This is a genomic window from Paenibacillus sp. HB172176 (genome assembly GCF_011947265.1).
In the GTDB taxonomy this organism is placed as follows: Bacteria; Bacillota; Bacilli; order Paenibacillales; family Paenibacillaceae; genus Pristimantibacillus.
On record NZ_JAATHD010000010.1, the window covers coordinates 1 to 57,671 of the forward strand.

General features: G+C 53.1%; 42 protein-coding genes, 2 tRNA genes, 2 rRNA genes, 1 pseudogene and 1 riboswitch (1 of these 48 running past the window's edge). Of the genes and pseudogenes, 37 read left to right on the plus strand and 10 right to left on the minus strand.

Annotation, left to right across the window (positions count from 1 at the left end; all coding sequences use genetic code 11):
• The 20 genes and pseudogenes from HFP08_RS14475 to HFP08_RS14570 all read left to right on the plus strand — a co-directional run.
• Positions 1 to 153: ribosomal RNA gene (locus HFP08_RS14475) — 23S ribosomal RNA — on the plus strand; the annotation flags it as partial.
• 130 nt (positions 154 to 283) lie between these two features.
• Positions 284 to 400, plus strand: a 5S ribosomal RNA gene (gene rrf, locus HFP08_RS14480).
• Between the two features lie 1,131 nt (positions 401 to 1,531).
• Positions 1,532 to 3,106: a response regulator transcription factor gene (locus HFP08_RS14485; RefSeq protein ID WP_168121314.1), complete on the plus strand. Its 1,575-nt coding sequence runs from the start codon at positions 1,532 to 1,534 to the stop codon at positions 3,104 to 3,106.
• A gap of 69 nt (positions 3,107 to 3,175) precedes the next feature.
• On the plus strand, positions 3,176 to 4,963 hold the full coding sequence (locus HFP08_RS14490) for a sensor histidine kinase (RefSeq protein ID WP_168121315.1): 1,788 nt from the start codon (positions 3,176 to 3,178) through the stop codon (positions 4,961 to 4,963).
• Between the two features lie 98 nt (positions 4,964 to 5,061).
• Complete coding sequence (locus tag HFP08_RS14495) at positions 5,062 to 6,786, plus strand: type 2 periplasmic-binding domain-containing protein (protein WP_168121316.1); 1,725 nt, start codon at positions 5,062 to 5,064, stop codon at positions 6,784 to 6,786.
• A 170-nt stretch (positions 6,787 to 6,956) separates the two neighbouring features.
• Positions 6,957 to 7,928, plus strand: a complete 972-nt coding sequence (locus HFP08_RS14500; protein WP_168121317.1) for an ABC transporter permease — start codon at positions 6,957 to 6,959, stop codon at positions 7,926 to 7,928.
• Between the two features lie 16 nt (positions 7,929 to 7,944).
• Positions 7,945 to 8,889, plus strand: coding sequence for a carbohydrate ABC transporter permease (locus HFP08_RS14505; RefSeq protein ID WP_168121318.1), 945 nt, complete (start codon positions 7,945 to 7,947; stop codon positions 8,887 to 8,889).
• A gap of 53 nt (positions 8,890 to 8,942) precedes the next feature.
• Positions 8,943 to 9,424: pseudogene (locus HFP08_RS14510) on the plus strand (glycosyl hydrolase family 8); the annotation flags it as partial.
• A 315-nt stretch (positions 9,425 to 9,739) separates the two neighbouring features.
• Positions 9,740 to 11,197 carry an IMP dehydrogenase gene (gene guaB, locus HFP08_RS14515; RefSeq protein ID WP_168121319.1) on the plus strand — a complete coding sequence of 486 codons (1,458 nt, stop codon included), beginning with the start codon at positions 9,740 to 9,742 and terminating at the stop codon, positions 11,195 to 11,197.
• Between the two features lie 206 nt (positions 11,198 to 11,403).
• Positions 11,404 to 12,705 carry a D-alanyl-D-alanine carboxypeptidase family protein gene (locus HFP08_RS14520; RefSeq protein ID WP_240941400.1) on the plus strand — a complete coding sequence of 434 codons (1,302 nt, stop codon included), beginning with the start codon at positions 11,404 to 11,406 and terminating at the stop codon, positions 12,703 to 12,705.
• A 129-nt stretch (positions 12,706 to 12,834) separates the two neighbouring features.
• Entirely contained in the window at positions 12,835 to 13,716 is an 882-nt protein-coding gene (pdxS, locus tag HFP08_RS14525; protein WP_168121320.1) for a pyridoxal 5'-phosphate synthase lyase subunit PdxS, read from the plus strand.
• Between the two features lie 75 nt (positions 13,717 to 13,791).
• A complete protein-coding gene (pdxT, locus tag HFP08_RS14530) occupies positions 13,792 to 14,367 on the plus strand; it encodes a pyridoxal 5'-phosphate synthase glutaminase subunit PdxT (protein ID WP_168121321.1) in 576 nt (191 codons plus the stop codon).
• Positions 14,368 to 14,370: 3 nt separating this feature from the next.
• Positions 14,371 to 15,651 (plus strand): serine--tRNA ligase, encoded by a 1,281-nt coding sequence (gene serS, locus HFP08_RS14535; RefSeq protein WP_168121322.1) that lies wholly within the window; start codon positions 14,371 to 14,373, stop codon positions 15,649 to 15,651.
• A gap of 94 nt (positions 15,652 to 15,745) precedes the next feature.
• A tRNA-Ser gene (locus HFP08_RS14540) sits at positions 15,746 to 15,834 on the plus strand.
• Between the two features lie 346 nt (positions 15,835 to 16,180).
• Positions 16,181 to 16,528, plus strand: coding sequence for a hypothetical protein (locus tag HFP08_RS14545; protein WP_168121323.1), 348 nt, complete (start codon positions 16,181 to 16,183; stop codon positions 16,526 to 16,528).
• A gap of 13 nt (positions 16,529 to 16,541) precedes the next feature.
• Positions 16,542 to 16,718 (plus strand): hypothetical protein, encoded by a 177-nt coding sequence (locus tag HFP08_RS14550; RefSeq protein ID WP_168121324.1) that lies wholly within the window; start codon positions 16,542 to 16,544, stop codon positions 16,716 to 16,718.
• A 33-nt stretch (positions 16,719 to 16,751) separates the two neighbouring features.
• Positions 16,752 to 16,904 carry a small acid-soluble spore protein P gene (locus tag HFP08_RS14555; RefSeq protein WP_168121325.1) on the plus strand — a complete coding sequence of 51 codons (153 nt, stop codon included), beginning with the start codon at positions 16,752 to 16,754 and terminating at the stop codon, positions 16,902 to 16,904.
• Positions 16,905 to 17,030: 126 nt separating this feature from the next.
• Positions 17,031 to 18,104, plus strand: coding sequence for a hypothetical protein (locus tag HFP08_RS14560; protein WP_168121326.1), 1,074 nt, complete (start codon positions 17,031 to 17,033; stop codon positions 18,102 to 18,104).
• 240 nt (positions 18,105 to 18,344) lie between these two features.
• Entirely contained in the window at positions 18,345 to 19,046 is a 702-nt protein-coding gene (locus HFP08_RS14565; protein ID WP_168121327.1) for a hypothetical protein, read from the plus strand.
• Positions 19,015 to 20,412, plus strand: a complete 1,398-nt coding sequence (locus HFP08_RS14570; protein ID WP_168121328.1) for a polysaccharide deacetylase family protein — start codon at positions 19,015 to 19,017, stop codon at positions 20,410 to 20,412. Before HFP08_RS14565 ends, HFP08_RS14570 begins: the two co-directional genes overlap by 32 nt.
• A gap of 8 nt (positions 20,413 to 20,420) precedes the next feature.
• Here HFP08_RS14570 and HFP08_RS14575 read toward each other — a convergent pair.
• From HFP08_RS14575 to HFP08_RS14585, 3 genes are all read right to left on the minus strand, one after another.
• A tRNA-Arg gene (locus HFP08_RS14575) sits at positions 20,421 to 20,498 on the minus strand.
• 131 nt (positions 20,499 to 20,629) lie between these two features.
• Positions 20,630 to 21,343 carry a cysteate racemase gene (cuyB, locus tag HFP08_RS14580; protein ID WP_168121329.1) on the minus strand — a complete coding sequence of 238 codons (714 nt, stop codon included), beginning with the start codon at positions 21,341 to 21,343 and terminating at the stop codon, positions 20,630 to 20,632.
• Positions 21,344 to 21,383: 40 nt separating this feature from the next.
• Positions 21,384 to 22,859 carry a UDP-N-acetylmuramoyl-L-alanyl-D-glutamate--2,6-diaminopimelate ligase gene (locus HFP08_RS14585; protein ID WP_168121330.1) on the minus strand — a complete coding sequence of 492 codons (1,476 nt, stop codon included), beginning with the start codon at positions 22,857 to 22,859 and terminating at the stop codon, positions 21,384 to 21,386.
• A 346-nt stretch (positions 22,860 to 23,205) separates the two neighbouring features.
• Between HFP08_RS14585 and HFP08_RS14590 the strand changes: the two genes are divergently transcribed.
• A complete protein-coding gene (locus tag HFP08_RS14590; RefSeq protein ID WP_240941401.1) occupies positions 23,206 to 23,385 on the plus strand; it encodes an aspartyl-phosphate phosphatase Spo0E family protein in 180 nt (59 codons plus the stop codon).
• Between the two features lie 20 nt (positions 23,386 to 23,405).
• On the opposite strand, the gene tadA is transcribed toward HFP08_RS14590, so the two are convergent.
• On the minus strand, positions 23,406 to 23,870 hold the full coding sequence (gene tadA, locus HFP08_RS14595; protein WP_168121332.1) for a tRNA adenosine(34) deaminase TadA: 465 nt from the start codon (positions 23,868 to 23,870) through the stop codon (positions 23,406 to 23,408).
• 217 nt (positions 23,871 to 24,087) lie between these two features.
• On the opposite strand from tadA, the gene HFP08_RS14600 reads away from it, so the two are divergent.
• The 3 genes from HFP08_RS14600 to rluF are packed head-to-tail and all read left to right on the plus strand — an operon-like array spanning position 24,088 to position 27,396.
• The gene (locus HFP08_RS14600) at positions 24,088 to 25,899 is read left to right on the plus strand and encodes a PAS domain S-box protein (RefSeq protein ID WP_240941402.1); all 1,812 of its coding nucleotides are present in this window, start codon (positions 24,088 to 24,090) and stop codon (positions 25,897 to 25,899) included.
• A 58-nt stretch (positions 25,900 to 25,957) separates the two neighbouring features.
• A complete protein-coding gene (locus tag HFP08_RS14605; protein ID WP_168121333.1) occupies positions 25,958 to 26,641 on the plus strand; it encodes an NAD(P)H-binding protein in 684 nt (227 codons plus the stop codon).
• A gap of 32 nt (positions 26,642 to 26,673) precedes the next feature.
• Positions 26,674 to 27,396, plus strand: coding sequence for a 23S rRNA pseudouridine(2604) synthase RluF (rluF, locus tag HFP08_RS14610; RefSeq protein ID WP_168121334.1), 723 nt, complete (start codon positions 26,674 to 26,676; stop codon positions 27,394 to 27,396).
• Between the two features lie 66 nt (positions 27,397 to 27,462).
• Here the strand turns inward: rluF and HFP08_RS14615 are convergent, their stop codons facing one another.
• On the minus strand, positions 27,463 to 28,284 hold the full coding sequence (locus HFP08_RS14615; protein ID WP_168121335.1) for a flagellar motor protein MotB: 822 nt from the start codon (positions 28,282 to 28,284) through the stop codon (positions 27,463 to 27,465).
• Positions 28,268 to 29,071, minus strand: a complete 804-nt coding sequence (gene motA / locus HFP08_RS14620) for a flagellar motor stator protein MotA (protein WP_168121336.1) — start codon at positions 29,069 to 29,071, stop codon at positions 28,268 to 28,270. The genes HFP08_RS14615 and motA overlap by 17 nt, the downstream gene beginning before the upstream one ends.
• A gap of 144 nt (positions 29,072 to 29,215) precedes the next feature.
• Between motA and HFP08_RS14625 the strand changes: the two genes are divergently transcribed.
• The 7 genes from HFP08_RS14625 to HFP08_RS29300 all read left to right on the plus strand — a co-directional run bounded on the left by HFP08_RS14625 (position 29,216) and on the right by HFP08_RS29300 (position 46,189).
• Positions 29,216 to 29,509, plus strand: a complete 294-nt coding sequence (locus HFP08_RS14625; RefSeq protein ID WP_168121337.1) for a hypothetical protein — start codon at positions 29,216 to 29,218, stop codon at positions 29,507 to 29,509.
• Positions 29,510 to 29,628: 119 nt separating this feature from the next.
• The gene (locus HFP08_RS14630) at positions 29,629 to 30,879 is read left to right on the plus strand and encodes an EAL domain-containing protein (protein ID WP_168121338.1); all 1,251 of its coding nucleotides are present in this window, start codon (positions 29,629 to 29,631) and stop codon (positions 30,877 to 30,879) included.
• Positions 30,880 to 31,079: 200 nt separating this feature from the next.
• A complete protein-coding gene (locus HFP08_RS14635) occupies positions 31,080 to 32,006 on the plus strand; it encodes an ABC transporter permease (protein WP_168121339.1) in 927 nt (308 codons plus the stop codon).
• Between the two features lie 13 nt (positions 32,007 to 32,019).
• Positions 32,020 to 32,895 carry a carbohydrate ABC transporter permease gene (locus tag HFP08_RS14640; protein WP_168121340.1) on the plus strand — a complete coding sequence of 292 codons (876 nt, stop codon included), beginning with the start codon at positions 32,020 to 32,022 and terminating at the stop codon, positions 32,893 to 32,895.
• Between the two features lie 34 nt (positions 32,896 to 32,929).
• Complete coding sequence (locus HFP08_RS14645; protein ID WP_168121341.1) at positions 32,930 to 34,567, plus strand: extracellular solute-binding protein; 1,638 nt, start codon at positions 32,930 to 32,932, stop codon at positions 34,565 to 34,567.
• A gap of 43 nt (positions 34,568 to 34,610) precedes the next feature.
• Positions 34,611 to 36,833 (plus strand): AraC family transcriptional regulator, encoded by a 2,223-nt coding sequence (locus tag HFP08_RS14650; RefSeq protein WP_168121342.1) that lies wholly within the window; start codon positions 34,611 to 34,613, stop codon positions 36,831 to 36,833.
• A gap of 56 nt (positions 36,834 to 36,889) precedes the next feature.
• Positions 36,890 to 46,189: a glycosyl hydrolase 115 family protein gene (locus HFP08_RS29300; protein WP_240941403.1), complete on the plus strand. Its 9,300-nt coding sequence runs from the start codon at positions 36,890 to 36,892 to the stop codon at positions 46,187 to 46,189.
• A gap of 399 nt (positions 46,190 to 46,588) precedes the next feature.
• On the opposite strand, the gene HFP08_RS14665 is transcribed toward HFP08_RS29300, so the two are convergent.
• Positions 46,589 to 47,062: a GNAT family N-acetyltransferase gene (locus tag HFP08_RS14665; protein WP_240941404.1), complete on the minus strand. Its 474-nt coding sequence runs from the start codon at positions 47,060 to 47,062 to the stop codon at positions 46,589 to 46,591.
• Positions 47,063 to 47,195: 133 nt separating this feature from the next.
• Between HFP08_RS14665 and HFP08_RS14670 the strand changes: the two genes are divergently transcribed.
• Positions 47,196 to 48,413, plus strand: a complete 1,218-nt coding sequence (locus HFP08_RS14670) for an MFS transporter (protein WP_168121344.1) — start codon at positions 47,196 to 47,198, stop codon at positions 48,411 to 48,413.
• 168 nt (positions 48,414 to 48,581) lie between these two features.
• Here HFP08_RS14670 and HFP08_RS14675 read toward each other — a convergent pair whose 3' ends face one another.
• Positions 48,582 to 49,061 (minus strand): C40 family peptidase, encoded by a 480-nt coding sequence (locus HFP08_RS14675; RefSeq protein WP_240941405.1) that lies wholly within the window; start codon positions 49,059 to 49,061, stop codon positions 48,582 to 48,584.
• A gap of 4 nt (positions 49,062 to 49,065) precedes the next feature.
• A riboswitch (cyclic di-AMP (ydaO/yuaA leader) is annotated at positions 49,066 to 49,221 on the minus strand.
• Positions 49,222 to 49,437: 216 nt separating this feature from the next.
• Here HFP08_RS14675 and HFP08_RS14680 point away from each other — a divergent pair.
• The 5 genes from HFP08_RS14680 (at position 49,438) to hisC (ending at position 54,058) form a co-directional block, all read left to right on the plus strand.
• On the plus strand, positions 49,438 to 51,108 hold the full coding sequence (locus HFP08_RS14680) for a glutamine--tRNA ligase/YqeY domain fusion protein (protein WP_168121345.1): 1,671 nt from the start codon (positions 49,438 to 49,440) through the stop codon (positions 51,106 to 51,108).
• 181 nt (positions 51,109 to 51,289) lie between these two features.
• Positions 51,290 to 51,976 carry a molybdenum cofactor guanylyltransferase gene (mobA, locus tag HFP08_RS14685; RefSeq protein WP_168121346.1) on the plus strand — a complete coding sequence of 229 codons (687 nt, stop codon included), beginning with the start codon at positions 51,290 to 51,292 and terminating at the stop codon, positions 51,974 to 51,976.
• 24 nt (positions 51,977 to 52,000) lie between these two features.
• A complete protein-coding gene (locus HFP08_RS14690) occupies positions 52,001 to 52,531 on the plus strand; it encodes a GNAT family N-acetyltransferase (protein WP_168121347.1) in 531 nt (176 codons plus the stop codon).
• Complete coding sequence (locus HFP08_RS14695; RefSeq protein WP_168121348.1) at positions 52,528 to 52,992, plus strand: VanZ family protein; 465 nt, start codon at positions 52,528 to 52,530, stop codon at positions 52,990 to 52,992. The genes HFP08_RS14690 and HFP08_RS14695 overlap by 4 nt, the downstream gene beginning before the upstream one ends.
• A 4-nt stretch (positions 52,993 to 52,996) precedes the next feature.
• The gene (gene hisC, locus HFP08_RS14700; RefSeq protein ID WP_168121349.1) at positions 52,997 to 54,058 is read left to right on the plus strand and encodes a histidinol-phosphate transaminase; all 1,062 of its coding nucleotides are present in this window, start codon (positions 52,997 to 52,999) and stop codon (positions 54,056 to 54,058) included.
• Between the two features lie 479 nt (positions 54,059 to 54,537).
• On the opposite strand, the gene HFP08_RS14705 is transcribed toward hisC, so the two are convergent.
• Both HFP08_RS14705 and HFP08_RS14710 read right to left on the minus strand, forming a co-directional pair.
• Positions 54,538 to 55,062: a type 1 glutamine amidotransferase domain-containing protein gene (locus HFP08_RS14705; RefSeq protein ID WP_168121350.1), complete on the minus strand. Its 525-nt coding sequence runs from the start codon at positions 55,060 to 55,062 to the stop codon at positions 54,538 to 54,540.
• A gap of 183 nt (positions 55,063 to 55,245) precedes the next feature.
• On the minus strand, positions 55,246 to 57,671 hold the 3' portion of the coding sequence (locus HFP08_RS14710; protein WP_168121351.1) for an FAD-dependent oxidoreductase. Its footprint extends 850 nt past the window's final position; the window shows 2,426 of its 3,276 coding nt (coding positions 851-3,276); its start codon lies beyond the right edge, outside the window; it ends in the stop codon at positions 55,246 to 55,248.

Genomic DNA, 57,671 nt, shown 5'->3' on the forward strand with positions numbered 1-57,671 from the left:
TAAGCGCTGAAAGCATCTAAGCGTGAAGCCCCCCTCAAGATGAGATTTCCCAGTATGTAAGACCCCTTGAAGACGACGAGGTTGATAGGTTCGGGGTGGAAGCGCAGCAATGTGTGGAGCTGACGAATACTAATCGGTCGAGGGCTTATCCTAAAGCAACACAAGCTAAAGCGTAACAGCAACTTTCGTATCCAGTTTTCAAGGCGCAAACATGCTTTGAAAAGCAATGGTTGGGTCTTTTGCTGGAGTCATCCAGTAAGTAACTCGTCCGCAAAAACACCTGTTTGGTGGCGATGGCGGAGGGGAACCACGCGTTCCCATACCGAACACGACCGTTAAGCCCTCCAGCGCCGATGGTACTTGGACCGCAGGGTCCTGGGAGAGTAGGACGTCGCCAAGCACGAACGACCTGTCACATTAATTTGTGACAGGTTTTTTGTTGTTCGTGCCCGTCGACGCTGCTCTCCCACCTGGGAGAGTGTATGAACCTCTGATCGAAGCCATGCGGAGAAGTAGGCCCGGCCTAGAGGTAGTTTCAGACGCCGACCGGGATGCAAAAGCTGACGAAGCGGATTCATTCCGGTGCGGAATGGACGTCGCCAAGCGAGAAAAGCCTGTTGCAGTTATCTGCAGCAGGCTTTTTTGCGCTTAACGACGTTCCTCTCCCAACGGGAGAGTGTCCGAACCCTTGATCGAAGCCAATCGGAGAAGCAGGCCCGGCCTTAGAGGAAGGTTCAGACGCCGACCGGTGAAGAGAGCGCTTCGAAGTAGATGCATTGCCGGTGCGGAATGGCCATCGCCAAGCACAAAGAGTCTATCGTAGATTACGGTAGGCTTTTTGTGTGTTTGGCGGACGTTCCTCTCCCGATGGGAGAGTGTCCGAACCCCGATTGAAGCCCCTGGGAGAAGCAGAGGATTGAAGAGCAATAGTAGCAGCAAAAACACGATAAACAGGAAAAACTCCAGTATATCTGGCTACATTCGCCCGCTAAACAGATTAAAGTGGAAAAGTTCCATTATATTAGCTGCAGATACGAGAAAAAACAAAAATCTACGAAATGTACTGGAGAATTTCCAGCATAAATGCAAATTTAATCTTAAGTGAGCAAATGTGCTGGAGAAAATCCAACTTATGTTCGAAGAGTAGCCGAATTGACAGCATAAATACAGATTTCATCTCAAATGGGCATATGTACAGGGAAAAATCCAGCTTACCGGTCGAACAGCTTTCCGGATTGGAGCACAACTAGCCCAAGCGATATGTTTTATGTGCTGTTGAAGGTTTTTGTGTGCTGTTGAAGGTATTATGTGCTTGAAGTTTTTTTCTGTGCGCGCGAATTATGAATTGCGGAGTACAGGTTATGTGGTTAGAATGAGGGAGCGCTTACCGAGTGCTAGCTGAGAGCTAACCGTACTAACCAAGAGCTAACCGAAGATAAGACAAGTGGACGATTGATTGTGAATGCCTGCAATAAATACAGGAAAGATAGTATAAGGGCAATACCTATACCCCAATTCGAAGGAGGCTGTCATGCCGATGTATAAGGTGCTGCTGGTGGATGATGAGAGCTTTGTGCGCAACGGTCTTCGCAATTTAATTGATTGGAATTCCTGCGGATTCGAAGTTGTCGCTGAAGCAGATAACGGTGAAGACGGACTGGAGCAGATCCTTCGCTTGAACCCGGAGTTGGTGATAACGGATATTCGAATGCCTGTCATCGATGGACTGGAGCTCATTCGCCGAACGAATGAAGAGAAGGCGGTTAATCCAGGATTCATTATTATCAGCGGCTATAATGACTTCTCCTATGCGCAGCAAGCCGTGCGATTTGGCGTGCATGATTTTATACTAAAGCCGGTTGATGAGGATGTGATGATGCAGACCCTTCGCCGGCTGCGGGATAAGTTCGACCAGGATTGTCAGGAACGGGATGAGAAGGAGCGAATGCTTCATGCACAGATGATTGCGGATGTGGTGAAAGACGATGTGGATGAGGCTGATCTGGCGCTATGGATGAAGCAGTTGAATCTCACACGTCGTGATCGAATCATCTATATGTTCATGGAGTTGAATGATCGATTCCCATGGGAGAACAATCGGCCAGAGCCGAAAAATACGGTGGAGCAGGTTCGGAAAATTGTGATGGAGTCGGCCGAGATCGTTCCCCGGATCTACCTGTACGAGCATCGAAATCGTCTTGGATGGATATTGCCCGCTGCTGTTCCTGCGCATAGACAGATGGATTTGCGGTGCTTTGCATGCGAGCTTCAGCGCAGGCTGAGTCGTATGATGAATCAAACCACGTATGTGTATGCAGGAAAGCCCGTGAATACCATCAGTGATCTGAAAGAATCGATTCAAACAGCCAAGGATGCGCTTCAGTACAAATATACGGATGAGAAGAGCGCGGTTGTGTTGTATAGTGATTCGGCGACAAGCCCGCTCTGTTATATCGATATGGATGCCGAGCTGTATCAGAGAATGAGCGATTCGATTGAGGAACAAAATGAAAACGGTATCATAACTCTGACCGAGCAAATTTTCAATCAGTTTATGGTGCTTCGATTTGCTCCGGAGGCGATAAAGCTGACGATTCACCGCCATGTGACGAGCATTCTGAAGATCATGAACCGCATGAATGTAGAGGAGGATGAGCTTGCGAGCTTGAAGCCGATAATGAGCTGGCAGGATGTGAACGTTTCATTCGCGGCGCTGAAGAAGCTGTTTCTGGATTTCGTGCTGGAGAGCGCGGAGCTAGTTGCGAAGCAACGCAAAGAGAACAGCAAGGGCGGCATTCAGAAGATCAAGGAATATATCGAAGCGCATTATAAGGAGAATCTCAGCTTGAAGAGCATTGCGGGGTTATTCTTCATGAATCCAGTTTATCTCGGACAGCTGTTCAAGAAGACATACGGCATCTATTTCAATGATTTTCTGCTGCAAATTCGAGTGGGCGAGGCGAAGCGCTTGTTGCGTCAAACCGATATGAGGATTTATGAAATTGCCGATGAGATCGGCTTCAGCAATCCGGATTATTTCGTCACCCAATTCGAGAGAGCGGAGAAGCTGTCGCCCTCCGAATACCGAAACAAGCTTATACAATAATGTTCAACGGCAGGTTTCAAAGCGGTTGTTCAACGTATAGAGAGTGGCCTTGAAAGGTGTTTTCTCATTATGGAAGCAAAGGGGATCTTGACGGTGAAATGGCGGATGACCTTAAATCATGTAAGGCTGCGGAACAAGATGCTGATTCTGTATTTCTCATCGGTCTTTGTCCCGATCGTCCTGACGAATGTGATCTTCTACCAGGTGACCACGGAAAATGTGAAGAATCAACGGATGAATGATATCTCGCACACTGTTGAGCAAATCAAAGAGGATTTTCGCAATGAAGTGGATGATGCGGTCAGCGTGTCCACCGTCTTCTATACGGATCTGATGCTCAATGACATCCTGGAGGCGAATTATGAGGACGCAGGGCAGTACGTGGAGGCATATGATTCGTATCTGCGCAGAATTCTGAACAGCTATGGGCCTATCTATTATTCGATGCAAGCGATAACGGTGTATGTCGACAATCCAACGATGCTGTATTCCGGCGGGGTTGGTTATATGACAGATGAGGTGAAGGGGGAAGAGTGGTATCGCCGGCTCATGAAGGCGGGGAACAGCTCGCTTCCGATCTTCTATCGCGAGAGCAAGGAAGGGCAGCCGGATAAGTACAGCATTATTCGGCGGTTGGATTATTATTCTTCACAGAATGAGTATTTGAAAATATTAAAGATTGATCTCAAAACGCAGCAGGTGGAGCAAATCTTCACCAACTTGAATCTGCAAGGAGACACCTATTTGGTAAATGGCGGAGGCTTGGTGGAATACACGACGAATGATGAGGCCGGCGATTGGAGAATGGAGCCGCTTCGATATGAAGATATCCCGAAGAACCCGGATACGATCGAGTTCGATACGGAGCCGTATACGACGAATTACTTGGAGGGCTGGCGGCTGGTCGGGACGATTTCCGAAAATGAAGTGTTCGAGAATGTGCGCAATTCCAGAAACTTCGTCATTTATTTGGCGATTGTGAACATTGTGCTGCCAACGCTGATCATTCTATGGATTACCCGCAATCTGACGATTCGATTAATTCGCATTCTGAGACATATGAAGAAGGTGAAGAATCAGAATTTCGATACGATCAATCAGGTGGAGACACGGGATGAAATCGGGCAATTGACCGAGGAATTCAACCGGATGACGCTACAGATCAGGAGTCTGATCAGCGATGTGTATGTGGCGGATATACACCGCAAGGACCTCGAGATTCAGAATCGGAAGTCGCAGCTGCATGCGCTGCAAAATCAGATCAATCCGCATTTCCTGTTCAATGCGCTGGAGACGATTCGCATGCGCAGCCTCATGAAGCAGGAGACGGAGACGGCCAAGATTATTCAGAATATGGCCAAGCTGTTCCGCTCGTCGCTTACATGGAACAAAGACAGGGTGAAGGTTGCAGAGGAGCTGGAATTCATTCTGTGTTTCCTTCAGATTCAGCATTATCGATTCGGTGAACGGTTGATCTATCACATAGATATGGATGATGCGGTCAAGGATTGCTATATTCCGAAGCTGGTTTTCCTGCCCTTCGTGGAGAATGCCAGCATTCACGGTATCGAGCCGCTCAAGGCTGGGGGAATAATCGATATCCGCATCGTAAGGGCCGGAGGGCAGCTGAGGTTCGAGATTCAGGATAACGGGGTTGGCATGCCGCCGGAGCAGGTCGAGTTGATCTACTCTTATCTGAAGAGCGAAGAGGAGCTCGGCGATCATATCGGCGTGCAGAATGTCATCTATCGCTTGAAGATGATCTACGGCAGCGGATTCTCCTTCAAGCTGGAAAGCTCGCAAGAGAGGGGAACGTTCGTAAGCATTGAAATTCCAATGGAGGATACCAAACTATAATTTTCGAAGTAGGAGCTATAGTTTGCCGGGTAAACGCTTCGACTCCAATTTCTTATAATGAAAATGCTTACAAATTCAATTGAGAGGGGTACAGGTGAATGGCAAAGAAAAAATCATTCCTGAGCATCCTGGCTTTGACGGTGCTGTTGTCTTTGCTTGCTGCTTGCTCAGGCAATAACGTCGAGAGCGGCAAGAACAACAATGGAGGCAAGAGCACGGCGACTACGACATCCCATACGGCGACAAATGCGCCGACAGACAAACCGCTTGATAAAGTGACTTTTACTTATTTCAACGGCGTGGCCGGCAAGAAGGACAAGAACACCAATGAAACGACGATCGGCAAGCTGCTCGAGGACCAGACCGGCGTCAACTTCAAGATGGAGTTCCTGGTGGGCGACCTCAATACGAAGATCGGAACGATGGTCGCTTCCAATGAGTATCCCGATGTGCTGATCCCCGATGCGGCGATCGACAAGGTAATTGGCTCAGGCGGATTCATCGACTTGACGAAGTATCTGAGGGATGATCAATATCCGAATCTGAAGCGGGTCTTCGGTCCATATCTCAGTCAGATGAAATCGAGCGACGGCAAAATCTATATTCTTCCGTTCTCGACTGTGGTTGGCGATTATGTGCCGGATCCGAATATTAACCAAGGCGCGTTCTGGGTGCAGCGCCGCGTGCTGAAGGAAGCGGGCTATCCGGAGATCCGCACGCTGGATGAATATCTGAAGCTGGTCGAGGACTTCGTGAACAAGCATAAGGATGAGGATTTGATCGGTATGGTGTCCTTGACGCATGACTGGAGATTCTTCGCCACGGCGAACCCGCCGATGCATCTCGAAGGCTATCCGAATGACGGCAACGTGATTGTGGATATGACAACGCATGAGGCCAAGACGTATTCGGCAGCTGATTCAACGAAGCGTTGGCTGAAAGCGCTGAATGATATGAACGCGAAGGGCTTGTTCGACAAAGCGTCCTTCGTCGACAACTATGATCAATATATCGCGAAGCTGTTGTCGCATAAGGTAGTAGGCTTCTTCGATTACGGTTGGCAGTTCAACAATGCGCAGCTTAATCTGAAGGACGCCGCAAGACAGGATCCTGCACAGGATGATTATGTGTACTTCCCGCTGCCTGTCACTTTCGACGGGGGCAAGGATCAGTATCTCGACCCTCCGGGCTTCGTGAACAACCGCGGCGCCGGCGTAACGGTAAGCGCGAAGGATCCGGACCGAATCATGGCATACTTCGATACGCTGCTTAAGGAAGAGAATCAGATTATGAAGTCCTGGGGCATCCAGGGTGAGACGTATGAAGTGGATGCGAACGGCCGCTTCTACCGCACGGAGGAGCAGATCGCGAAGATTGACGAGCAATTCCGCGAGGACTTCGGCTTCAAGTATTATGACTGGGATTGGCCGCAATACGCGACGAATTCTTCTTTCGCCGATGGCAATGCGCTGTCGCCGGGACTTCAACCGGAAGTATTCCAGGTTGGCCTGACCGCTGAGGACAAAACAATACTGGATAAATACGGCGTGAAGACGTATGCGGAAATGTTCGCGGCTCCCGATGATCGTCCTTGGTTCCCGGCATGGGGCATTCCGAAGGAGCAGGGCTCCGCTCAGCAAATTTGGGAAACTCGCAAGGATGAAGTGACGAAGAAATACTTCCCGCAGCTCGTGCTTGCGGATCCATCGAAGTTCGACGCGATCTGGGACGATTATCTGAAGGCGTTCGGCAAGCTGGACACAGCGGATTATGAGGCTTGGACAACGGCGGAAGTGAAGAAGCTGATTGATCTGAAGAAGTAGGAAGGAACATACAAGTTGAAGCTTCTTCGCCGTCCTCTGGCGACGAGGGAGTGTTTCACACGGGAGAAGGTCGGCTTGTCTAAGTCTGCGGTGCAAGGAGCCGACCTTTCTTTTTAATTGCCAGCGTCGTCATGGCAGGTGACGCTCGCATCGGAAGGAGAGAGGAAATCATGGAGAGTTCACACACAGCTGCGCCGGCGCCTTCCGCATCGCTAACGAAGAAGCCGAACAGGCTTGCTGTTTTTGGCAAAAAACTGCTGCAACAACGTGCATTGGTCTTCATGTCCGTGCCGTTCCTTATATGGTTGTTCATATTCAAATATTTGCCTCTATGGGGCTGGAGCATCGCCTTTCAGAATTATAAGCCTGCGCTGGGGTTCATGGACCAGCAATGGATCGGCTTCGATCACTTCCGATTTCTGTTCGGCGAGGAACGCTTCCTGAGGGTGCTCCGCAATACGCTTGCGATGAGCAGCATTAATCTGGTTCTTGGCTTTACAACGGCGATCACTCTGGCTTTGCTTCTGAATGAGGTTCGGCATATCGTTTTCAAGCGCGTCGTACAAACGATCAGTTATTTGCCCTATTTCATCTCGTGGGTTGTAGCCGCGAGCATTGTGCAGACGATGCTGTCTCCCGACGGCATTATTAATGAGCTGCTGCTTAAACTGCATCTGATTCATGAAGAAATTTTGTTCCTCGGCGTTCCGAACTATTTCTGGGGGATCTTCGGCGGAACGATGGTATGGAAAGAAATCGGTTGGAATACGATTGTTTATTTGGCTGCAATGACGATGATTGATCCCTCTCAATACGAGGCGGCGGAGATTGACGGCGCGAACCGTCTCCAGCGGATGTGGCATATCACGCTGCCGGGAATCAAGCCGGTCATTATAGTCTTGCTGATTATGCAAATCGGCTACTTGCTGGAGTCCGGCTTTGAGCCGCAATATTTGCTCGGCAACGGCATGAACATCGACTATTCCGAAAACCTTGATATATTCGTGCTGAACTACGGCATCGCGCAAGGCAATTTCTCCTTGTCCATCGCGGCGGGCATGTTCAAAACGGTCATCAGCTTTATTCTCTTGTTCTCGGCGAACGCTATTGCGAAACGCGCCGGCGAATCAAGACTGTTCTAAGGAGGAGGGAGACGCCATGAAGGAAGGCGCAGCTAAGCTCAAGGCGAGAAAATTTCATCGCGCCCGGTTATCGACCGGCGACAAAATATTCGATATTTGCAATATCATCTTTCTCCTGTTGCTTATGGTGGTTACGTTATATCCTTTCATTAATACGCTTGCGGTATCATTCAATAATGCTCAGGATTCGATCAAGGGCGGCATCTACTTATGGCCGCGCGAATGGTCGCTCGGCAACTTCAAATATGTGTTCCATCAATCGACGATCTTCCATGCGACGATGATTTCGGTATTTCGCACCGTGCTGGGCACGCTCTTGACGGTGCTATGCTCCGCCATGGTGGCGTACACGATTAGCAGAGACGATTATGTGCTTCGCAAATTCATTACGCTCGCGTTTATCTTGACGATGTATTTCAACGGCGGTCTTATTCCGACCTTCTTGCTGATTCGCGATCTCGGAATGATCAATTCCTTCTCCGTCTATATCTGGCCGGGTCTGATCGGCGTATTCAATCTCATTATTATTCGATCCTTCATCTACGGGTTGCCAGAGAGCATTGTGGAATCGGCGAGGATCGACGGAGCGGGAGACTTCAAGACGTTCACGCATATCATTCTGCCGCTGTGCATGCCGGTCCTGGCGACGGTTGCTCTCTTCACGGCCGTATTCCAGTGGAATTCCTGGTTCGATGTGTTCCTCTACAATTCATCGAATGTGGATCTAAGCACGCTCCAATATGAGCTGCAGAAAATCCTGCAAAATTCGAACGCTTCGTCCGGGGCGAAGTCAATCGGGGATGCATTCGCGAATGCGAACAGTCAGGACGCGAACAATGTGACGCCGTTCGCGATCCGGGCAACGATGACGATTGTCGCTTCGGTGCCGATCATCATGGTGTATCCGTTCCTGCAGAAGTATTTTGTCAAAGGCATGATGGTTGGCGGCGTGAAGGGATAGAGTGTTGGGACGGCTAAGGATAGTGTGGAAAAATTGGGCGAGGGGTGTAAGAGATGGCTCATGCGCATTCAATGAAGGCAGAGAAGAGAGTGTACCGGAATTTGTTCCTGGAATACGACTACGAGGAGCGGGAGATTGAGGAGCGGGTGGCGGATGCGTGGCACCAACTGTTCGAGGAAGAGGAGTCGCGCATCTATTATGAAGCGGAGGATGAGATGGGTTATATGCTCGATACCGGTAATCTCGATGTGCGCTCGGAGGGCATGTCCTACGGCATGATGATGGCTGTGCAAATGGATCGCCAGGAGGTGTTCGACCGCCTCTTCGTGCCGAAATGCGAATATACGGACCCGTCCTATCATTTGCCGCATTTCTACGAACAGTTCGCGCTGTGGGCTTATCCGGAGGATCGAGCTTCTGGAAGGAAGCGGCCGAGGCAAGTCGTGCGTATCTGCGAATCTCCTGTCATCCGCAGACCGGGCTCGCGCCGGAATATGCCTATTATGACGGCACTCCTAATGATGAGCGGGGCTACTGACACTTCTTCAGCGATTCTTACCGGGTGGCGGCAAATATAGGATGTGGATACCGAAGTGAATGACATGGAATAATCGCTTTCTAAGCGCATTCAGCCTATGACAATTGTATTAAATCGCTTACAATATTGTATTTACGAACGATGGCTATAACCTCCCTGCCAATATTGAAGATTAGCTTATTTTCCAGAAGGGCAATAGTCGGAATCATCAGATTTCGCGCGGTTCAAGCAGCCTTGACAGCCCCTGACCCCTCTGCTAATATTGCTAATAATATCAATGGCTCGTATCAAATTTCAGGGAGGAATATGCTCGTGTGGGAAACAAAATTCGCTAAAGAAGGGCTTACGTTTGACGACGTTTTGCTTGTTCCGCGCAAATCAGAAGTGCTGCCTAGAGAAGTTAACATCTCCGTTCGATTAAGCGAGAGCATCAAACTCAACATTCCGCTCATCAGCGCAGGAATGGACACGGTCACGGAAGCGGCTTTGGCGATCGCTATTGCCCGTGAAGGCGGAATCGGAATCGTGCACAAGAATATGTCGATTGCTCAGCAAGCGGAAGAGGTGGATCGCGTGAAGCGCTCGGAGAGCGGCGTTATTACCAACCCATTCTCGCTTACGCCGGATCATCATGTCTACGATGCGGAAGAATTGATGGGCAAATACCGGATTTCCGGAGTGCCTATCGTGGACGGAGACAAGAAGCTGGTGGGTATTCTGACGAACCGCGATCTTCGATTCGTGCATGATTATTCCATTAAAATCAGCGAAGTGATGACGAAGGATAATCTGGTGACAGCTCCGGTGGGGACGACGCTGCCGGAAGCGGAGGTTCTGCTGCAGCAGCATAAGATCGAGAAGCTTCCATTAGTCGATGACGACAATACGCTGAAGGGTCTTATTACGATCAAGGATATCGAGAAGGCGATTCAATTCCCGAACGCGGCGAAGGATTCGCAGGGCAGATTGCTCTGCGGTGCGGCGGTCGGAATCTCGAAGGATACGATGGACCGCACGGCGGCGCTCGTCGAATCCGGCATCGATGTGCTTGTCGTGGATTCGGCTCACGGCCATCATATTAATATTATTGAAGCGGTAAGGAAGATTCGCTCCGCTTATCCTGATCTCACCATCATTGCGGGCAATGTGGCAACCGGCGAAGCGACGCGCGACCTCATCGAAGCCGGCGCATCGGTCGTGAAGGTCGGTATCGGACCTGGCTCCATCTGTACGACTCGCGTCATCGCGGGCATCGGTGTGCCTCAGATTACGGCGATTTACGATTGCGCCTCTGTGGCGAAGGAATACAATGTGCCAATTATTGCGGACGGCGGCATCAAGTATTCCGGCGACATTACGAAGGCGATCGCTGCGGGAGCCAGTGTTATTATGATCGGAAGCCTGTTCGCCGGCACGGCGGAGAGCCCTGGCGAGACGGAGATTTTCCAAGGCAGAAGCTTCAAGGTATACCGCGGCATGGGCTCGCTCGGCGCGATGAAGGAAGGCAGCAAGGATCGTTACTTCCAAGAGAACGAGAGCAAGCTTGTTCCGGAAGGCATCGAGGGACGCGTTCCTTACAAAGGACCGCTTGCCGATACCGTTCATCAGCTGCTTGGCGGCTTGCGCTCGGGCATGGGCTATTGCGGAGCTTCTACTCTGCATTCGCTTAGAGATGACACGCAGTTCGTGCGCATCACCGGCTCCGGGCTTCGCGAGAGCCATCCGCATGATGTTCAGATTACGAAGGAAGCGCCGAACTATTCTCTGTAAGAGGGATTCGGCCAGGCTAATCATATAGCAGAGAAGAGCAGACAGGACAGCGTTTCATGGTCCTGTCTGTTTGTTGTTGGATCGCGTATCTTGGAGTCCGAAGATGAGTGAATCTTCATTTTGCCAGGGAGGGCGTATGGGTTTAATTGATCTATGCTCCTATGTTACAATTATGAGCGATAATCTAATGGGGAAATGGGGAAACGATGGTGAAGGTGTGGGGAAGACCGGTTCGGGTATTGTCAGTCTTGGCAGCCAGCTTGGCATTATGGGTAGCTGTTATGTCGATTGGCGTCTCTGGGGTAATGGCAGAAGGGTTTGATCAAAGGCTGAGTACGGATAATTCATTAGGCTTGCAGGTGAAATCTGCCATACTGATGGATGCGGCAACGGGCCAAGTACTGTACGAGGTCAATCCGGATCAACCTCTTCCGATGGCGAGCATGACGAAGATGATGACGGAATATATCGTTCTCGAAGAAATCGGAGCGGGTCGTTTGTCATGGGATCAGGTGATTACGGTAAGCGAGGAAGCTGCCAACACGGATCCGTCTGAATCCCAAATCTATCTTGCTGCCGGGGACCAGCATACGGTGGAGGATCTCTATTATGCCATGGCGGTCGGTTCTGCGAATGATGCGACGAAGGCGCTTGCCGATGCCGTATCGGGTACGATCGAAGCTTTCCTCAATAACATGAACGACAAGGCGAAGGAGATGGGTCTGACTACGGCGGTATTCACGAGCGTAACAGGCTTTGAGGATACAACAGTGATGTCGGCGGGAGATGTGGCGAAGCTGGCTTACCAAATTCTGAAGGATCATCCGGAGTTTCTCAAGTATTCGAGCACGCAGAGCTACAAATTTCGCGAACGCGACGAGAAGCCCATGACGAATATCAACTATATGCTTGGCTCGAACAAGGACAATGTTTATTTGAAAGCACTGGCTTATGAAGGCGTCGACGGGATGAAGACGGGCTTCATTGACGCAGCCGGCTATAATTTCACGGGCACGGTGAAGCGCGGCGATCAGCGCTATATTAGCGTTGTGATGGATACAAGCTCGAAGAATCAGCGCTTTATCGAGACGGCAAAGCTGTATGATTATGCCTTCGCCACCTTCGAGAGAAAAACGATTTTGCAGCCCAAAACGGTTGTAGAAACGCTGGATTCGGTGAAGATTAAGAAGGGCGTCAAGAAGTCGATTCCCATCGTAACGGACAGCGATATTACGTTGATGGTTCCAAAGGGCAAGGACGCGAAGGTCGAGATGACCGAGCATATGCTTCTTCCCGAGGATCAATTGGTGGCTCCGATCAAGGCCGGCACGAAGGTGGGTACGGTAACCTATACGTACTCCGATGAAATTACAGGCAAGGATCGGAATTACACGGTGAATCTGATTACGACCGAGGATGCGGAGAAGGCAGGCTGGTTCAGGCTATTATTCCGCGGGATCGGCGACTTTTTCTCCAAGCTGTTTCATGGTATTCTAGATTTGTTCTAAAAGAGGCTTGATTATCCGATCGATTCTCAAATCAAGGCTTGTCGATTATTCTTCATTCCTGTAAAATGAATGGTTAGAACATAATCGATCACATACATTCTTGTGAATGATAATAGGAGGAACGGAAAGATGGAAACAGGTACATCGCGCGTAAAACGCGGTATGGCAGAAATGCAAAAAGGCGGCGTCATCATGGACGTTATGAATGCCGAGCAAGCGAAGGTAGCGGAAGCGGCTGGCGCAACGGCGGTTATGGCGCTGGAGCGCGTGCCTTCGGATATTCGCGCGGCTGGCGGAGTGGCTCGCATGGCCGATCCGACGATCGTCGAAGAGGTTATGAAGGTTGTATCGATTCCGGTAATGGCGAAGGCTCGTATCGGCCACTATGTGGAAGCGAGAGTGCTCGAATCGATGGGCGTCGATTATATCGACGAGAGCGAAGTGTTGACTCCTGCGGATGAGGTATTCCACATCAGCAAGAACGACTTCACGATTCCATTTGTGTGCGGCGCCAAGGATCTGGGCGAGGCGCTTCGCCGCATTCAAGAAGGCGCGGCGATGCTGCGCACGAAGGGCGAGCCGGGCACGGGCAATATCGTCGAAGCGGTTCGTCATCTTCGCTTAATCAACGGACAAATTCGCAAGATTCAAGGCTTGTCGAAGGACGAGCTGTATAACGAAGCGAAGCTGCTGGGCGTTCCTTACGACCTGCTGCTGGGCGTACACGAGAGCGGCAAGCTGCCGGTAGTCAACTTCGCCGCAGGCGGAGTGGCGACGCCTTCGGACGCCGCGCTGATGATGCATCTTGGCGCGGACGGCGTATTCGTCGGTTCCGGCATCTTCAAATCGGACAGCCCGGAGAAATTTGCGCGCGCGATTGTGGAAGCGACAACGCATTATGAGAATTATCAGCTGATCGCGGAGGTGTCGAAGAATCTCGGCACGCCGATGAAGGGCATCGAGATTTCGAAGCTGGAAGCTTCGCAGCGCATGCAAGACCGCGGCATTTAAGGAAAGCTTATAAAGCCGGCCGTGCCTACTTGGCGGCCGGCCTTTTTTGCAAATTTCAGGATGGAGAAGATAGAGATGAAGATAGGAGTACTGGCATTGCAAGGCGCTGTAGCCGAGCATATTCGAAGCTTGCAGGCGGCGGGCGCAGAGGCTGTTGCCGTCAAGCGCGTTGAGCAACTGGAAGAGCTGGATGGACTGGTTATACCGGGCGGAGAGAGCACGACCATCGGCAAGCTGATGCGCAAGTATGGCTTCATGGACGCGATCAAGCGGTTCGCTGCGGATGGCAAGGGCATATTCGGCACATGCGCGGGTCTTATTGTGCTTGCCGAACGAATTGAAGGTCAGGAAGAGGCGCATCTGCAGCTCATGGATATGACGGTTGCTCGCAATGCGTTCGGAAGACAGAGGGAAAGCTTCGAGACGGATCTGGATGTCAAAGGAATTGATGAACCTGTGCGAGCCGTGTTCATAAGAGCGCCGCTCATCAAGTCTATCGGGCCGGAGGTGGAGGCGCTCTCGATATATAAGGATGAGATCGTGACGGCAAGACAAGGCAAGCTGCTCGCGGCATCCTATCACCCGGAGCTTACGGATGATTATCGATTACATGCGTATTTCGTGGAGATGCTGAAGGAAGGGGCTCAATAATTCATGTTGGATGCAAGAATATTGCGTACAGAGTTTGAGAGGGTGGAGCAAGCGCTTCGCAATCGCGGCGCATCTGTGGAGCTTATCGCGGATTATCCGATCATTGACGCGAAGCGGAGAGAGCTGATCGGGGAAACCGAGCAGTTGAAAAATCGCCGCAACATCGTATCGCAGGAAGTGGCGAAGCTGAAAAAATCCGGCGGCGACGCGGAAAGTCTCATTCTGGAAATGCGCGAGGTCGGCGACCGCATCAAAGCGATTGATGAGGAGCTTCGCGAGCTGGAGGCTCAGGTGGAGGAGTTGTCCCTGGCTATTCCGAACATTCCGAACGAAAGCGTGCCGGTGGGTGCTTCCGAGGAAGAGAACGTGGAAATTCGCCGTATTGGCGAGGTACCATCGTTCGGATACGAGCCGAAGGCGCATTATGATATCGCCCAGGAGCTTGGCATTCTGGACTTCGAGCGAGCAGGCAAGGTAACGGGATCGCGCTTCACGTTCTATCGCGGACTCGGGGCCAGACTGGAACGAGCCTTGATCAGCTTCATGATGGATCTGCACAGCGACGAGCACGGCTATGAGGAGATCCTTCCGCCGTATATTGTGAATCGCGACAGTCTGATTGGAACAGGTCAGCTTCCGAAATTCGAAGAGGATTTGTTCAAAATCAAGGATACGGAATATTATCTTATTCCGACGGCAGAGGTTCCGGTGACGAATTTGCACCGGGAGGAAATCTTGGACGGCGACGAATTGCCGAAGAACTTTGTCGCCTATAGCGCATGCTTCCGCTCGGAGGCAGGCTCTGCCGGTCGCGATACCCGAGGCTTGATCCGCCAGCATCAATTCAACAAGGTCGAGCTTGTCAAGCTGGTGAAGCCGGAAGATTCCTACGAGGAGCTTGAGAAGCTGACCTCGCAAGCGGAGAAGGTGCTGCAGCGGCTGGGCTTGCCTTATCGCGTGCTGACGCTCTGCACGGGAGATATGGGCTTCACATCGGCGAAGACGTACGATCTTGAGGTGTGGATTCCGAGTGCGAATACGTACCGCGAAATTTCCTCTTGCTCGAACTTCGAGGATTTCCAGGCGCGCCGTGCAGGCATTCGCTTCCGTCGCGAGGCGAAGAGCAAGCCGGAGTTCGTTCATACGCTGAATGGCTCAGGGCTTGCCGTAGGCCGCACCGTAGCCGCTATTCTGGAAAATTATCAGCAAGAGGACGGCTCGGTTGTCATTCCGGAGGCGCTTCGTCCTTATATGGGCGGCTTGGTCTCGATAGCCAAACGTTAGCAGGATAAACCTTGTACCGCAGGTCAAATTTGTTGTTGATATTCAAATTTGATTTGTGGTACAATATTTTTTGTGGCAATCAGCAATTTCATGTGGAGAGGTACCGAAGTGGTCATAACGGGGCGGTCTTGAAAACCGTTAGAGTGCAAGCTCACAAGGGTTCGAATCCCTTCCTCTCCGCCAGTATGAATACACTAACATTAAAGGCTCTGAGGAAGGGATGAGAACGGGCCGTGAAGCGGACATGCCCTAAGGCATATCCGTAGGCCCCGGCGTGATAGTCGCGATTGCCATGACCTGATTAAAGGTCATGGTGCGACGGAGCGAATCCCTTCCTCTCCGCCAGTATGAATAATTATGAATAATCTACAATAACAGATTATGAAACGAGCACGTCCTGACGCTTCTTGCGCCGAGGGCGTTTTTTTGTATGAATATTCATTAGCGCGAATGAGAATGACTAATTGCGCTGAAGTGCATAAAACAAAGCGCCCCTTCGCATCTTAACAGTGAGGAGGTGCTTCTATTAATGGCTAATTTCGAGGATCGGCAATGGGATCAGGACCAGCTTGTCGATGCTTGGCAGCGCACATTGCCCGAAATGGTGAATGACGGCGACAGATGCGAAGTGATGGGTGATGAGGCTGACGAGAAGGCGATAAGAGTCACGATTCATTGCGCAGGACATCAGATGTATGAATTCGATTTTAAAGTCGCCTATGTGGACGGGCGCGAGGTTTCGGTTGAGCTTATCGATGCCGAGAAGGATAACGTCGCTATTGACGAAAGAACGGATATGCTGCAACAGCTTATTCGTGATTATACTCGCCATCTGCATGAATGCGCCCAAGCACTTAGGCAATTAACTCACGCGTAAGGAGCGGTAGGATATGACGAAGGCAAAAGGCTTCGCCGACAAAAATTTATCGAATGTGGCGGAATCGCTTGAGAATGAACCAGTGAACAGCCATCAGGCGCAGCAGCTGCAGCAGGATAAGAATGATCGGCGGCACAAGGATTCGCTGAATCATGATCAACCGGCAAGCATGGGGAATCAACAATCCTGACCTGAACCTGAGACCATGAAGGAGGTCTGTGCGATGAGCAAGCCGAAGAGTATGCCGGTTCCGGAGAGCGTTCCCCATAATGAGAGAAAGCGCCGGGATCATGACGGCGGACAGCAAGCGCCGTTGTCGGGCTCGAAGAAGACGAAGCAACGGAATCATGTGGATCATCATAACACGGAGGGTTGACCCTGAAGACTAGAAAATCCCGTTGAGAAAGCCGCAACGGGATTTTCCCTGTTCCGGCTTCTATTGGTTACTTATTTAGGTTAGAATGAAGGAACGATACTATTCCTATTGGAGGCTCATACATATATGATATTGAAATTTCGTTATGCTCTTCTTTCCTTTCTTATTCTAACTATGATGATGATGGCGGCATGCACTTCCGACAGCAACCCGCCTAAGGCTGCGCTTATGAATGCCATAGCCAAAACAATGGATGCAGACTCTTACGAAATGTCCTTCACGATGAACATTCATGAGCTGGACATTGGGAATGCCGCGGACAAAGAGGTTGCGGGCGGATTGACGGCCGCCAGTCTGACCAGCATGCTGAAGGATGCTACGATTGAGGCGAATGCCGTGTACCAGAAGGAGCCGATGAGAACCGATCTTGATTTGCAGATTACGTTGCCGAGTTTGCTCGATATGAAGCTTAATGTGCCAATGATTATGACCCAAGACATGCTCTATGTGAAGCTAACGAACATTCCTCTCCTGCAGCTTCCGGAAGAGATGGCGGATCAATATGTGCGAATTGATCTTAATGAACTGTCCCAGGAGCAAGGCGGCGAAAAGGCGATGGATCTTCAGAAGGACCAGCGTATGCTTCAGGATTCGTTGAAGACGCTGCTCGACGGCTTTGATGAGAAAACCTATTTCAGTACGGTGAAGACGGCAGACGCCGAGCTGCCCCAAGACCTGAAAGTCAATCAGGTCATTTCCTTCTCGATCAAGGAGGACAATTACGGTCAATCTGTCGAAACGCTGGTCAATACGGTGCTTCCTGAGCTGCTGGATATCCTTCTTGCGAATAAGGATAACCTGGCCGCTTTCAACATGGACACGGCGAAGCTGGAGCAAACGAAGGCGGATTGGGAGACGAATCGGGATGCGATGAGCGACAAGCTTCTTAATCATCTTACTCTTGATACAATGAACTTCACTGGAGCGATCAGGGACGATTATCTCGTTTACGAAAGCGGAGAGCTTGCGATGCAGGCCGATGATACGATAAGCGGCGGTGAGATGAAGCTTTCCTTCTCTTTCTCTGGCCAATATTCGAAGCTGGATGAGGCGGTCATCTTTAAGGAAGAGCTGCCTGCCGACACGGTCGCCCTGGATGAGCTTACAGCTCTTCTCAAGGCCCCGGCAACAACCGAATAACTCTTTTCATATGCATGCGCTCTGAACCGACTAGTCTGATAGTCGTAAGTTTAGAGCGTATTTTGTTTGTGTTTTGTGTTCATTCGCATTAATACGACTATAGAACTAGTTAATAGTTCGTGAGAACCTATTCTTGAATTTAGATACAAAGTCCCGCTATAATTGGTAAATTTTCTTTTATAATAGAACCATATTGTTCGACAAATTTTTACAAACAATGCGAAGAGGTGATAAGACAAGATGATTTCCCCTTTCTTCAGAAAAAAAGAACAGAAGGACAGTCGGGACGGCCTGACTTCCGAACTAGGACATGAAGCCGCGAATATCCAGCAGGAGGCGGGAGCGGCGATTGTCGGTGACGAGCTGGAGCAGGAGCTGGTCTCGCCGGCGAAGACCAATATGGATAAAAAGTCGCTGGATCTTATCTTCGCCGTAGAACAAATGATTCAGGCCAAACAGCATATGGATTTGAAATTGAATGAGCTTCAGGATCGATTGAGCCATGCGAACAGCCATGGAGAACGTCTGACTCGCGATGTGCGTCATCTGAACAAGGTAATCGACGAGAGGGAGAAGAGCATTCTGGAGCTCGAGCAGAAGATTGCGGATAAGAATATGAAAGTGGATCAAGTGGCTGAAGATTATCGCGAGCTTCAGAATAAGCTTGCTGCCGAGATTGAGGATTTGAAGAGCGTCATTGATTTGGAGCAGCAGAAATACGAGAATCTTCTAGGCAAGCATAATGACGCTCTCGCTGATAAAAACAAGCGAATTCACGAGCTGGAAGAGAAGATTGGACGAATGGATGTCGAGATCGCCCATATGAAGCAGAAGTATGAATCGACTCATCAAGAGAAGGTGTATCTCGCGAATATGATCAATGACTTCACGACCCGGATGGCCGCTCCGATTGGAGCTGTCAGCAAAGCGGCAAATGATTGAGATCGTATCGCTTGCAAGGCGTGACGCCGGATGTCGGCTTGAGTTCATATGCAGCATGAAGGGGGAGCGGAAGAAGGCCAGTCTCGCCTTGGATGAAGCCGCTTATGAAGAGCTTGTGCGCATTGATCCGATGGGAGCGGAGAAAGCGCGATTATCTATACATACGAAATGGGACCCGTTTCACAAGCAACGGTATGGCTTGATTATCAAACAAACGCAATCGTTCCGAACGCCGCATTATTTTTTCTGTTCAGACGCGCTGGCGGAGCAGCTTGAGAGGCTTGGCGAACTCGATGCGAAGGATGACATGAACGAGCTTCCGGCGACAGTATTATCGGAAGAGGCCTCGATTGTCCCGATTGTTGCGTCCAATGGAATTGTCCCCATCGCGGCTCGGATGACGGCATCGGCGGATATGCAATCTCCAAGCCGAAGTACAGTATTCTCGGCAATATGGCGATTTCAGAGACCTCTCTTTCGCATGTTGGCTCTGATCACAGTCTTCCTGATTCTCTTCCTCGAGATTGATGTGCAATATCTCATTGACGATGCGGATGCTTTGAGCGAGCAGCGGATGAAGGAGGGAGTCGCGGCTATGGACGGGGCTTCAGCGAATTGGAGCGGACTTGCAATGGCTTCGCGCGGGATGAAGCAGGCGGTTCAACGAGCGGACGCGAACAGTCGAACCTCGGCTGCATCTGCAGTGGAAGAGAAGGACGGCTCGCTCAATCAGACCGTTGCAGATGATGTTTCGGAAGATGTTCGAGAGAAGAATGTGGAGAGCGTTGAGCTGGATAGAGAAGAGCCGGTGTACAGCCTGCCCCCAGGCTATGTCGCTTTGACCTTCGATGACGGTCCCTCCATCTATACGAAGGAAATCGTGGATTTGCTCGCGAAGAACGAGGCGGCGGGCACCTTCCTGTTCGTGGGCAATAATGTGAAGCATCATGAGGATTCGGTCATCTATGCGAGTGAACATGGCATGTCAATCGGCAATCATTCCTGGGATCATAGTCAATTAACCGCTTCGGGCGCGGAGGAGAACGAGAATAATATCAAGCAGGCGAATGCAGCCATAACGAAGCTGACCGATGAAGCCGTAACGGTATTCCGGCCGCCTTACGGAGCTATGAACGACGAACTCAAGGATACGGTGAAGAGGTTGGGAATGAAGCTGCTTTTGTGGAATCGCGATCCGGAGGACTGGAATGCAGACACGAAGGAAGAGATTCTGAAGTATTTCGAGCAGACGGAACCGTCCGGAGGCGTCTATGTCATGCATGAGAAGAAGCTGACGGTCGAGGCATTGCCTGACATTATCGATTACTTGAAGAAGCGGAAACTGAAGTTCGCTCTATTGAAATAGTCAGGGAGTGGCGCGCCGCGGCGGGATTCGAACCCGCGACCCACCGTTTAGGAAACGGTTGCTCTATCCAGCTGAGCTACGGGCGCACAACATTATATAGTTTAACATGAGTTCATTTATCCTTGCAACTAACTCCAATAATCAAGCCCCATACTGACGAAGAGGTCTGAGGATTGCGCCTAAGCGCAGCACTCAGGCCTCTTCCCTTCACGCGGGCTTACTTGCCCACAACCGACCTGCCGGACAGAACAATCGATTTCTCGACCAGCACTTGCATGGCGTCGATGCTGCATTCCGCGTATACCGGACGAAGCTTGATGCAGGATAGCTCGGTGCAGGCCAGAATGACGCATTGACAGCCTTGCTCCATAACCAGCTCGTCGATGATCGCTTCAAGCTCATGGGAGGAGAAATCCATATGATTTTTCACATTCGTATAAATAATCTTCATAACCTGCCGCTGAATTCGCTCGTTCGGAACGTGAAGCTCCATCCCGTACTGCCTGCTAGTCGTAGTATAGATGCCGCTCTGCACGGTGCCGTCTGTTGCCAATAAACCGACGCGCGCTCCGCTTCCGAAGCGCTCATGAATCAGCTTGATCGTTTCCTCGACCATATTAATGATCGGAATGGAAGTCAGATCTTGCATCTGCTCGTAGAAATAATGCGAAGTGTTGCAGGGAATGGCGATATGAGCGGCTCCCGCGATCTCCAACAGCCGAAGATCCTTGCCGATTTCCTCCAGAAACCCACTGCTGTCGCCCCCGAGAATGACCGCAGTGCGGTCGGGAATCGAAGCGTGATTCAGAATGATCATGTCCACGTGATCCTGATCGCGCTCGGCAACGGTGTTCTCAATGATTTTATCGAAGAAGACGGCAGTTGCTTTGGGCCCCATCCCGCCAATTATGCCTAAACTGTTCTGTTTCATGCTTTGCGTCATCCCACTTTGAATAGAAGAATTGGTAATTCTATCTGCCGCTCATAATTTCGTTCACAATCTCGGCTTCGTTGAAGGGAATCTCCGTCTTGCCGATAACTTGCGTTGTCTCATGGCCTTTGCCGGCGATGAGAATGACATCATCCTTCTCGCTGATCGCTATGGCGTGTTCGATCGCTTCTCTGCGATCCACGATGCTGCGGTATTGCCCCCCTGCGGCTTCGACCGCTTCGGCAACCTCGGCGATAATGGCATCGGGATCTTGATCCTTCGGATTGTCAGAGGTGATAATCGAGAAATCGGCGAACCGCGCGGCGATTCCGCCCATCGCTTCCCGCTTGGGGCTTCCGGGCCTGCCTGGCGCCGCGTATACACCGAACACGAGAATAAGTCTTCCCTTGGTGAAGGGTCTGAGCGTAGCGAGCGCCTTCTCCAAACTATCCTCCGTATGGGCGAAATCAACGACAATCTTTCGCTCGGGATCTTGATAGACGACCTCCAGCCGGCCCTTGATCTGTTCAACGGCGCGAACGCCGGAAGCAATCTCGTCAAGCGGCACGCCGTTGCAGGAGGCGCAGGCTACGGCCGCCAAGCTGTTGTAGACATAGATGAAGCCTGGCAGATTCACGTGAATGGCGACGCTGCCGGCCGGCGTATGGGCGACATATTCGGTATGCTCCGCATAATAGCGAATATCCGTCGCGTATACATCCGCCTGACTCTCGATGCTGTATGTAACAAGCTCGGCGTCCCTCGACGAAAGCCTCTCCGCAAGCCGTTTACCGTAGGGATCATCGATGTTGATGATATTATAATCGGTCGTGAGATCGAACAGCATCGCCTTCGCTTCGAAATAATCCTCCATCGTCAAATGCAGCTCGAGATGATCGGGCGTCAGATTCGTGAAGATTCCGGATTTGAAGGCGGATGCGGCGGTTCGTTTCAAGCTTAGCGCATGCGACGAAACCTCCATCACGCAGCAATCCACCTTCGATTCAGCCATGTCGGCGAACATCTGTTGAAGATGCAACGATTCGGGGGTGGTTGGCGTGGTTGACCTCGTCGCAAGCTTCTTATCGCCAACCATCGCTCCGATCGTGCCGATGATACCTACGGTCTTGTTTGCTTTCTCCAATATGGATTTGAGGAAATAAGTCGTTGATGTCTTCCCGTTCGTTCCGGTAATGCCGATCAGATTGAGCTTTGAGGCCGGCTGCCCATGGAAGCGCGAGGCCGCGTAAGCAAGCGCAAGCCGCGAATCATCCACCTGCAGCACGGTTACGGAGCTGCCCGCATCGACAGCCTTCTCTGTAATGATGGCTGCGGCGCCGGAAGCGACAGCCTTCTGAATATAGTCATGTCCGTCCACAGTGAAGCCTCTAACTGCTACGAACAGCCAGTTCTCCGCGCATTCTCTGGAATCGAATGCGATTCCTTCCACTTCCTTGTCGATCGTTCCCTGCAGAATGTCGCAGGAGATATCTTGAAGCAGGTCTCTCAGCAGCATATTATCAGCTCCATCCGCGTATTGCGATCTCTCATTAGTCTATGCCTTCATCATGGCCGCATGCGAGTATGAAGTCATTTTACTGCATAGCCCCCCATATTACAATTATGGAGGAAGGAATATGAGGCTTCTATGATGGAAGAGAATTTTACCTGTCCAAAAGTAGGACATAAGAACTAATTTGTGGTAATATTATCCTGTTAATGTCGAATATTGCCTAAAAAAAGTGGGTGCTTGTCGACATGATTTTACAAACTCTTCGAGTAGCAGAGAGTATAATGGTACTAAATACGTCATGATTACTAGATAAGGAGCGTGCCTCGAAGCGACCATGGATAAAAATCACTTGCTTAGACAGTTGCAATCGCTTCGGCAAAAGCTTCATGAAATCGCTGAGCTGCGGGGCAGCCTGACAGACCCTGCCGTGCTTGCCATTAGCGAAGAGGCAGATCAGCTTATCGTTGCTTTGCAATATATGCAACGAGATGAATCAGAGCAATCCTCCATTACAAGAGATCCATCATAAATCGTTCTACTTATACGGGTTCAGCGTTCTCTCAATTTGCGAAAGAATTGGGTAAGAAGCTGGGAGCATTCCATTTGCAGGATTCCGCTGGTGAGCTCCGTTTCATGATTGAAACGGGGCTCTTGCAGTAGATTCATCAAGGTGCCGGCGCATCCGGCTTTGGGATCGGACGCGCCGTACACGACTCGTTTCACGCGTGCTTGAACAATAGCCCCTGCGCACATCGGGCAAGGCTCCAAGGTGACATAGAGCGTGCAGTCCTGAAGCCGCCAAGCGCCGATACGGCTGCTGGCGTCCCGAATGGCGACCATTTCGGCATGCGCGGTCGGATCATGAGCGGTTTCTCGCAAATTATGCCCCCGGCCGATAATTTCTTGACCCTTAATGAGGACTGCGCCGATTGGAACCTCGCCTAACGCCTCGGCCTTGAGCGCTTCAGCAATCGCTTCCTGCATCCATAGGGAATCATCTCGTTCTCTCTTCACTTGGCAAACGTCCTTTTCACGATATAATAATCGGTATGTTATACAACGAACAAATATTCGAATGTTAACACGCTGTGGATAGAATTGTGCATAACTGGTGAGATACACACAATTTCATCCACAATTCATCCACTCTTGTGCATATCTCTTGTGGATCCTGTGCATAAACTTTATTTTCATTCAAGAATAGATCTCCTCACAAAGGGTGTGTCGTGAATTGTCGATCAAGACGAAGCTGTCCGTTACCATCTCGCTTATGCTTGTTCTAGTGGTCATTCTCTACCATATCATGAGTGAATATTCGATGGTGCAAGGATTTCGCAGCATGATGCTTGAATCCATGCTTCATATTTCCGTTCAAGCTGCGGAAGCTATAACGGAGGATGGCGGCAATAAGACGCCCGCCAAATCGCCGCCGGCAGTCGATCCGAACGGGATGATCGATATTCTGAAGAATGTAAATCCTTACATTATGGAAATTACGGTCTTCAAGAAGGATTCGACCGACATTCCTTACGGAACGCATCTCTATATTGATGCTAACAACGATGAAGCTATTATGCAAGATATGAGCGCGAATGATTTCGAGTATAAAGAAATTACGATAGGCGGCAATGCGTATTATAGAAGCTACTATACGGATGAAGCTTTGGGCGGCTATATTGTCAGCGTCGTATTCGACCGATCGAGCATGACTGAGCTCGTTCAGATGAAGCGGGATCAAACCTTCATCTATTCGGGAGCCTTCCTTCTCCTGCTTATGATTGTGGTGTACTGGCTGGTAGGCATTATGATACGGCCGCTGAAGGATATCCTGTGGAAGGTGAACGAGGTATCTTCCGTTCGCTTCCACAAGCCGATTCAGATCAAGCGCAAGGATGAGTTCGGATTATTGGCGCTCAAAATCAATGCAATGTCCCAGAATATCAGCATCTATATGGACAAGCTTCGCAAAGCGTTCGACGAGAACCGCCGAATGAAGGAGCATCTTGAATCGTTCATCAATCATTCGAACGACGCGATTCATCTTATGGATGTGGATGGGAAGGTCATTCAAGTGAACCGCGCTTTCGAGCAATTGTTCGGTTACGAGGAATCGGAGGTGCTCGGCCTCAACTATCCAACCATACCAGAATCGCATCGCATGGAGAAGCGCCAGATGATCGGATTGCTGCTGGCGGGGAAGAAACTCCCCGCGCAGGAGACGGTTCGAGTTACGCGGACGGGGGAGATCATTCCGGTGAGCGTTACCGTGTCTCCCATCCGCGATTCCGACGGCTCAATACAAGCCTTCGCCAGCATTTGCCGCGATATGCGCAGCCGCAACCGCATGGAGGAGCTCCTCAGGCGTTCGGAGAAGCTGACGACGGTGGGTCAGCTGGCGGCGGGTGTGGCCCATGAGATTCGCAATCCGCTGACGACGCTGCGCGGCTTCCTGCAGTTGCAGCAGCAGAGCCAGAAGCTGAACATTACTCATGTCAATCTCATGCTGTCCGAGCTGGATCGCATTAATCTCATTGTCGGGGAATTTCTCATTCTGGCCAAGCCTCAGGCAGCTAAGTTTATACGCAAGGATATACGGGATATTCTTCGCGAGGTGCTGCTGTTCCTCGACAGCGAGGCGCATCTTCACAACATTGTGTTTCATACCAATTTTACGGAGGAGCCCTGTCTGATTTCTTGCGAGGAGAATCAATTGAAGCAGGTATTCATTAATTTGTTGAAGAATGCGATAGAAGCGATGCCAAGCGGGGGACCGGTGCATATCTCGATTCAGCGGAAGAGCTCGAATATCGCCATCTCGATTACCGACGAGGGCGTAGGCATTCCGGAGGAAATGATATCGAAGATCGGAGATCCGTTCTTCACGGGCAAGGAGACCGGGACGGGGCTGGGCATCATGGTGAGTCAGCGGATTATCAACAGTCATCACGGAACGATGGATATTCAGAGTCAGGTGAATGTCGGCACGTCGATCAAGCTTCTCCTGCCTGTATGGAAGCCGGAGAATCAGCAAGGCATCGGTTAGCGGGAGGCGGGATCGGCCCGTTTGAATCGATAATCAAGAATAAGGGAGATGTGGATGCATGCAGAGAACAGCGGTTGTCGCCGGAGCTACCGGTCTTGTCGGGAATGAGCTCGTGAAGCTGTTATTATGGAATAAGAGCTATCGCAAAGTGATTGTTCTCGTGCGCAAAAGAATGAATCTGACGCATCCCCGCCTGGAGCAGCTCGTACTCGATTTTGACCGGTTATGCGAGCTGCCTCCCGGGCTGCTGGGAGGCGCCGATGTCTATTGTACGCTAGGCACGACGAGGAAGAAGGCCGGCTCGAAGGAGCGATTCGAGCATGTCGATTATGATTACCCAATAATGCTCGGCAAAGTAGCCAAGAGGGATGGCGCGAATCGCATGCTGATTATTACAGCAATGGGCGCAAACGAGAAATCCTTGTTCTTCTACAGCAGGGTGAAGGGGAAGGTAGAGTCCGATCTTCAAGCGATGTGCCCGTCGAAGCTTCATATCTTCCGCCCTTCCTTGATTATCGGGGAGAGGCGGGAGCGGCGCTTCGGGGAAGCGGTCGCAGCCAGATTAGCCAAGAGCTGCGCTTTCCTGTTCATGGGCGGGCTGCGCAAATATAAGCCAATCGCGGCCAAGCGGATTGCCCAAGCGATGATCGCGGCAGCGCTGTATGAAGAAGGAGCGCCGAAGATTCTGTCCTCGCCGGATATTGCGTCTTGGGGCGCCATATTGCAGAAATCCTCGTCATAGTGTAGCATACGCTACAACGAGGTGAGACAGAGATGCGAATCAATAAATTTATTAGCGAGACCGGATATTGCTCCAGACGCGAAGCCGACAAGCTTGTGGACAGCGGCCGCGTTACGATTAACGGGGCGGTCGCGGAGCTTGGCAGCCAGGCGGAATCGCATGATGATGTGCGTATAGACGGCAGGCGAATCGGCGAGAAGAAGCGGCATGTCTATATCGCGCTGCACAAGCCGGTTGGCATAACGAGCACGACGGAGCTGCATATTCGAGGCAATATCGTCGATTTCGTCGGGCATGAGGAACGCATATTCCCGATCGGCAGGCTTGACAAGGATTCCGAGGGCCTGATCCTGCTCACGAACGACGGAGATATTGTGAATCCGATTCTTCGTTCCGAAGGCAGGCATGAGAAGGAATACATTGTGACGGTGGACAAGCCGGTTACGGCGGCCTTCCTGCAGGGCATGGCGGGCGGCGTTCGAATTCTGGGAAGCATGACGCTTCCTTGCAAAGTGACGAGAGTAGCTGAGCGCGTGTTTCGTATCATCTTGACGGAAGGCCGCAATCGCCAGATTCGCAGAATGTGCGAGGCGTTCGGCTATCATGTGAGGCGCTTGAAGCGGGTCAGAGTCATGAACATCAAGCTCGGCGAGCTTGGCGTAGGGAAATGGCGCGATCTGACGGATGCGGAACGCGCCGAATTATTCGGCATTCTGAACTATCAGCAGGACACAGCGGACAATGTAAGGGGATAAAGCAAAAGCGGCTTACGGGACCGATGGATTCATGGGTCTCGTAAGCCGTTCTCTGTATCAAGCGAGCTATTTGTTCACTTGCAGTTGCTGCGCCTGCGCGGTATCCACATAGGTATGGATGATGGATACCTCGACGCGGCGGTTCTTCGCTTTGCCGGCAACCGTCTTGTTATCCGCGATCGGATGATTTTCGCCATAACCTTTTGCGCTAAAGTGTGTCGGGTCGAGCTTCTTGTTCTCCAGCATGACCTCCAGAAAGCGGCTTGCGCGAATCGAACTGAGATCCCAGTTCGAATGGAAATTAGCGTTGTTAATCGGAGTATTATCGGTATGTCCGGCTACCACAACGTTATAGCTCGGATATTCCTGCAACATCTGGCCGATGGCTATCGCGAGCTCCCTTGACTCCGGCTTAATCGTTGCCTGTGCCGGTGCGAACAAGGCGTTGTCGCTAATCGTAATGAGCAGCTGATTGACATTAAGCTGCGTCTCCAACTCGGTTGTAAGTCCATGCTTATCGATATAGTCATCGACCTTCTTCTTGAGATCCTCGAGCTCCGCTTCTTCCTGCTTGATTAGCTCCTCGAGGGAAGTGTCGGATTCGGCCTCCTTCTGACTGTCGATCTTCGCATCGTCGTTCTCGATGTCCTGCTCCAGCTCTTCGTCGCGCTTCACGACGGAGGGGAGATCCAGCACGTTCGAGCCGTTGTTGAGCGCCAGGCTGAAGGCTTGGGACATCTCCTCGAATTTCTTCACATCGACGGAATTCATGGAATAGAGAACGATGAACAGGGCGAGCAACAAGGTTAGCAGATCGGCATACGGAATGAGCCAGGATTCGTCGATATGCTCCTCGTCATGATCATGCGATTTACGCTTTCTGCTCATCTACCCTTGCCTCCTCCTGCTCTCTCATCTTCAACCGTTCCGTCGGCGTCAGGAAGACCGAGAGCTTCTGATTAATGGCGATCGTGGAGACGCCGGATTGAATGGAGAGCAAGCCCTCCAGCATCATGAGGCGGATTTGGATTTCTTTCTTCGAAATTCGCTTTAATTTGTTGGCGATTGGATGCCATAGCACATATCCTGTGAATATACCGAGCAGCGTTGCGATGAACGCGCCCGCGATTGCGTGGGCGAGCTTGTCCATGTCGCTCATGTCGGACAGCGCCGCGATCAGGCCGACAACGGCTCCCAGCACCCCGAGCGTGGGCGCATAGGTTCCGGCTTGCGTGAAGATAAGAGCTCCGGCCTTATGTCGCTCTTCCGTGGCTGCGATATCTTCGAGAAGCACGTCCCGCACCAGATCCTGATCGTTGCCGTCGATAATCATGCGCATGCCGTTGCGCAGGAACATGTCTTCGATCTCGTCGACGCGCGCTTCGAGTGCAAGCAAGCCTTCGCGGCGGGTGATGGAGGCCCATTCCATGAATCTGCTGATAAGGTCTTCTCTTGAAGGGAGCTTCTGTTCCGAGAAGGCGATTTTGAACAGCTTGCCGACCTTCTGAAGCTCCGACATGGGGAATGCGACCATAACTGCCGCAATGGTGCCAAGTATAATGATCATGAAGGCGGCCGGATTAATGAGCGATGATAAGCTCGCGCCCTTGAATATCATGCCGCCGATAACGGCGATAACACCTAGTATGAGACCGATAATTGTTGAATTCTTCATTCTTGCACCCCGTTCAATCTGTCATTTCTTCTTGTCTGCTTCTATTACATGTTCGCAGGCTACTTCTATTTATATCGTCAAAAGGGTATTCTGAGATTATAGTAAATGAAATTCAAATGAATAATTTAAGGAGTGGATAACGATATGGGCGTTAGACATGCGCGCGAATACGTTGAAATATTGCAGGAACTAACCGCCGCCGTCGGGCAAATCGAGGAAGGTTACACATTCTTCGAGATGGAGCCGGAGGAGTGGGAGGCGCTGCATGAGGATGATCGCCATGAGGTGATGGAAGCGCTGGCCGACGATGTGTTCTTCGGACTTGGCACACAGCCGGAGATCGAGGTGGGCAAGGGCGTTATTATCTATAACAGCAAGCATCATGTCATCGAAGTGTCGCAGGGCGACAATGTCATTCAGATCGTTCGGCTGATCTAAGGCAAATGAAAATCGAAAAATGTCGAATCTTTACAATAGTTGTCGACTCCTATACAATAAAACCAAGTTAATATGGGAGAAAATCTAACACGACTATAACATGATTCGAGGGACTCATTATGACGGTTTTCCAATCCAGACAGGGGCTTCCGAAGGCGCTGGGCCTGCAGAAGGAAGAGGCGCTGACCGCTTACTATCAACCGATCATCGCGCTTGATTCCAGGCGGATATCGGGCTATGAAGTGTTGGGAAGAGCGACCAGAGGCGATGCGGCTCGAAGTCTGGGGCCGTTCTTCGGCGACCCCGGCGTCGCCATGGCCGATCATATTCAGGTTGATCGCATTCTGAGGGAGCAGGCGATTGCGCGGATGGCTCAGGAGGCCGATCCGCCCTTGCTGTTCCTGAATCTCAAGCCGGGCTGGATCTATCAATACGGCCAGTCAGGAGAGATGCACACGCTGGATCTGATTGATCGCTATGGGCTTGATCCGGGACGCGTCGTGATTGAAATTACGGAAGAGAGCTTCAACGGGTCGGTTGATATATTAATCGCCGCGGTAGAGAGATATCGCGCGCGAGGCTGCAGAATTGCGATTGACGATGTGGGCAGCGGCTTCAGCAATTGGGATCGAATCGCGCAGCTTCAGCCGAACTTGCTCAAGATCGATATGGATATGGTGAAGAAAAGCGCGACGCATAACGGTTATTACGGCGTGCTGCGCTCCTTCTCCGAGCTTGCGGAGCAGATCGGCGCTTCGCTGCTGTTCGAGGGCGTCGAGACGCGGGACGATCTGGAGCGGGCGATTCAAGCCGGCGCGAGATATGTGCAAGGCTTCCTGTTCGCCCAGGCGGAGCCTTCCTTCCGGGAGCCCGATTGCTTCGCGGACGTCGTCGAGGAGGAATTGGAGCGGCATGTCGGATCCCACGCGCTGACGGAGGGCACCTGGAAGCGGAGGGCGGAGCGTCTCGCAGAGCAGCTGTCGCTGCAGCTTCCCCAGGATGAAGAGGAGACGGGAGGCGAGCTGTTGACCGATGCCTGTCTGAAGCGTCTTATTCCGGAGCTCGAGCCCTCCTGTATTCGAATCTACATATGCAATCGCAGAGGCATTCAGCTCTCCGCAAACTTTCGGCGCGACGGGGAAGCCGGCTGGCAGAGGGAGGAGCAGTATCGGCATGCGAATTGGAGCTGGCGGCCGTACTTTGTTCCGAATCTGGTGCAGCTAAGCGAGCAGAGGCGTTCGATCGTATCCCGTTCCTACACCGATCTGGAATCCAGAGCATGGATACGCACCATCTCGGTCATGGTTCGTCCGGATTGGATTCTGTTCGCGGACGTGCTGGACGGGGGGAGCAGGATCGACCGGTCATAGAACGGAATCATAGTCAAAGAACGAAAGCATATTTTACGCGCAAGACGGGATCGCCGAATTCGATCCCGTCTTTTTGCGTTTTCCCCTATCTTGGGCGCTACGGTTGCGTATCGCATCAATTGTATATTGAGCCGGGAGCGCGGGCTGCGGTAAGAATAGAGGTGTTCGAGGAAAACATTCGTTACGGAAAGGAGGAGAGAATGAATTCTATGCATGCTTTGCGAGCATCAAGATCATGGGCGAGATTCAAGCGCAATATTCCTTTGCTCATCATGTTTGTTCCGGTAGTCGCTTTTTATCTGATTTTCAAGTACGCACCCATGTTCGGTTATGTGATTGCCTTTAAGCAGTATACGTTCGCCAAAGGGGTGTTCGGAAGTCCGTGGGTCGGATGGAAATGGTTCGAACTGATCGTGCACGATCCTTTTACCCTGAAAATTATTTGGAACACCTTTTTTCTGAGTTTGCTCAATATCATCGTCGGATTTCCTTTCCCGATTCTGATTGCATTAATGCTGAATGAAGTGAGGAGCATGCTGTTCAAGAAATCGGTGCAGACGCTGGTGTATCTGCCTCACTTTTTTTCCTGGGTCATCATCGGGGGCATCTTCATCACTTTATTCTCGCAGGAATCCGGAATCGTGAACAAGCTTATTACGCTGTTCCGGGACGAACCGGTGCCGTTCTTATACCAGGCCAATACGTGGATCTCCATCTATGTAGGCTCGGGTGTATGGAAGGAAGCCGGCTTCAGCGCCATCATCTATCTCGCCGCGTTAACGTCGATCGATCCTACGTTGTATGAAGCGGCTAGCGTGGACGGCGCGGGCAAGTTCAGGAAGATCTGGCATATTACGCTGCCCGGGATTCGGCCAACGATCTTCTTGCTGCTGATTCTGGCCATGGGCAACATTATGGAAGTCGGCTTCGATCATGTCTATGTGCTGCAGAATAATGTGGTGTACAGCTCTTCGGAGGTTCTTAGCACTTACATTTACAAAATCGGCTTGCTTGGCGCGCAATTCAGCCGAAGCACGGCGCTTGGCTTGTTCGAATCGCTTGTTGGCTTTATTCTGGTTCTGACGGCCAACCGGATTGCCAAGCATTTCAATCAAAATTTATGGTGAGGAGGGTGAACGCTTGAAACCGACCAAGGGCGAACAACTGTTTTATTTCGTAAACGAATGCATCTTGCTGCTGGCTGCGCTCAGCTGTTTATTCCCCCTCCTGCATGTCATCGCGCTTGCGTTCAGCGATTTCGACGCGGTGATGTCCGGAATGGTGACCCTTTGGCCGAAGGGCTGGTCGACGGAAGCCTTTCGATTGCTGCTGGAGGGCGGCAGAGTTCCGAGGGCCCTGCTCAATAACGTAGTGATTACCTTGGTAGGCCTCGTGCTTAGCCTGGTGTTTACGACCGCGGCGGCGTACCCGCTGGCCAGGAAACGATTCTACGCTCGTCGCTTCTTTACGCTTGCGTTCGTGTTTACCATGCTGTTCAACGGGGGGCTCATTCCTACGTATCTCGTTGTTAATTCACTGGATTTGCTGAACACTTACTGGGCGTTATGGCTGCCAGGTCTGGTCAGCACCTTCAATATGTTGATTCTCAGAACGTTCTTCCTGAGTTTGCCGGAGGAGCTGTTCGATTCGGCCGAGATCGACGGATGCGGCGAGCTGCGAACGTTATTTCGTATTGTGTTACCGCTTTCATTGCCGGTATTTGCGACGATTGCGTTATTCTACGGCGTCGGCTATTGGAATAACTTCGTCTCCGTGTTAATTTATATCAACCAAACAGAAATGCAAAATTTGACGCTTCTCGTGCAACAGATGATTCAAAGCCAGTCTATATTGGAAGGGCTCAATAATGCGCCCGATTCCGGTCAAATTCCGATGACACCGGAATCGATCAGAGCCGCCGGCATCCTGGTGTTAGTCGCTCCGATGCTGCTCGTATATCCCTTCCTTCAGAAATATTTCGTAAAAGGTGTCATGATCGGATCGATTAAAGGATAATACATTTCAGAGAGATGGCGAGGGGACGTTTATTATGTTGAAGCTCAAACGGACAACGACCGTAATGGTTATCTTTGCAACGATGCTGGTGCTTGCCGCTTGCTCCGGAAACGGGAATGAAGGTCAGAAAGAAAATAACGGCGGACAGAAACAGACAGACGCGTCGGGCGCGACCGCGAAACGCGGATCGATCACGGTCTCGATGTATGACCGGGGCAATGTGCCGGCCGAAGCGGGCACGGCGGAGAAGAACTCCTGGACCGATTGGGTAGTTAAGAACGGCCCGGCGGACGTGAAATTCATTACGGTTCCCCGGTGGGAGAGCACCGATAAATTCAATGTATTGCTGGCTTCGGGAGACGCGCCCGACCTGATTCAGGAATATGCGACCGGTTTCCGCGATTCGCTCTACAGAACCGGCCAGATTATTCCGCTGGACGATCTGATCGATCAATATTCGACCAATTATAAAAATCTGCTGGAAACCTATCCGGTGCTGCGGAAAGCAGGGACGAAGCCCGACGGGAAGCTGTACGAAATCGGGAAATTGTCTCCGATGCTGCCGGATGAAGTGATGTTCGTCCGCAAGGATTGGCTGGACAAGCTGAATCTAAACGTTCCAACGACGGATCAAGAGCTGCTGGAAGTGATGAGGGCTTTCGCCTCTCAGGATCCCGACGGCAACGGCAAGGCGGATACGTACGGCATTGCGGACGCCCAAGGGCGAGGCCTCTATGTCATGTTCCAAGACGTGGACTGGGTCGTGGAGGACGGCCAATTGGTGAAGGACTGGGAACGCAAGCAAGCGGCTCTCGATTATCATAAGAAAATGTACGAGGAAGGCTTGATCGACAAGGATTACTTGACGGATAAGAACCGCGAGCAGCAGCGCCAGTTTTTCCTGCAGGGAAGAGCGGGGGTCTATACCGGCAGAATCGGCAACATGGGCGATTTCAACCTGTATGAAACCTTCAGGAAGAACAATCCGGACGCCGAGCTGATCGTCGTTCCTTGGCCGGAAACGAAGTACGGAAGCTTCCTCTCTTATTTCCAGAATCCCGTGCAAATGACGGCGGTCGTCAACGCAACCGCGAAGGATCCGGCAGCGGTCATCAAGTACGTTGATTTCATGACGCAGGAATCGACAGGCGAAACGCTGTTGTATGGCTTCGAAGGCACGCATTGGGAGAAAGGCGCAACTGGCTGTCCCAAAATATTGGATGATGAAAAGTACAAAAACGAAGTATCCTGGACGGTCGATTTCCAAATGATGTTCTCCAAAACCTTGCTTGGCGATTGTGCCACGCTTGAAGGACAGCTGAATCCAGAGGTGCCGATGCAGAAGGACTTCCTGGACTTGTATCATCAGGCGGAAGCCAGCTTCGAGGGAAAAGATATCCCGTGGCTGACTCACCCTGAGCATATGCCGACGCTTCCGGACGATTTGCAGATTATTACCAGCACGATTAATCCAACGATAGAAGAGATCAGCACGAAAGCGATTATTACGAAATCCTACAGCACCGAGCAGGCCATTCAGGATATGCAGAAGGCTTGGGACAGCGCCGGCGGGAAGAAACTGGAAGAGTGGTATGCGAAATGGTACGCCGAAAACAGCGATAACGCCATATTGGCGAAGGATTTGATTGAATTCAACGAATCCTTAAAATAACGGTACGGGCAAGGAGCGCCGCCGAAACTAATGGAGGGAAACTATGAGGAAGCCGAAGTTTTCTCGTCGCTTGGCATTCGTAATCCTGCCTTTTTTCTATATTGTGGCGGCGCTTCTAAGCTCTATATTCATCATCGTGCTCGTCGACACCCATCGCGATTATTCCAAGCAAGCGAATTACAAGTTCGCGCAGACGAGCGCGCAAACGATGGACAGCTGGCTTAAGCTGATCGAGCAGCAGGTGATTATGGAATTGGATCGGGACGAGAAATTCCAGAAGTTCCTGTATGAAACGGAAAGCGGGACGGATGACTTTCAATTTCTGAAAACGCAGCTGTCCCAGTTGTTTAATGAGGTTGTTCAGTTCAATCCCCTGATCGATTCGATCTATGTGTACCGCGATATTGATCAAACGGTGCTTAGCTCAAGAAGCTTCCGGCAGATCGGAGAGTTTGGCGACAAAGCGTTCGTGTCCGGATTAGCCTCGGAGTCAATGACGGAGCAGTGGTCGTCCGTGCGGACGTACAACGAATATTATCCTCTGCTCGAGTACAGAGTGGATGGGCAGAATGTCAAGGTCATTTCCTATGTTCGGAAGGTGCCGCTGTTCATGAGCAGGAACGGTCTGCTCGTTATCAATATTAATGTGAACAGACTGGAGGCCCTGCTGCGCGACAATGCGGGCGATTCCGTCGGCTATGTTCGCATGGTGGACTCGGAAGGCCAAGTCATTGCGGCGACGACGAATATTCCGGCGGAGGCGAAGGCCGTCTCGAAGGTCAATTCCTCCGTTCCGGGGTACTTCTATGAATCGGGATGGACGAGCAAGGATATGTCCGAGGAGATCTACTCCTTCCTGAATATGTGGATGGCTGCCGGCGTTGCCGGCGTGCTTGCGATTTCGGCGGGCATGCTGTGGCTGCTGCGGCGCTTCGCCCATCCGATCGACTCCTTAATCAATCGGCTGACAAGCAAGAGACAATTCAATCGCCTCGACTTCGAATATTTGGATAATCTGATGGACGAGCTTATTCACCAGGCCGGGGAATATCATTTCGCTTCCAATCAATACCATGATATTACGCGCAAACAATGGTTTCGCGAGCTGCTGAACGGGGAGCGCGTCATTACGGAGGAGGACTGGAACGCCAACGCTTATGAGGAAGGATCCCCGCAGCAATGGACGGCATCGCGAGTGATGGTCGTGGAAATCGACTATTACAAGGACTTTCAGGATCAATACTCCTCCAACGATCAATCGCTGTTCAAATTCGCGATCGAACAGGTCGTCAAGGAGACGAGCGCCGAGAATAACCTTCGCATATGGACGACCTGGCTGTCCTCCGATCAGCTTACGGTCATCGTGCAGGGCGATCCGCTTGCGCAAGCCCAGAACATCAAGCAATGGGTGAAGCTGCATCTGCCCTTCACTGTGTCGATCGGGATCAGCGGACTCTCGGGCGAGCCGCGCCAAATCGCGGAAGCAAGGGAGGAAGCGCTGGAATTATTGTCTTATAAGGCGACGCAAGGCATCGATCGGGTGTTCACGGCGATTCCGGCTGGGGAAGGAGCTCCGCTGGAAATTCTCAATATAATCGAGATGACGTCCCAGGCGGCCTATTCCCTTCGCATGGGATCCGCCGATTGGCGGGCGCAGATGATGCAGGTGTTCGATACAATCGAGCAGTCGGTTACGTCGCGCAGCAGCTTGCTCACTCTGTTCCAATATATGAATTTCTGTTTGTCGAAGGTGATTCAGGAAGGACCGGAGAGTTACCGGGACGCTTTCAACAAAGATGTGGAGCCGCGGCTGATCGGCTTGCTGGATCGCTTCGAAACGATTCAGGAATACAGGGATGGTTGGATGAAGGCGGCAAGCGCATTGGAGGGGGAACTGGAGGAGCTGCGCTCGGGCAATCACAAGTATGAGCTGTTCAAGCAGATTGAGCAGTATATGAAGGAATGCTTCCATGACCCGGATCTGTCACTAGCGAAGATTGCGGAGCATTTCTGCCTGAGCAACAGCCATATGAGCCGGCTTATCAAAGAAGCGACCGGCAGCAGCTGGACGGATTACGTAACGGAGCTGCGCGTTCGGCATGCCAAAATTCTGCTGTCCACGACCAATAAGTCGATTCAGGAAATCGGGCTGGAATGCGGCTATTTGCATGGCGTGTCTTTCGGGCGGGTGTTCAAAAAACAGGTCGGCTTTGCGCCGGGAGATTATCGGAAGCAGGCGGTTCTGAAGAAAGGAACGGCGATGTGAAAGCAGAGAGAGGACCAAATTAAATCATTTCTATTTCATTGCTGGGAGGATTGTTCATGAACAAAAATAGATTCAGGCATCTGCTGATCGGTCTAATGGCATTGCTGCTCATGCTGCCGCAAGGGATTGGGGCGGTCGCGGCGGCAGAGGCGGAGCAAGGCGCGGCAGTATCAATGTCGGCGCTGTCGACAGGGGGGACGCAGGTGTCCGATTTCTACAATGTCATTATGCAGGTGGGAGCCGATCCTTGGGTGTACAAGCACACGGACGGCTATTATTACAACGTCTTCGTCAATGGCAGCGGTATTATGATTCGCAGAGCGACGACGATTACCGGCATTGACACGGGCGAGAGGAGTCTGGCCTGGAAGCCTGTTCCTGGCACGATGTACAGCTCCAACGTGTGGGCGCCGGAGATGCATTATCTGCAGGATACCGACGGCAGCTACAAATGGTATATCTACTTCGCGGCCGACAACGGAACGAACGCCAACCATCGCATGTACGTGCTGGAGAACGCGAGTTCCGATCCGATGACCCCAACCTGGGAGTTCAAGGGGAAAATAACCGATTCCACCGACCGCTGGGCGATCGACGGCACGGTCATGACGGTAGAGGATAAGCATTATTTCATCTGGTCGGGCTGGGAGGAAACGGACGGAAGCTTCCAAAATCTGTACCTCGCGGAGATGAGCAATCCATGGACGATCAGCTCGGAACGGGTGCTGATCTCGACGCCTGACCATGACTGGGAAACATCTCCGGGCCGAATCAATGAAGGTCCCGAGGTGACGATACGCGGCAATTCGATCAACCTGGTCTATTCGGCGAACGGAAGCTGGACGGACAGCTACTGCCTGGGTCTGATTACGGCTCATATCGGCGATGATTTGATGGATCCCGATTCCTGGACCAAGAAGGAGGAGCCGATCTTCTCCAGCGCGAACGGCGTGTTCGGTCCGGGCCATCACAGTCTCACCACCTCGCCAGACGGCAGCGAGGATTGGATCATCTATCATTCCGCCCGCTGGCCGGGATCGGGATGGACCCGCAATGTCCGGGCGCAGAAATTCACCTGGAATGCGGACGGAACGCCGAATCTGGGAGAGCCCGTCGATCCGAATACGCCGATTGCCTTGCCTTCGGGCGAACCGCCGCGCCAGCGCTATGAAGCGGAAGCGGCTTCGCTGACGGCAGCTTCGGGGGGAGAAATCGGACCGGCTGTCTGGCGGGACAGCGCCGCTTCGGGCGGTATGAAGCTCGCTAATATGAAGGATGAGGGCGACGCTGCCGAATTCACGGTCAATGTGCCGGAAGCGGGCTTGTATGCGCTTTCTGTGCGCAACGCCAACGGCTCGCCCAGCGGAACGGACGCTTCGCATATGCTGTCGGTGAACGGCGGCCCCGGCTTCAAATTGGGCATCGTCTACTCCGGATGGGATCGCTGGGGAGTGACTACGGCGAAGGTGTATCTGAGGCAAGGCGACAACAGCATTCGCTTCGATACGGGCGTCAACGTTGCCGAAATAGACAGCATGGATGTCGTCAGGCTTGAGGGGGATTCGGAGCTCGCGTTCGAGGCTCCGGGGCTTACGCTGGGCTTGGGGGAAAGTCGCAGCCTGTATGTGTATGCGCTTACAGGTGATGATGCTTCCCCGGTGGACGACGGAGTTTCCTTCCAATCCTCCGATCCGGAGGTTGCAGCGATAGCTGGGAACGTCGTCACGGGGCTCAAGGGTGGCAGTGTTACGATTACCGCGACCTATAACGGACGCACGACTGCAACTGCGGTGACTGTAGCCGCTGAGCCGAAGTCCGCGCAATCCATTGCGCTTGGCGGAATGGAGCATATCCTGACTGCTGAACTGACCGGACAGCTGCGTCTCACGGCGCGGTACAATACCTATGAGGAACGGGATGTCACGGAAGAGGCCGCATACACCAGCAGCAATACCGACGTGGCCAAGGTGACGGCCGTCGGCGAGCTATACGACACCGCGCCGGGCGAGACGGTGATTACGGCCGTGTACGGCGGACGGGAAGCGCAGTTCCACCTGACGGTCGTTCCTGCGGGGAATCCCTCTCAGTCGCCGCAAGTCGCGACTCTGGTGAAGACTCCCTCCGGCGTGACACCGAGACTGCCGAGCGTAGTGGATGTTGTCTACAACGGGGAGAGCGGTACTGCGGGGATTGACTGGAAGCTGGAAGGGATGGACTTCAATACACTCGGTACGGTTCAAGTGCCCGCCTCCTTGATCTGGAATGGCGAGGAGCTTCCCGCGGGGATTGCCGTGGAGGTTGTTCCGGGATGGGGCCTGGACGCGATTGTGAAGGAAGCTCGCGGCAGAATAGAGAGCTTTTCCTATCCGCTGGGCGACGGCCTTGGCAATTATAGTCCGGGCGCATACCAAGTCCTGCTGGATCAGCTCGACCATGCTGAGGCTTTGTCTGCGGATGCCGGGCTGACAGAGGAGCAGTTCAACCAGGAGCGGGAGGCGCTTGCCGACGCCGAAGCGGACTTGTTAGGCTCGCTCAAGCTGACGCAGGATGGCGTGACGTATAATGCGTACCGGGATTTCTCAGGCGACGAGACGGGCAAATATCCTTTCGGCATTACCGTCGAGGATTTGACGAACGGCGCCGAGGCTAAGGTGCAGGAGGAAGAAGGGAATAAATTCCTTCGGCTGACTACGGGTTCCGCCTCCGGCAAAGCGAATCTGTTTCTTCCTTATTTGGGCGAGGTGACGGCCGCTGGAGATCAACGCATCGTCATCGAATATCGCGCCCGATTGAACAGCAGCTTCCAGTACGCCAATGGCGCCATGGTGCGCAACGATAGCGGCAACGGCAATTATTCGATGGTCACCGCGTTCGACCGGGACAAGATTGTTGTCCAGAACGGAGCGTCGAACAAGGTCAAGGTGACGGATTTCGAGTACAATACCTGGTACAAATTCCGGATGGAAGCGAACTGGGACGCCAAGACGTACACCGTCTATCTGAACGATGATCCGGTTCCGGTGGCTGTCGACTACGCCTTCCGTCATACAGGCGGGGACAAGCTGACCGGCCAGCGTTTCGGCATTGACGGCTACGCGAACGCTTCGATCGACTATGACGATTTCAAGGTTATGGTGACAGGAGACTCGCAGGCCGCTCCCGAGGGGCTTGGGGTTGTGAACGAATCGGAGTCCGGCGCCGGAGACGGCCGTATTACCGGCGTGAATGCGCTCATGGAATGGTCCGCCGATCAAGGCGAGACCTGGTCTGCTGTAGAGGGAGAGACAATTCCGAATCTGTCGACGGGAACGTATTGGGTTCGATATAAGCAGACGGATAATGAACCGGCCAGCCCCCATGCGGTTCTGACTGTGCAAGAGAGGGGGATGATCTCGGAGGAGGGTGGAGCAGGCGATTTCCCTCTTGCGGCCAACGGATCGGCGGCGACGATCTGGGTGGATGCCGGGGAGGAAGCTCCGGTGGCACGCGTGGTGACGGATTTGAAGGCGGACGTGGAGCGCGTCACGAATCTGGACGCTGCCTTGAGCAGCGCGGCCGCCCTGCCCTCGGGTCCCGTCGTGATCGTGGGCACACTGGATGGGAGCGCTCAAATTCGGAAGCTGGTGGACGAAGGGAAGATCACCGGGAATGAAGTAAGTGCGATTAAGGACCAGTGGGAGGCCTATCTGATCAAGGCGGTGGACGAGAATACGCTCGTTGTCGCGGGATCGGATCCGCGCGGAGCCGTCTATGGCGTATACGAGCTCTCTGAGCAGATGGGCGTCAGCCCGTGGTATTTTTTTGCCGATACGGCCATTCAGAAGAAGAATGCGGTCTATGTCGCCGAAGGGACGTCCGTCACTGACAAGCCCGATGTGCAGTATCGCGGAATCTTCATCAATGACGAGGAGAAGCTGAGCCGCTGGGCGACCGAGGTGTTCGGGGATCCCGACACGATGGGGCCGAAGACATATGCCAAGATCTTCGAGCTGATTCTGCGGCTGAAGGGCAACTACCTGTGGGCCGCCATGCATGTGAATTCGATTAACAATGTGCCGGGCAATATCGATCTCGTGCAGCAATACGGCATCGTGCTGGGCTCCAGCCACGCGGACATGCTCCTGCGGACGAATGTTCACGAATGGAATGCGTGGAAGCAGGATTATGCCGAGCAGCATGACCTTAACGCAGCGGATATTCAATATGACTATACGGTTAGCAAAGACGCGCTGCTCCAATATTGGCGGGAAAATATTGAGCGTCACCAAGACACCGACGCCCAGTGGACGCTCGGGATGCGGGGGCAGCATGACGAGCCGTTCACCACGGCCAATCTGATGTCCGATGAATATCAGCGTCTCGGAGACAATCTGGAGGACCGGAAGGCCGGGCTCATGAATGAGATTATTCGAGATCAGCAGCAGCTGCTGAAGGAGGTTCTGGGCGAGAACAAATACGCGAAATCCTTCCAGGCGTTTATCCCGTACAAGGAAGTGCTGCCGATCTATAACAACCCGACCTTCGATCTGCCGGACAATGTGACGGTGATCTGGCCCGATGACAATCACGGGATGATGCGGGGGATGCCGGGTGCGGAGGAACGCGCTCGCGAAGGCGGACACGGGCTGTACTATCATGTTTCCTACTGGGCTCCTGTCGACCAGAGCTATCTGTGGCTCAGTTCCCTTCCCCTCAGTGTGATGGGAGAGGAGCTCGGCAAGTCCTGGGAGCACGGCATTCGCAAATCCTGGATCTTGAATGTGGGCGATATCAAGCCGCAGGAAGCGGAGACGACCTTCTTTATCCGTTATGGATGGGATGTGGAGAAGTACAAGAACCAGGGGGATCAATTTCTGAAAGACTGGATCGGCGAGCATTTCGGAAGCTCATATAGCGATGAGGCAGCCGATATGCTTACGACCTTCTACCAGCAATCGATCGTCCGAAAGCCGGAGCATATGAAGGACGGATTGTTCAACCAGACCCATTATGGGGATGAGAGCGCCAAACGGATGGCTGCGTATCAGGATTTGTTCGACCGCGCGGCGGCGATCTATGACGCGCTGCCCGATACGCAGAAGACTTCCTTCTATGAGCTGGTGCAATCCAAAATCAACTGGGCGTACTATGTCAATAAGGCGTATTATTATGCGGATCGAAGCAATCTGGCCTTCGATCAGGGGAGGATGGCTTCCGCCGATTCGATGCTCAAGCTGTCGCAGGAAGCCGATCTCGCGAAAAAAGCGGAAATCGCCTATTACAGCACAATTGCTGACGGCAAATGGAGCGGGTTCATCGATCCTGAGGTCGCGTCGCCGCCCGTCATTAACCAGCTTCCACCCGGCACGCCGGCGCTGGTGCTGGGCGATCCGTTCCTCGGCGTGATTGTCGAAGGCGAGACTTCGCCTGGGGAGGACTCCGAGCTGAAATTCTCTCCGTACAATCAAGATGCCAAATTCATCGACGTCTTCAATCAGGGAGCGGGCAGCGTCGATTGGACGGCTGACAGCGATCAGCCATGGGTGCAGCTCTCCGTCTCGGGGGGAACAATCTACGATGAGACTCGCATCTGGGTCACTATTGATGATATGGAGGCGCACAAGGGTGAAACGGCAGTGATTGCTGTTCGCGATACGGCGGCGGCCAATGTCGTGAAGACCGTCGATATTGCGATCGAAAATCCGGCGATAGCTTTGTCGGCCATTACCGGCTATGCCGAGGCTGACGGCTATGTGTCGATGGAGGCCGAGCATTACAGCCGATTAAATGAGAAGGGCGACAAGACCTGGCAAGTGATTCATGATGCGGGCCGCGGGTTCGGCCAGGATGTCATGCGCGCGTATGCTCCCGATCTGGGAGCCGTGGAGGAGAACGAGGTTGCCGCAGCCTCTCCGAGCCTGGAGTACGATATGAATCTGACCTCTTCGGGACAGTTCCCGCTTGAGATCTATCGGATTCCCACGTTGAACGCGAAGGGAAAGGTCAGGTTCGCCGTATCGGTGGACGACGGAGACCCGATCGTCGTGGAATCCGCTGCGTCCGATGAAGGGCAAGGCACGATCTGGGTGAGCAATCTGTTTCATATGATCGAGAAGCATGTCGTGCAGCTGCCCGCTCTGACGGCCGGCAAGCATACGATCAAGCTGTGGATGGTGGATAACTTCATCATGATCGACAAGCTGGTGCTGTACACCGGTCCGGAGGGTGTCGTGTCTGCCGAGCTTGGCCCCGACGAGAGCTATAATGATGTTTACAATACGTCGTTCAGCCCCGGTGCCGAATCGCTGCCCGGAGCCTTGACGGCAGCCGAGCCGAAGGATATTCCGGCGGGCTGGGGAGCGGGGGCTTTCGTTGAGACGGACGGCAAGGTAAGTCTTGAGGTCGAATATGCCATGGAGCATGTGCTGGAATCCGAAAGCCAGGTTACGGCGGACATGAAGGCGTATACGGTCTCCAAGCGGGAGAAGGCTTCCGAGATGCCGGGCAAGCTTCCGAACGGCTGGCGTCTCACGCAATCCGATACCGGCATGGCCATGCGCCTTCCCGATCTGGGCGGACAGTGGTCGGAGGATGAGCAGTATCCCGTCTATAGTCCGGAATTGACCTATAACATCCAGTTCGGCAATACGGGGACGTATCAAGTCTGGGTTCGCTGGAAGTATGTGGACAACGCCTCCGATTCCATTCGAGGCGGCCTGGACGGCAGTCTCGGCAGCTTCCCCGGAGATGTTTACTTCAGCAATAGTCTGGATGAGAAGTGGCATTGGAAGAAGGTAGGAAGCGTGAATGTCGCTGCAACAGGCGAGCATGCCTTCAGCCTGTGGATGCGCGAGGACGGTCTGTCGATCGACCGCATCTATTTGACGAAGAGCGGCGAAACCCCGACCGACGCCCTCTGGAGCCCGTCCCTTCGGACGGAGAGCGCGGCGGGTCAGCGGCTTCAGGCAGCGGTGAACGCAAAGCGCGCTGCGATGTCCGGCATCTCTTATCCGCTGGGCGACGATCTTGGCGATTATCGTCAGAGCGCCTATGACGCCTTGATGAACGCGCTGGACGCGGCGGATGCGCTCGCGGCGAGCGGGACGGCAACGAAGGGGCAAGCGGATGATGCGTTGAATGCTATTGCGACGGCCGAAGCGGCTTTTGAGAGCTCTCTTGTCCTGACGAAGGACGGCGTGATGTACAACGCCTATCGGGACTTCGAGCATGACAGGGAGGGCGAGCTTCCTTTCGGAATCGATGCCGTCAAGCTTCAAAGCGGCGGCGCGGCGCAGATTGCGGAGGAATCCGGCAATACGTTCCTGCGGCTTACGACCGGCTCCGGCAAGGGCTATGCGAACCTGTTCCTGCCCTACACGGGTCTGGTGTCTGCAACCGGCGACCGGAGAGTCGTTGTTGAATATTCCGCGCGCTTTCATGGGGGGCTGCAATATGCGAATGCGTTCCTGCCGAAGAATGAAGCAGGGGCTTATGCGATGACCGTGGCCTTCGAAAATGTCGGCGATGATCCGTGGGTGAAAGTGGCGGATTCCTCCGTCAAGAAAAACGTGAAGCCGTTCAGCTATGATACCTGGCATCACTTCAAGATTGTTGCCGACATGGAGGCGCAGACCTACAGCGTCTACATGGATGACGAGCTAATCGCGGACAGCTTCGCCTTCCGGACGACGGGCGGCACGGAGCTGTCGGGTCATCTGTTCGGCATCGACAACTTCGCGAACGGGCAAGTGGATTTCGATAATATGAAGGTCAGCGTAACCGGAGGACCGAAGTCTGCGCCCGAGGGGCTTGGGACGATCGACGAGACGGCTGCCGGCGCTGATGACGGCCGCATCACCGGCGTAAATTCCCATATGGAATGGTCATCCGATCAAGGCGATACGTGGACGGTCGTAGAAGGGGAGGAAATATCGAATCTGTCGCCGGGGACATACTGGGTGCGCTATCGGGCGACGGACAGCTACCAGCCAAGTTCTCATGTGGAATTAACGCTAGCGGCCTATCATCAGCCGATTCAGGTTGTCGGCGTCAGCCTGGACAAGACCAGCGTGCAGCTCTATACGAATCACGGAAGCTCGACCGTCCAGCTTGCCGCCGCTGTGGAGCCTGCCGGTGCGGCCGATAGAACCGTGACATGGAGCAGCTCCAATCAGGCCGTAGCAACGGTAGACGAGAACGGCCTGGTTCGAGTTCATGCCTCCGGCACAGCGGTCGTTACGGTGACGACTGCGGACGGCGGTTTCACGGCAACTTGCGATGTGACGGTGTCCGTCTATAACAATGATGGCGGAGAAGAAGACAGCGGTTCAGGCTCAGGCTCAGGCTCTGGATCGGGATCGGGGTCGGGCAGCTCGGGCGGTTCCTCCGCTCCAACCAAGACCGTCGACACAACAGAGAACAAGGATGGCAGCACGACGACCGTCGAATCCGATTCCGCAACCGGAACGGTGACCGAGACGACCGATTGGCCTAACGGCGACCGTCTGATCGTCGTCAAAGAACGAGATGGCTCTGTTGCGGAAAGCTTCACGGGGCAGGATGGAAGCAAGCGCGAGGTCGTAACAAAGCCCGACGGAAGCAGCCGCTCCGTCGTCAGGGATTCCGAGGGCGTTCAGATAGAGACCGTTACGACAGCCCTGGGAGAAGTAACGGCCGACGTTCATTTGCCCGCAGGCGTAACACAAGCGCGGATTACGGTTCCGGCCGGGCACGCCTCCGCTTCCACGGTGGCGGTTGTGGTTGGAGAAGACGGCTCGAGGCGTATCCTGGGGGATTCCTTGTTCAGTGAAGGCGGCCTTAGCTTCCTGGCCAAGAGCGACATGACGGTTGAGCTGATTGACAATGAGGTCAGCTTCGGGGATGTGCCCGGCGACCATTGGGCGGCCGAGGCGATTGCCTTCGCCTCCAGCCGCGAGCTGTTCCTCGGGACGGAGCCGGGGGTATTCTCCCCCGATGCCTCCATGAGCCGCGCCATGCTCTTCACCGTGCTGGCCCGTCTGGACGGCGTCCCTACCGAGGGAGGCGCGTCCTGGTACGGCAAGGCGCAGGAATGGGCCGTGGCCGGCGGGATCAGCGACGGCAGTGCGCCAGAGGCGGCCATTACCCGGGAGCAGCTGATCGCGCTCCTGTACCGGTACGCCGGCGAGCCCGCTGGGATCGGAAGCGGCAAGAGCTTTGCGGACAACGGTGACATATCCGCTTGGGCGAGGGACGCGATGAGCTGGGCGGTGAACGCTGGAATCTTGAACGGCAAGCCGGGGAACCTTCTGGCGCCGGCCGGCACGGCCTCCCGGGCCGAGGTGTCCGCTATGCTCGCTCGCTTTATCGCTTGGCGGAGCGAGCAACTGAGCTACTGAACGGATAGAGAAGTATAAAGTTAAAACCAAGGAGTCAAGCGATCTATTCCGCCTTGGCTTCTTGGTTTTTTGATAATAATAGCGAATAAAATTTCGGGTAGGGTTCTACCGTCTGGAGCTGATTACGAACGATACAACACGATCCCAGGCAGTAATCCAAATTGCAGCGTCGGTGACCAGCGTTACAGCCCCATCCCGAACTGTTTTCCACTCTGCAGTGTAGGTGAGCAGCGTTGCAGGAGCGGAGAGAGTCCGAGGAGGAACTGCAGTGCAGGAAACCAGCGTTGCAGGAGCGGAGAGAGTCCGAGGAGGAGCTGCAGTGCAGGAAACCAGCGCTAATGGGACCGTTGGAGCGAGAGGTAGCGCTGGCAGGCTGTGTGCTTGCAAGGAAAAAGACGCTCAGCGCTCGCGCGAATCGAATACCATGCAGTAGCAGTCCATAGCTTCATCGCCCGCTATTCGCTCGTATTGGTCGGTGATGCGAAAGCCCGCCTTTTCATAGGAACGAATTGCCCGCTGATTCCACGTCCACACCTCCAGGTCGATCTCATCCAGCGGTTCTCGGCGCAGAGCCTCCAGCGCGGCCAGACGGGCGAGCCGCGAGCCGAGTCCTTGTCCGCACAACTCGGGATGCAAGCCCAAGCCAAGTCTGGTGACTCCCGACATCGGGAAGAACTGTGCATAGCCAATCAAGCGGCCATGGACGTCCACGACGCCCGAATATTGCTGCGCACGCAGGGCGGGATCGCCGAACTCGATCCCGTCCTTCTTCATTTTGTCCCAGGAAGGCCAGTTATAGATGCTGTAAGGCGGTTCGTAGCGCCAGCCGCAGAGCTGCTCGGCATGCCCTTCCTGGAGAGGTAGAATGGTCATTTCGGGCTCTGATGGTTTATAATAGGGTATAGTGTTCGCATTTGTCATAGGTTTATTATATCAGATTCATGGCGGCAGCCCATCCTGCTGAGCTTGCTGTTTGACCATAGGGATAAGGGGATGGATTGGCGGAATGAAGAAGCTGCTGTGGATAGGCAGTCTATCCTATTTGGTTATCGGAATTGCACATGTGATTGGCGGCTCCGTGCTGGAGGAGCTTATCGCTTATTACGGCGTCTCCTATAAGGACGGCGGCCAATGGATTATGAATCAATTCTCGGGATTTCTGATCGGGGTCCTTCTTACTCCGGTATTGACATCAAGGTTGGGCAAAAGAACGACCGTGCTCATCGCGCTCGGCTTGTTGACCGTAAGCGAAGCGGGCTACAGCCTCCTGCCGGATTGGGGCTGGATGCTGGCCTTCGCGCCGGTTGCGGGCTTCGGCTTCGGCATGACGGAGGCGGTGGTCGGCGCGATGATTATCGATTTGATCAAGGGGAAGGCTGCGGCCATGAGCCGATTGGAAACCTTCTTCGGCGTCGGGGCGCTGCTGATTCCAATAACGGCAGCTTATCTTATTCAAGAAGAGATATGGCAATTCTCCTTCCCGATTGTGGCGGCGATGGCGGGGATATCCTTCGTCTTCTGGCTGACGCTGTCCTTCGGCAAGCTGGATGGCGAGCTTGGCATGCCGGTCAGAGAGAAGAAGGGGGAAGAGAAGAACGACGGAAAGCCGGGGACTCCGCTCAGCTTGGGCTACGACTCCCGGGCGTTGTCCTTCCTCATGACAGCCGCCATGTTCTTCATGATCTATGTCGGTCTCGAGATGAGCTTCTCCAATTATTTGCCGTCGATTCTGCTCATTCGCACAGGCATGTCCGATGTGTCGTCGACAGCGGCATTAAGTCTGTTCTGGCTGATGGTTGTCGCAGGCAGGTTGTTCGCGGGCATTATCGCGGAGCGCATTCGTTACGGGAGATATTTGCTTCTTACAACGCTAGGCTCCGTCGCTACCTTCATGCTGATGGCGTTCTTCGATAATGGCGCGCTGACGCTTCTGTTCGTCGCGCTGAGCGGCTTGTTCTTCTCCGGCATATTCGGTATCGCTCTCGTCTACGCCAACAGTCTGCTTCCCGGTCAGACGGAGCGGACGACCAGTCTGCTGGTTGCTTCCGGCGGAATTGGCGGCGCTATATTCCCGAGATTGACAGGATGGATGATGGATCGGTACGATGTGCAAGCTACGATTGAATTCATCACGGTGTTAGTTGCCTTTATGCTGTGCGTTCTGCTTATGATGCTATGGCTGGGGAAGAGGCATGCATGGCCGGGCTCTCGCAGACCTAACTGACCTAACTGACCTAACTGCGCAGGCTTCAACAAGCGATAAGAGGAGTGAGGGATGGGGCGAAGTCTTGTCCGAGTAATCGGATACGGCCGCCTCGAGATGAAGAAACGCCTTGCGGCGTCCTTACCAAGTAAGGGAGCCGCAAGGCGTTTCTTGCAATTGATCTGGGCATTAAGCTTCTTGCGTGTACAATGCGAATTCCTTCTCGTCCATAACACGGCGGGCTGTAACAAAACGATTCTTATAATAGGAAGAGTCCAGCTTCTCAAACGTTACGCCGCGACTTGTCGATGCATGGGCGAATTCTCCGTCGCCGACATAAATGCCGACATGAGTAATGCCGCCGTTGTTCTTGCCGCTTGTGTCGAAGAACACCAAGTCCCCAGGCTGAAGATCCGCCTTCGCGACCTTTGTGCCGATCGTTGCTTGATCTCTTGAAACGCGAGGAAGATCGATGTTCATCTTGGCGAAAACATAACCGGTAAAGCCGGAGCAATCGAAGCCCTTCGTGGTTGTGCCGCCATAACGATACTTCGTGCCTTCTACCTTGCTGATAATGCCTACCATCTCGGAGCTTGCGAATACGCTTCCCGCCTGAAAAGCGATGAGCAGGGTAAGTCCCAATACCAAAACGCTGAACTTCTTCTTCAAGTTGTAGTTCTCCTTCCGGTGCCGACGAGGTTAGCTGTGGGGTTCGGTTGAAGGTTTTCCCTATGGTCTCTCAGGCGCCGCTTGTTCATGCATGCGTCAAGACCAATTCACCCAAAGTGGTTCCCCCGTTTCCCGATAGGGAATTAGGCAAATCATTCCTATGAATCTCTAAAGCTTATAATAATGAGATTTTGTAGTTTTGTGTTGAAAGTGAGAAGATTCTCATATAAGAAATGCAAAATTTGCGTTTCAAAAGCGTTTCTTGTGGTTATAACCCTTGTTTTTAGCACTGTATGGGACAGTCGGGGCGTGTAATTTGGCCGGATATTGTGTATGATATAAGGATAAATATTTCCCTTGGGAAAGGTTGGTCGCAATGGAAAGCGCAGTGGAGAACAAGACATCATCTAACTTTATCAAAAGCATTGTTGTAGACGATCTGAAGAGCGGCCGCGTGCAGGAGGTTGTAACTCGCTTCCCTCCCGAGCCGAACGGCTATCTGCATATCGGCCACGCGAAGTCGATTTGTCTGAACTTCGAGCTGGCCGACGAGTTTGGCGGCAAGACGAATCTCCGGTTCGACGATACGAATCCGGTCAAAGAGGATACAGAATACGTAGACGCGATTCAAGAGGATGTGCGCTGGCTTGGCTTTGATTGGGAGGAGCTTCGCTTCGCCTCCGATTATTTCGAGGAAATGTACAATCGCGCGGTGCTTCTTATTAAGAAGGGCAAGGCTTATGTCTGCGATTTGAATGCGGAGCAGACTCGCGAGATGCGGGGGACGCTGACCGAGCCGGGCAAGGAGAGTCCGTATCGAGGTCGCAGCGTGGAGGAGAACCTGGATCTGTTCGAGCGGATGCGCGCAGGCGAGTTCAAGGACGGAGAGCGCGTGCTTCGGGCGAAGATCGATATGGCTTCGCCGAATATTTCGCTGCGCGACCCGGTGCTCTACCGAATCTCGCATTCGAATCATCACCGTACGGGAGACGCATGGTGCATCTATCCGATGTACGATTACGCGCATCCGATCAGCGATGCGATCGAGGGCATCACGCATTCAATCTGCACGCTGGAATTCGAGGATCATCGCCCGCTGTACGATTGGGCGATTAGCGAATGCGAGATGGAAGCGACGCCGCATCAATACGAATTCGCCCGTCTGAACGTGACGAACACGATTATGAGCAAGCGGTATTTGAAACGGCTGGTGGACGAGAACGTCGTTGACGGCTGGGATGATCCGAGGATGCCGACCATCAGCGGCATGCGTCGCAGAGGCTATACGGCGGAAGCGCTGCGCGCGTTCTGCCGCGAGATCGGGGTCGCGAAGAGCAACAGCGTAGTGGACGAGCGGTATTTGGAGCATTTTATCAGAGAAGATCTGAAGCTGAAGGCGATGCGCACGATGGCGATTCTGCGGCCGCTGAAGGTTGTCATCACGAATTATCCGGAAGGCGAGTCGGAGCTGCTGGATGCGGAGAATAACGCGGAGAATGAAGCGATGGGCATCCGTCAAATTCCGTTCTCCCGCGAAATCTATATCGAGCAGGATGATTTCATGGAGAATCCTCCAAGCAAGTATTTCCGTTTGTTCCCCGGCAACGAGGTGCGACTGAAGCATGCGTATTTCATTACGTGCCAAGAAGTGATCAAGGACGAGAGGGGAGAGGTCGTGGAGCTGCGTTGCACCTACGATCCGAAGACGAAGAGCGGCACGGGCTTCACGGAGCGCAAGGTGAAGGGCACGATTCATTGGGTGGAAGCCTCGCAGGCGATTCCAGCGGAATTCCGACTGCTCGAGCCGCTCATGCTGAACGACGAAGAGCTGGCGGACAAGGATTTCATGGAGCGCCTGAATCCAAACTCGCTGCAGACGCTGGAAGGCTTCGTAGAGCCGAATATGAAGGGCGTCTTGCCCGGAGAGAAATTCCAAATGTTCCGGCACGGTTATTTTAGCGTAGACGGGAAGGACAGCAACGAGGATAAGCTGGTGTTCAATCGCATCGTCTCGCTGAAGAGCTCCTTCAATCCGGCCAAGGCTTAGGGCAGGTTAGAGCCCGGGCAATGCAACAGCCTGTCAAGCATGCAGCTTGGCAGGCTGTTGTTGAACGTTGCGTCAGTTGCGTCAAGGGCTTCGTTCCCGAAAATGATCTGTGGCGATGCTAGACGGCGATTGGGGAAGCAAAGCGAGCCGGTGATGAATAGCGGCAGAAGGCGGTGACGGAATGTCGCGAGAGGACAGGAATCAAGAGCTCGAAGTGCCGGGCAGACCGACGGGGCGAGAAGAGGAGCATCCCTATCTGATCGCGGACGGCGAGCCGCTGCGCGGCTTGATCATTGCGGGCGGCTTAAGTCGGCGCATGGGAGAGGACAAAGCTCAGCTGATGATCGGCGGGGAAGCTTTGCTGACGGGGCTCGTGAGGCAGATGCTGCCTCTGACGCAATCGCTCGTTGTCGCTGCGGGAACGAGCGAACGGGCGGATGTCTATCGTAAGCTGCTGGGCGAATATGCGGAACGGGTAAGCTTCGTTACGGATCAGTATGCCGGGAAGGGCCCGCTCGCCGGCCTGCATGCCGGATTGACCGCCTTGCAGGGAGACGGTTATGTGTTCGTCATGGCATGCGATATGCCGAAGGTCAGTCGATCGCTGCTTGCGCGGCTAATCGACGCATGCGGCGACGGGGAAGATGCGATTCATGTCGAGGGCCAGCCCTTCCATGGGCTGTATCGGACAAGCGCCGCTCGTCATGCCCGCGAAGCGCTCCAAGCGGATCAATTGCGGTTCATGTCCTTCCTGGAGCGGATTCGAACGATGGAGCTGCACGCTCTTTCCGCGGAAGAAGAATCGGAGCTTGTGAATCTCAACACGCAGGACGACTATAACCGGTATAGGGAACGTAGGATAGAATGAGGTGCTTCCAAGCTGAAGAGAATAATGGATTTTGACATCATGGATGCGGAGCCTGCCGATTTGGGCGGCATTGTGGCGATCTATAATTCCACGATTGCGGGCCGCATGGTTACCGCCGATCTGGAACCTGCCACGATAGAGAGCAAGCGAGGCTGGTTCGAGGCGCATTCCCCGGACAAGAGGCCGATCTGGGTGGCGCGGAGACGGGAGAGCGACGAGATCGCCGCGTGGCTTAGCTTTCAATCCTTCTACGGGAGGCCGGCTTATGACGGGACGGCAGAGATCAGCATCTATATCGCCGAGGCTTATCGGGGGCAGGGCCTGGGATCGGCACTAATCGAACAGGCAATCGCGGAGAGTCCCAGGCTTGCAATTACGACCTTGCTCGGCTTCGTATTCGGCCATAATGAGCCAAGCCTTTCGCTTCTTGCGAAATACGGCTTCGAGCAATGGGGCTTTCTGCCCCGCGTGGCGGTCTTGGACGGTATCGAGAGAGATCTCGTTATTTCCGGCAAGCGAATTTCTGCGGCAGGAGAAATGAATGAAGCGAGGTGATTGCCGTTAAGCTATTCGACAGAGCGTACAGTAAGCATTATGGCGTGAATCTGTTGCTATTGGGGCTTGCCGTGCTGTATGCGCTCATCATGATCAATCTGCTGTATTTTCGCGACCGTTCCATACATGACGGCCTCGTCTTCAATTGGACGCCGTTCGATACGATTAAGCGATATGTGAAATATCGGGATCACTTCACCATGGAGGCATGGGTCAAAAATTTGTTCGGCAATCTGGTCTTATTCATCCCGATCGGGATCTTCCTGCCGCTGCTCAATACAAGATTCGCCCGCAGCTTGTCGCTTGTTGCGGTGTGTATCGTTATTATTTTTTTCGTCGAAATGCTGCAAATGCTGTTCAAGGTCGGCAGCTTCGATATTGATGATATTCTATTAAATACGATCGGCGCCTGGTTCGGATTGCTGTTAACGAGACGGCTGCTGATGAAGAAGAGGAGATAGGCTATTGAGTCAGTTCTGGAGTCCGCTTGCTGCTTCGCTCACGCCTTATGTGCCGGGGGAGCAGCCCAAAGATAAATCCTATATTAAGCTGAATACGAATGAAAATCCTTATCCGCCTTCGCCGAAGGCGCTGGAGGCGATTGCTGCCGCGGCTAACAGTGATCTGCGACTCTATCCGGATCCGACCTGCGACGATCTGGTATGCGCAGCAGCCGAGCATTACGGTGTATCGCCGAGGCAAATCTTCGTCGGCAACGGCTCGGACGAGATTCTGGCCTTCGCGTTCGCGGCGTTCTTCAACCCGGCGAAGCCTGTGCTATTCCCGGATATTACGTACAGCTTCTATAAGGTGTACGCGAAGCTGTACGACCTGCAGCCGAAGCTGATCGAGCTCGATGAGAGCTTCGAAATTCCGCTGGAGCAATTCTCGGGCGAGCATGGCGGCATCATCATGCCGAATCCGAACGCGCCGACGGCCAAGCTGCTGCCGCTCGATGCGATCCGGCGGCTGCTTGACGCCAATCCGCATCAGGCGGTCATTATCGATGAGGCGTATATCGACTTCGGAGGCGAATCGGCTGTCTCGCTCGTGGACGAATATCCGCAGTTGCTGGTCATTCAGACTTTATCCAAGTCGCGTTCGCTTGCCGGTCTTCGCGTCGGCTTCGCCATCGGTTCTCCCGAGCTGATCGACGGGCTGAACCGGATCAAGAATTCATTTAATTCCTATACGCTCGACAGGCTGGCGCTCCAAGGGGCGGTCGCCGCTCTGCAGGACGCCGCTTATTTCCGCGAAACGACGGACCGTATTATCGAGACGAGAGATCGCGTCATGTCGGAGCTGCGCGAGCTGGGCTTCATCGTGACCGACTCGAAGGCGAATTTCGTCTTCATCTCCCATCCCGAGCGCGCCGCGAAGGAGCTGTTCCTGAAGCTGCGGGAGGAAGGCGTGCTGGTGCGCTACTTCGATTCCCCGAGAATCGATCAGTATCTGCGCGTCAGCATCGGTACGGATGAAGAGATGGATGCGTTCCTGAAGGCGCTGCGGGAAATGCTCAGGCAGTGAGGCGGCGAACTAGCTGAGAGCAGTAGGATAGATGAGGAAAGGCGAAGTAGAAAAGGGTAGAAGAGGATTGATAAGGAGAATGAGGACAGGCGAAGTAGAAGAAGATTGTTAGGTGAATGAGGACAGGCGAAGCTGGGGACAGAATGTGGCAGAGAAGAGCGCGACTACTCCCGGCATCGTCCTATGCGATTTCTTAGCAACGCTGCATGTCGCGTCTAAGCAGTCATTTGTACTGGAATTCCTCCAGCATATCTCCCTTATTAAGAGAAATGTAGATGATAACATGGAAAAACTCCTGCTTATTTTCCGAAACGAGGCGATTTCCGCCAAATCGTTCTCAATAAGCAGGAGTTTTTCCAGTTTAATGGTTGATTTATCGTATTGGTAGCTTATTATGAGGGAGCAAATCCACTTCTGCGCTTGCGGAAGCGACAGCCGCTCAGCTCGGCGACGCGACTTGGTGATTATGCGGCACCTGCTTAATATGCATTCACGCTTAGCCTCTTCAGCGTTTCCTCTATGAAGTAGGGCTCATCGTGAGGTGTGCGGGACGTAATCCAGTTCTCGTCAAGCACGACCGGCTGATCGATATAGTGCGCGCCTGCTTCGCTAAGCTCATCCTGCAGCTCGGGATAGGCGGTCAGGCTTCGTCCGGAAACGATGCCGGCCTTCTCAAGCAGCAGAGGGCCGTGGCATATTGCGGCGATTGGCTTGCCTTGCCTGTTCATCTCGCGCACGAAATTCAAGACGAGCTCGTTCTCCATCAGATGCGCTGGAGACATGCCTCCGGGAATGATGAGGGCGTCAAAGTCGCCAGCCCTTGCTTCCTCAATCGACAGATGAGAGGTGTAGGCGATGCTGCGCTTTTTGCCCTTCAGCTCAACGCCCCTCTCCAAGCTTATAATAATGGCTTCATTACCGTTTCTGGTTACAGCATCATACGGTTGCTGCATCTCCGAATCCTCGAAATCGCTTGCTAGCAAGAACGCTACTTTATCGGCCATATATAACACTTCCTTCGTAAGAGAGATTGAGCATTCAATCCTTGATACGCCGCTATGGGCACTGCAAGTTGAATGTCTTTCTCTCTATTACCCGAAAGCCTGATCCGCGAATCATCCCATTATGGAATTCGAGATAAGGGGCCCGCTCATTCATACTGCTACTGCTTTATCTTCGGCAAGCGCCTACTCATACACAACATTCGCATAAAATTCCATCACATCTCGCAACAGCATATAGAATTCACCGTTCGTGAGCGAGTCAGGATTCGTTATCTGATCCAAGGTGGACTGAGCAATCCAGCCTCGCGACAGCATTTCCTCTACCGTCAGCTGCGGCGCTTCCTCGTTATCAATCGCATTGGCGATCGTTTTAACCGCCTGGTCAACCGAGACTGGCTGCTTGTCCGCATCCTCGATGCCGGCAATCGCGACCGATGGATCGCCTTTGAAGAAATCAGGGTGTGCTTTCGTTACGCGATTCATGCTGTAGACAATTCGCTGCCTATTGGATACGCCGTCAAGTTCGAACTGACTGTTAGTCTCTCCGCCGCTGGTGAGCAGCATGCTGACCGCCATATCCAATCCCTTGGAAGCTTTGTTGCTTAAATAATCAGGCGTGTCGATGGCGTTCATCGTCAAGTCCATGCCCTGATCAACCAATCTTGAGCGAAGCTCCGCGATCAGCTCCTTCGACCGGGAAAGCTCGCGTACGGTGACGCCCTGCTCGACTGCGAGCTTCACGGCCGCGCCGGCTGCTTGTCCGGTCGCCATGCCGACCGGAATCACTCGCGCGCTGCCATGCGGTAAGGAATCGAAGCTGGCAGCGCGTCCAACGACCAGCAATCCATCCACCTTAAGCGGAACGAGCGTGCGGAACGGAACGCCATATTGAGCAGGTGAATAGAGCACGTAGCCAGTGTCTGCCTCGCTAGCTTGAATATCAACATCGTAGGAGCCGTAGGCAACGGCATCCCAATAGTCGCGATTATGCAATAGATCAACCATCGTCAAGCGGTACTCGCCTTCAATATGACGCGTTTCCCGTACATACAGCTCATCAACGGTATAGGCAAAATCAAGATCTTTGAATTCTTTTAGCGTGTCTTTCAGATAAGCCGCTATGCGCGGCGCTTCCTCTTGACCAAGCTTGATCGCCTCTGCTCGGCTTGCCGGATCAAGCGGATCTACGCCGAGGATATGCATCGCGTTAATAAGAATCGTGCCGTCATTCTGGCGCCCGATATTGAGACCCCGCATCCTGATGCGTTCGGGATCGCTGGAGACATAATTTTTCGCCTCCGGGAAGCCCCAGGCGCTCATCGAGTCGATGCCAGTGCCTTGATGCTGCGCGAACGAATCCCAAATCTCCTGTGTCACGCCCTTCATGGCGAAAACCAGCGTAACCGCCATCTGCGCGTCCGGATCGCCGATATCCTCGCGTCCCATCGTATACGGCGCGCCAGCGGCGGCGGCGATATCGGCGTCCTGCGTCGCGTCAATGACCGCTGCGGCCGCAGGCTCCGCGACAGTGCCGTCCGCCATGGTGATTCGCATGCCGACGACCTTCACGTCGCCGGATTGATCGGTATCGGCCTCGTCTCCAGAGGCAGCGCCTGCTTCGTCGACGGTGTTGCTGCCAGCGTCATCTCCCGCAGCGCCGGTTGTGTTGCCTGTCACGCTGTCTGTGCCTCCGGTCGAAACGCTGTTCGGAGCAACATCCCCGTCTGTGCCGCCAGTCGAATCGCTGGCAGAGTCCTCGTCCTCGGCTGTCGCAACGATCGGCTCCATTTGCCGCACATTCATCAATAGATCGATGTTCGGCTCGGCTTTCACCATTTCGTAGAGCGCGTTGGCCGCTGTATTCACATCGAACGAGGTTCCTTCGAGCAGATCGTAAAATTCCTGAAAGATGCCCTTGTTCAGGAAATTATGCTTGCCGGACAAGGCAGATTGCACCGGCGAATAATTCAGATCCCATGTGTTAAGGCCTCCGACAGTGGCAAGCCCGCCAAGAATCTGTCTTCCTCTGCCGTCCACCAGCAGAACCTGCTCTCCATTGCGAGCTGCGGAGATCGCCGCGGCGATGCCCTCGGGATCGGTGCCGACGACAATGACATCATAGCTCGGCTGAACCTCGGCAACGGACACGACGGGCATTAACTCCTGCCGCTTATTTTTGTTGGTCGTATCATTCTTCTGCATCCAGAAGCTCGCTGCCCCGGTCGTTAGAAGCAAGACTGCGATAAGAGCTAGCGCAATAAGGTTCCGCATTGATTTTCGTTGACGTTCCTTCGATGGAGCGTTGCCCCCTACCAGCAAACCCTTCTTCGGCACATTGCCGAACAGCATCCAGGAGCAGGGAACCCATCTTGCAATTACGGCTACGGTCAGGCAGGAAGCCAGCAGCATGACGAGCCAGCCCCCGAGATAGCGGAAATGCTCCAGCATGGCCGAGCCGAAATTAGGCATATATTTTTCGTAAATGGACAAGAATAGCAAGTGAATCAAATAAACGCCGAAGGACAGCTGTCCAAGCCGATAGAATGTCGCCGATACGAATCTCGGCAGATGCCGATGGATAAAGTAAGCCGCGCCAATCAGCGCTAATG

What these genes read in the sequence shown, in the direction of transcription:
- HFP08_RS14485 (WP_168121314.1), top strand. Translation starts at nt 1,532, where the DNA reads ATGCCGATGTATAAGGTGCTGCTGGTGGATGATGAGAGCTTTGTGCGC.
- HFP08_RS14490 (WP_168121315.1), top strand. Translation starts at nt 3,176, where the DNA reads ATGGAAGCAAAGGGGATCTTGACGGTGAAATGGCGGATGACCTTAAAT.
- HFP08_RS14495 (WP_168121316.1), top strand. Translation starts at nt 5,062, where the DNA reads ATGGCAAAGAAAAAATCATTCCTGAGCATCCTGGCTTTGACGGTGCTG.
- HFP08_RS14500 (WP_168121317.1), top strand. Translation starts at nt 6,957, where the DNA reads ATGGAGAGTTCACACACAGCTGCGCCGGCGCCTTCCGCATCGCTAACG.
- HFP08_RS14505 (WP_168121318.1), top strand. Translation starts at nt 7,945, where the DNA reads ATGAAGGAAGGCGCAGCTAAGCTCAAGGCGAGAAAATTTCATCGCGCC.
- HFP08_RS14520 (WP_240941400.1), top strand. Translation starts at nt 11,404, where the DNA reads ATGGTGAAGGTGTGGGGAAGACCGGTTCGGGTATTGTCAGTCTTGGCA.
- pdxS (WP_168121320.1), top strand. Translation starts at nt 12,835, where the DNA reads ATGGAAACAGGTACATCGCGCGTAAAACGCGGTATGGCAGAAATGCAA.
- pdxT (WP_168121321.1), top strand. Translation starts at nt 13,792, where the DNA reads ATGAAGATAGGAGTACTGGCATTGCAAGGCGCTGTAGCCGAGCATATT.
- serS (WP_168121322.1), top strand. Translation starts at nt 14,371, where the DNA reads ATGTTGGATGCAAGAATATTGCGTACAGAGTTTGAGAGGGTGGAGCAA.
- HFP08_RS14545 (WP_168121323.1), top strand. Translation starts at nt 16,181, where the DNA reads ATGGCTAATTTCGAGGATCGGCAATGGGATCAGGACCAGCTTGTCGAT.
- HFP08_RS14550 (WP_168121324.1), top strand. Translation starts at nt 16,542, where the DNA reads ATGACGAAGGCAAAAGGCTTCGCCGACAAAAATTTATCGAATGTGGCG.
- HFP08_RS14555 (WP_168121325.1), top strand. Translation starts at nt 16,752, where the DNA reads ATGAGCAAGCCGAAGAGTATGCCGGTTCCGGAGAGCGTTCCCCATAAT.
- HFP08_RS14560 (WP_168121326.1), top strand. Translation starts at nt 17,031, where the DNA reads ATGATATTGAAATTTCGTTATGCTCTTCTTTCCTTTCTTATTCTAACT.
- HFP08_RS14565 (WP_168121327.1), top strand. Translation starts at nt 18,345, where the DNA reads ATGATTTCCCCTTTCTTCAGAAAAAAAGAACAGAAGGACAGTCGGGAC.
- cuyB (WP_168121329.1), bottom strand. Translation starts at nt 21,343, where the DNA reads ATGAAACAGAACAGTTTAGGCATAATTGGCGGGATGGGGCCCAAAGCA.
- HFP08_RS14585 (WP_168121330.1), bottom strand. Translation starts at nt 22,859, where the DNA reads ATGCTGCTGAGAGACCTGCTTCAAGATATCTCCTGCGACATTCTGCAG.
- HFP08_RS14605 (WP_168121333.1), top strand. Translation starts at nt 25,958, where the DNA reads ATGCAGAGAACAGCGGTTGTCGCCGGAGCTACCGGTCTTGTCGGGAAT.
- rluF (WP_168121334.1), top strand. Translation starts at nt 26,674, where the DNA reads ATGCGAATCAATAAATTTATTAGCGAGACCGGATATTGCTCCAGACGC.
- HFP08_RS14615 (WP_168121335.1), bottom strand. Translation starts at nt 28,284, where the DNA reads ATGAGCAGAAAGCGTAAATCGCATGATCATGACGAGGAGCATATCGAC.
- motA (WP_168121336.1), bottom strand. Translation starts at nt 29,071, where the DNA reads ATGAAGAATTCAACAATTATCGGTCTCATACTAGGTGTTATCGCCGTT.
- HFP08_RS14625 (WP_168121337.1), top strand. Translation starts at nt 29,216, where the DNA reads ATGGGCGTTAGACATGCGCGCGAATACGTTGAAATATTGCAGGAACTA.
- HFP08_RS14630 (WP_168121338.1), top strand. Translation starts at nt 29,629, where the DNA reads ATGACGGTTTTCCAATCCAGACAGGGGCTTCCGAAGGCGCTGGGCCTG.
- HFP08_RS14635 (WP_168121339.1), top strand. Translation starts at nt 31,080, where the DNA reads ATGAATTCTATGCATGCTTTGCGAGCATCAAGATCATGGGCGAGATTC.
- HFP08_RS14645 (WP_168121341.1), top strand. Translation starts at nt 32,930, where the DNA reads ATGTTGAAGCTCAAACGGACAACGACCGTAATGGTTATCTTTGCAACG.
- HFP08_RS14650 (WP_168121342.1), top strand. Translation starts at nt 34,611, where the DNA reads ATGAGGAAGCCGAAGTTTTCTCGTCGCTTGGCATTCGTAATCCTGCCT.
- HFP08_RS29300 (WP_240941403.1), top strand. Translation starts at nt 36,890, where the DNA reads ATGAACAAAAATAGATTCAGGCATCTGCTGATCGGTCTAATGGCATTG.
- HFP08_RS14665 (WP_240941404.1), bottom strand. Translation starts at nt 47,062, where the DNA reads ATGACCATTCTACCTCTCCAGGAAGGGCATGCCGAGCAGCTCTGCGGC.
- HFP08_RS14670 (WP_168121344.1), top strand. Translation starts at nt 47,196, where the DNA reads ATGAAGAAGCTGCTGTGGATAGGCAGTCTATCCTATTTGGTTATCGGA.
- HFP08_RS14680 (WP_168121345.1), top strand. Translation starts at nt 49,438, where the DNA reads ATGGAAAGCGCAGTGGAGAACAAGACATCATCTAACTTTATCAAAAGC.
- mobA (WP_168121346.1), top strand. Translation starts at nt 51,290, where the DNA reads ATGTCGCGAGAGGACAGGAATCAAGAGCTCGAAGTGCCGGGCAGACCG.
- HFP08_RS14690 (WP_168121347.1), top strand. Translation starts at nt 52,001, where the DNA reads ATGGATTTTGACATCATGGATGCGGAGCCTGCCGATTTGGGCGGCATT.
- HFP08_RS14705 (WP_168121350.1), bottom strand. Translation starts at nt 55,062, where the DNA reads ATGGCCGATAAAGTAGCGTTCTTGCTAGCAAGCGATTTCGAGGATTCG.